29 protein-coding genes (1 of these 29 running past the window's edge) are annotated in these 57671 nt (G+C 39.4%); 15 read left to right on the plus strand and 14 right to left on the minus strand.

Annotated elements, in window-relative coordinates:
• Nucleotides 1-111 precede the first annotated feature (111 nt).
• The 11 genes from PL11201_RS25050 to PL11201_RS25100 all read left to right on the plus strand — a co-directional run bounded on the left by PL11201_RS25050 (nucleotide 112) and on the right by PL11201_RS25100 (nucleotide 17768).
• On the plus strand, nucleotides 112-930 hold the full coding sequence (locus PL11201_RS25050; protein ID WP_144017881.1) for a hypothetical protein: 819 nt from the start codon (nucleotides 112-114) through the stop codon (nucleotides 928-930).
• 23 nt (nucleotides 931-953) lie between these two features.
• Entirely contained in the window at nucleotides 954-1817 is an 864-nt protein-coding gene (locus tag PL11201_RS25055) for a CIS tube protein (protein WP_234996838.1), read from the plus strand.
• A gap of 52 nt (nucleotides 1818-1869) precedes the next feature.
• The gene (locus PL11201_RS25060) at nucleotides 1870-3753 is read left to right on the plus strand and encodes a VgrG-related protein (RefSeq protein ID WP_079681539.1); all 1884 of its coding nucleotides are present in this window, start codon (nucleotides 1870-1872) and stop codon (nucleotides 3751-3753) included.
• Between the two features lie 241 nt (nucleotides 3754-3994).
• Complete coding sequence (locus tag PL11201_RS25065; RefSeq protein ID WP_079681540.1) at nucleotides 3995-4411, plus strand: GPW/gp25 family protein; 417 nt, start codon at nucleotides 3995-3997, stop codon at nucleotides 4409-4411.
• 74 nt (nucleotides 4412-4485) lie between these two features.
• Nucleotides 4486-6666, plus strand: a complete 2181-nt coding sequence (locus tag PL11201_RS25070; protein WP_079681633.1) for a putative baseplate assembly protein — start codon at nucleotides 4486-4488, stop codon at nucleotides 6664-6666.
• A gap of 246 nt (nucleotides 6667-6912) precedes the next feature.
• Complete coding sequence (locus PL11201_RS25075) at nucleotides 6913-7938, plus strand: phage tail protein (protein WP_079681541.1); 1026 nt, start codon at nucleotides 6913-6915, stop codon at nucleotides 7936-7938.
• 135 nt (nucleotides 7939-8073) lie between these two features.
• Nucleotides 8074-9408 (plus strand): DUF4159 domain-containing protein, encoded by a 1335-nt coding sequence (locus PL11201_RS25080; RefSeq protein WP_079681542.1) that lies wholly within the window; start codon nucleotides 8074-8076, stop codon nucleotides 9406-9408.
• A gap of 60 nt (nucleotides 9409-9468) precedes the next feature.
• Complete coding sequence (locus PL11201_RS25085; protein WP_079681543.1) at nucleotides 9469-10926, plus strand: PDC sensor domain-containing protein; 1458 nt, start codon at nucleotides 9469-9471, stop codon at nucleotides 10924-10926.
• A gap of 55 nt (nucleotides 10927-10981) precedes the next feature.
• Complete coding sequence (locus tag PL11201_RS25090) at nucleotides 10982-13273, plus strand: WD40 repeat domain-containing protein (RefSeq protein ID WP_079681544.1); 2292 nt, start codon at nucleotides 10982-10984, stop codon at nucleotides 13271-13273.
• A gap of 44 nt (nucleotides 13274-13317) precedes the next feature.
• Entirely contained in the window at nucleotides 13318-15903 is a 2586-nt protein-coding gene (locus PL11201_RS25095) for a COG1470 family protein (RefSeq protein WP_079681545.1), read from the plus strand.
• 53 nt (nucleotides 15904-15956) lie between these two features.
• The gene (locus PL11201_RS25100; protein WP_079681546.1) at nucleotides 15957-17768 is read left to right on the plus strand and encodes a tetratricopeptide repeat protein; all 1812 of its coding nucleotides are present in this window, start codon (nucleotides 15957-15959) and stop codon (nucleotides 17766-17768) included.
• A 17-nt stretch (nucleotides 17769-17785) separates the two neighbouring features.
• On the opposite strand, the gene PL11201_RS25105 is transcribed toward PL11201_RS25100, so the two are convergent.
• Both PL11201_RS25105 and PL11201_RS25110 read right to left on the minus strand, forming a co-directional pair.
• Entirely contained in the window at nucleotides 17786-18484 is a 699-nt protein-coding gene (locus PL11201_RS25105; protein ID WP_079681634.1) for a haloacid dehalogenase type II, read from the minus strand.
• 52 nt (nucleotides 18485-18536) lie between these two features.
• Nucleotides 18537-19835 (minus strand): TldD/PmbA family protein, encoded by a 1299-nt coding sequence (locus tag PL11201_RS25110; RefSeq protein WP_079681547.1) that lies wholly within the window; start codon nucleotides 19833-19835, stop codon nucleotides 18537-18539.
• Nucleotides 19836-20161: 326 nt separating this feature from the next.
• Between PL11201_RS25110 and metG the strand changes: the two genes are divergently transcribed.
• The 3 genes from metG (at nucleotide 20162) to lptC (ending at nucleotide 23714) form a co-directional block, all read left to right on the plus strand.
• Complete coding sequence (gene metG / locus PL11201_RS25115; protein WP_079681548.1) at nucleotides 20162-21769, plus strand: methionine--tRNA ligase; 1608 nt, start codon at nucleotides 20162-20164, stop codon at nucleotides 21767-21769.
• Between the two features lie 114 nt (nucleotides 21770-21883).
• On the plus strand, nucleotides 21884-22501 hold the full coding sequence (locus PL11201_RS25120; protein WP_079681549.1) for a LabA-like NYN domain-containing protein: 618 nt from the start codon (nucleotides 21884-21886) through the stop codon (nucleotides 22499-22501).
• Between the two features lie 85 nt (nucleotides 22502-22586).
• Nucleotides 22587-23714: an LPS export ABC transporter periplasmic protein LptC gene (lptC, locus tag PL11201_RS25125; RefSeq protein ID WP_079681550.1), complete on the plus strand. Its 1128-nt coding sequence runs from the start codon at nucleotides 22587-22589 to the stop codon at nucleotides 23712-23714.
• An 89-nt stretch (nucleotides 23715-23803) separates the two neighbouring features.
• Here the strand turns inward: lptC and PL11201_RS25130 are convergent, their stop codons facing one another.
• A complete protein-coding gene (locus PL11201_RS25130) occupies nucleotides 23804-24688 on the minus strand; it encodes a hypothetical protein (RefSeq protein WP_079681551.1) in 885 nt (294 codons plus the stop codon).
• A gap of 136 nt (nucleotides 24689-24824) precedes the next feature.
• Nucleotides 24825-25535, minus strand: a complete 711-nt coding sequence (rpiA, locus tag PL11201_RS25135) for a ribose-5-phosphate isomerase RpiA (protein ID WP_079681552.1) — start codon at nucleotides 25533-25535, stop codon at nucleotides 24825-24827.
• Nucleotides 25536-25688: 153 nt separating this feature from the next.
• Here rpiA and PL11201_RS25140 point away from each other — a divergent pair, with 153 nt between their 5' ends.
• Nucleotides 25689-28982 carry a tetratricopeptide repeat protein gene (locus PL11201_RS25140; RefSeq protein WP_079681553.1) on the plus strand — a complete coding sequence of 1098 codons (3294 nt, stop codon included), beginning with the start codon at nucleotides 25689-25691 and terminating at the stop codon, nucleotides 28980-28982.
• Nucleotides 28983-29045: 63 nt separating this feature from the next.
• On the opposite strand, the gene PL11201_RS25145 is transcribed toward PL11201_RS25140, so the two are convergent.
• The 10 genes from PL11201_RS25145 to PL11201_RS25190 form a co-directional block, all read right to left on the minus strand.
• A complete protein-coding gene (locus PL11201_RS25145) occupies nucleotides 29046-29471 on the minus strand; it encodes a putative toxin-antitoxin system toxin component, PIN family (RefSeq protein ID WP_079681554.1) in 426 nt (141 codons plus the stop codon).
• Nucleotides 29471-29689: an AbrB/MazE/SpoVT family DNA-binding domain-containing protein gene (locus PL11201_RS25150; protein WP_079681555.1), complete on the minus strand. Its 219-nt coding sequence runs from the start codon at nucleotides 29687-29689 to the stop codon at nucleotides 29471-29473. The genes PL11201_RS25145 and PL11201_RS25150 overlap by 1 nt, the downstream gene beginning before the upstream one ends.
• A 104-nt stretch (nucleotides 29690-29793) precedes the next feature.
• Entirely contained in the window at nucleotides 29794-31212 is a 1419-nt protein-coding gene (locus PL11201_RS25155) for a diguanylate cyclase domain-containing protein (RefSeq protein WP_079681556.1), read from the minus strand.
• Nucleotides 31202-33622, minus strand: a complete 2421-nt coding sequence (locus PL11201_RS27245; RefSeq protein WP_079681557.1) for an ATP-binding protein — start codon at nucleotides 33620-33622, stop codon at nucleotides 31202-31204. Before PL11201_RS27245 ends, PL11201_RS25155 begins: the two co-directional genes overlap by 11 nt.
• A gap of 229 nt (nucleotides 33623-33851) precedes the next feature.
• The gene (locus PL11201_RS25165; protein ID WP_079681558.1) at nucleotides 33852-34781 is read right to left on the minus strand and encodes a class I SAM-dependent methyltransferase; all 930 of its coding nucleotides are present in this window, start codon (nucleotides 34779-34781) and stop codon (nucleotides 33852-33854) included.
• Nucleotides 34782-34873: 92 nt separating this feature from the next.
• Nucleotides 34874-38770: a non-ribosomal peptide synthetase gene (locus PL11201_RS25170; RefSeq protein WP_079681559.1), complete on the minus strand. Its 3897-nt coding sequence runs from the start codon at nucleotides 38768-38770 to the stop codon at nucleotides 34874-34876.
• 74 nt (nucleotides 38771-38844) lie between these two features.
• Complete coding sequence (locus tag PL11201_RS25175; protein WP_079681560.1) at nucleotides 38845-45246, minus strand: non-ribosomal peptide synthetase; 6402 nt, start codon at nucleotides 45244-45246, stop codon at nucleotides 38845-38847.
• 16 nt (nucleotides 45247-45262) lie between these two features.
• The gene (locus tag PL11201_RS25180; RefSeq protein WP_079681561.1) at nucleotides 45263-52441 is read right to left on the minus strand and encodes a non-ribosomal peptide synthetase; all 7179 of its coding nucleotides are present in this window, start codon (nucleotides 52439-52441) and stop codon (nucleotides 45263-45265) included.
• 72 nt (nucleotides 52442-52513) lie between these two features.
• Complete coding sequence (locus tag PL11201_RS25185; protein ID WP_079681562.1) at nucleotides 52514-54268, minus strand: ABC transporter ATP-binding protein/permease; 1755 nt, start codon at nucleotides 54266-54268, stop codon at nucleotides 52514-52516.
• A 100-nt stretch (nucleotides 54269-54368) separates the two neighbouring features.
• A protein-coding gene (locus PL11201_RS25190) for a type I polyketide synthase (RefSeq protein WP_079681563.1) crosses the window boundary here: on the minus strand, nucleotides 54369-57671 show its 3' portion. 4623 nt of this gene lie beyond the right edge of the window; only the last 3303 of its 7926 coding nucleotides appear in the window; its start codon lies beyond the right edge, outside the window; the stop codon is at nucleotides 54369-54371.

The following is a 57671-nucleotide window of genomic DNA, read 5'->3' on the forward strand; positions in this document are numbered from 1 at the left end:
CCTCTCCAAAAACAACCAGATTCCACAACTAATCCCAGAAATATTATTACATCAGAAATATCTAATTATCCCCCTCTCCAAAAACAACCAAAAAGTCAAACTGTTGCACAATTGTTAAGACAACCTGGTGCTATTTCCAAACTTCCTCAAGTATTAGAAAATCTTACCTCTAGCAAACCTTTAGGTATTTTTCAACCTCTGGTTCAAACATCTAAATTGATCTCAGAAACTTCCTTCCTTGAAACTAATCCCATACTGTCAAAAGATGAACATGAAAATATTTCAGATAATTTTGATCAGTTTGCTTCTCTATCAGGGACTAATATAGATCCAAAATCCGAACCTATTTTCAATAATGAATCATCAAAACAAGGTACAATGATTCGACGGCAAGAAAGCGATTTCTCAACCTCAGATGTTCCTGATTCTTGGTCAAGTATTGAAGAATTGCTCGGTGAAAGCAATTCAACGCCAAGTGAACCAACTGTTGTGCAAGCTTTCTCCACAAAAGAAGGGCGACCAGCAAAGGAGCGGAAAAACCGAAAGCAGATGTCGGATATTCGGACTGGGATGCTCCTACCCCCTGGGATTTCTAGGGGTGTTACAGGAGTTCACAGTTTAGATTTACAACAGCAGCCAACTCCTGTAAAAGCACTCATGGAAAAAACAATCCAAACTAGGTTACAACAGGAACAAAAAACTGCTAGTCGTAAAGCTGAACCTGTTCAGACTCTTACTCGCTCAAATATAGGACTGGAAGATTCTCGGGTTTCGTTGATAAGTGAAGCACAAAAGGAGGAAACAAAACAGGCTGAAACTAAAACAGATCAAGTAGAAGTTTTGGCTAGAGAAATTTATTGCCTTGTCCGACAACGTTTTGAAATAGAAAGAGAGCGACAAGGTTCATCTTATGATCGTAGATTATTTTAAATCACATAGAATAGGAGAAAAACATGGCTGAATCAAGTTCATCAAAATCACCAGTGGCAGCAGTTGTTTCAACACTGACAACGGCTTTGAAAAATGCCATGATCGAGGCGGCGGATATAAAAATTTTAGAAGTTGCCGCAGCAGAGGATCTGGCAAGAGATCAGCAGTTTATTAGGGAAGAAGCCAAGTATAAAAATCTGGCTAAAGATCTTTATAATACTCAACAAGCTGGTGATAAAAGATTAGTTAAAGCCGCTCTAATACCGAGAACGGGTGAAGCAGCTTCTCCGATTAATTTTATGTTCAACCCAACTGATTTGAGTTTAAGCAGAGGTGTTACGATTAAAACAATGGAGGGATCAAGAACACAAAGGGGCTTACCTAAAGTTAACTTTGGCTCTATTGAACCTTATAAACTTACCTTATCAGGGATTTTATTTGATACCTACGAAACGGGTGTGAGCGTTTTTAATAGAATTCAATCCCTATTGGATGCAGTGGATTTTTCTAAGTTTAAAGATCCTTTTGCGAAACCAACAACTCATGATGGATACCAAGAAAGGCTGGTTAAATTAAGTTCATCGGAAACAGCAATGAAATCCTTTGTAGGATCGATCGGGGGAAAAAATGTCTTGGGTGCTCGAGAATTTGGTTCAGAAAAGGTGGGTAGTCAGAGCTTGGAAACAAGACGACCTCCTGTTTTTTATTTTATTTGGGGTGAAAAGAATTATATGTGTTGTATGATCAAACAATTAGACTATAAATTAACCATGTTTTTACCCAATGGAACACCCGTGCGAGCCATGGTTACCATTACCTTAGAAGAAGTAGATTTAGGGGTAGCAAGCAGAGCCTTCAGCGAGCGCCAAAAATTCATTGTTACATAATTAATTTTAGTGTAGTTTACCTCGATTTAACCTTGATCAAACAGGTTGTTTTATGACTTCACAAGCAACGGATTATGTCTCTACTCCTATTATTACAGTTGATGGAGTTGATCCAGACTTAATGAATAATTTTAGGCGGGATATTCTGCAAATTTCTGTAGAAGAAAGTTTGCATTTACCCGCTATGTTTACCGTAGTTATTAATAATCCCTATGCCGCCACTGATCAAGAGACAAAAACTTGGAAATATGATCGGGATATTATCCAAATCGGTAAAGTTATTAAAATTGGTTTTATCCCCAGTACGAGTTCTGATTCTGAAAAACCCAATGATCAGCAAATCTATTTAATTGAAGGAGAAATTACAGCAATAGAAACTCATTTCTCGGGACAAACTCAAGCTCCTATTGTAATTCGTGGTTATGATATTTCCCATCGCTTACATCGGGGACTTTATATTCGCTCGTTTCAAGATTATACCGATTCTGATATTGTCGAAAAAATTGCCGAAGAAGTGGGAATTGAAACCTATACCATTGATTCTAGTGGGGAAAAACATGAATACGTTTTTCAAGAAAATCAAACGAATATGGCATTTTTACGGGAACGAGCCGCCCGCATTGGGTTTGAATTGTTTGTCCAAGATGGGAAACTTAATTTTCGTAATCCCCACATTAATGAAGTTTTACAGTTAGTTTGGCTAGAGGATTTTACCAGTTTTCGTGTTCGTTTAACCAGTGCCGAACAAGTGAAAGCTGTGGAAGTGCGGAGTTGGGACTATGAAAGAAAGGAACCCATCGTTGCCCGTATTCCCAAAGAAACCACTCAATTAACTACTTCTGACGTTCTGACCCGTACCGAATACGGAAAAGGCAGGGACTATAGCCAAAAGTTTGGGTTGAACCCTTCTGAACCTAAGCTATTAGTTGTGGATCAACCCACTGCTACCATCAAAGAAGCAGAAGTGATGGCACAGGCACTTTTTAACGAATTAGAAGGAGACTTTATCTATGCCGATGCCCGGGGACTGGGCAGCCCCCGCATCCGACCGGGGAAAGTTGTGGAACTAGATAGAATGGGTCGTTATAGTGGTAGTTACTACGTTACTGAAAGTCGCCATATATTTTATCAGGGAATTTACACAACAGAATTTAGTGTGCGGGGACTACGGGGAGATAACCTGCTGCAAACCCTGTCCCCAACTACTCGCCTCAGACCCGGACAGACCCATCTGGTGGGTATTGTGACGGATAACAAAGATCCCAAGGGTTGGGGACGAGTGCGGGTCAAATTTCCTACCCTGACCCCGGAAAAAGATAGTACCGCCCATGCCAGTTACTGGGCGAGGGTTGTGGGGGTGGGGGCTGGCCCAGATCGCGGGTTCGACTGTTTACCGGAAATTAATGATGAGGTGTTGGTTGCCTTTGAACATGGGGACATTCACCGCCCCTATGTTATTGGTGGGGTTTGGAATGGCAAAGATCAGCCCCCCGCAAATATTACAGACTCAGTAGACAAAGGAAAAGTCCGCTTACGAACGTTTAAAACTCGTACCCAGCATACTTTACAGTTTGTGGAGGAAGATAAAGATGGAACGGCGGCGGGTATTTATATTCAAACCAGTCAGGGCCATCAAATTCGCCTCAATGATAGTAATGGATCAATTGAGGTGAGGACTCAGGCGGGACAGTCTATTCGCTTAGATGATCAGGGGGGTATTACCATTGAGTCTAAGGGAAATATCCAGCTACAACCAGGGACAGGACAGGTATTAGTATCTGGCAATGTTTTAGCGACACAATTCCTAGTGGGTACAACAGTCAATAGTGTCAATATTGGAGAAACCTTAACGAATTTGCAACAGCAAATTCAGCAAAATACGAATAGCGATCTCTCCCGTTCTCAAGAAATGGCTCAACTCCGGCAGCAGGTGTAACAAAATATCAAAGAACCCAGCGATTAGAAATCGTGGCTACACAGACAAAACCCACCTTCGTGGGTTTAAGACCTGAATTTTCTCTTAGTCTACGCAGGTGGACTTAGTTTGTATATTCCGCCGTTTCAACGGCTGGGAACTTCCATCAAAAATATTTTCTGTGTAACTAGACCTTTGGCGAATACTCCCTTGAGAATCTATCAGCTAAATTAAAAACATCTATCTGGGGAGGGAGTTGGCAATGGTTAATTTAGCGAATCAACAATTAAGCCGTCCCTACCTGGGTAAAGGTTTACGGTTTCCCGTGCAAATCGACCTTCAGGGCAACCTCGACTTGAGTGCCCAGGAACAGAATATCAGGGAATCAATTTATATTATCCTCCTAACCCAATGGGGAGAACGGGTTTATCGGCCTAATTTTGGCTGTCGTTTGTCCGAGTTGAATTTTGCCCCCATTAACCAACAAACCCTGATGTTAATGCGAATTTATGTCCAAGAAGCATTAGAACTTTGGGAACCCCGAATTATTGTTGATGAAGTCCTAACCAACCCTCACTCCTATCAAGGAAGAGTTGATATTAATATTATTTACCATCTGCAAAAAACTTACGAAAGACGCAGTATTGTTTTTCCTTTTTATTTGCAAGTTGAAAACTGATTACGAATGGGGAATAGGTAATTGCCCATTGCCTATTGCCTATTGCCTATTCCCTATTCCCTTTAAAGATTTTTATGGTTTTTGACTTTTTACCTAAACTACCTAAACCTAACTTAGATGATCGGGACTATGAAGACCTGGTAAAAGAATGTATTCTTAGAATTCCCCGCTACTGCCCAGAGTGGACAAACTATAATCCCAGTGATCCAGGTATTACCTTAGTTGAACTATTTGCTTGGTTAACTGACCAAATGTTAGCTCGGTTTAATCAAGTCCCCCGACGCAACTATATTACCTTCTTAGAATTGCTCGGGATTCGTTTACAACCGCCCAAACCAGCAACCACAGAAATAACATTTTATTTAGTCGGTGATCTGCCAGATGCTTATACCATCACAACCGGAACTGAAGTAGCCACAGGACGCACAGCCACCCAATCCGCCATTGTGTTTACAACCGACCAACCCCTGATTATTGGTCAACCCACCATCCAACACTTTCTCACCGGGGACACAGCACCCCCAACCCCGCAGGTTTTGCGCGATCGCTTTACCAATTTCTGGAGTGCTCAAGAGCCTGGCAACTGGTCAGGCCCAGAGCTTTCCCTGTTTAGTGATAGTCCCCAACCAGGTAATTGCTTCTATCTGGTCTTTGATCCCGATGAGCCCCTCGATGGTAACGTTCTCAGCATTCGGATCAAAGGTCAAGAAGCCACTCCCACCGGAATTAACCCCAAAGTGCCCCCCCGTCGCTGGGAAGCCTGGAATGGAAGTGAATGGCAACCCGTCCTCGGTACAGAATCCGATGATGAAACCCAAGGCTTTAGCTTCAGTAACCTAGCTCAAAAGGGCGGTAACCCCCTACAGGGGGCTGACGTGACCCTACACCTGCCGATTAACTTTCCTCCGGCTCACTTCACCGCCTATCGAGGTCGGTGGTTGCGGTGTGTTTGTACCGAACCCGATGATCTGCGACAACCCGCCTACAGTCGCTCACCTCGCATGATTGGGATTACAGCCACAGCCATTGGCGGAACGGTGAAAGCAACCCAATGTGAAATTATTGTCGATGAAACCTTGGGGGAAAGCAACGGCGACCCCGGACAGTTTTTTCAACTTCAGGGATCACCTGTATTAGAACGGCGGGAGGACGAATATCTGATTGTTACTCCCCCGGGTGCCATTCCCCAACGCTGGCAAGAGGTGAAGGATTTTTCTAATTCGGGAGTCAATGATCAACACTATATTATCGACTCCCTAACAGGTGTCCTCCAATTTGGCCCATTAGTCAGGGAAGCCAGCCAACTCAAGGAAGCAATGGAGTTAAGGGCAAACGCACAAACCAACACCTCCAGGCAAATGCTACTTTCGAGTTCCGACTTACAAAACCAATATGGCAGTATTCCCCCAAAAGGAGCGACGTTGCAGATGTCCCGTTACCGCACGGGGGGAGGCTCAGGGGGAAACGTTCAGGTGGGGACGTTGGAAATTTTGAAAACGGCCGTTCCCTATGTTGCCAGTGTGATTAACCATCAACCTGCCAGAAATGGAGCCGAGGCGGAAACCTTAGAACAGGCGGCGATCCGTGTACCTCAAATGCTGCGTACCCGCGATCGCGCCGTTACCCCTGAAGATTTTGAAGAATTGGCGATTCGGGGCGGGGCTGGAGCCGTTGCCCGCGCTCACTGTTTACCTGTTACCGGTGGCAAAGGCGGGACAGTAAGGGTTTTAATTGTCCCCCAGGTGACCATAGATGACATTACCCGCAGCGAGGGCATTCACCCCAACCAGTTCACCCTCACCGATGATCTGGAGCAAAACGTGATCGCCTACTTGGACGAACGACGACTGTTGGGAGTTCAGGTGTTATGTGTCTCCGGTGACTATACGGGGGTGGCAATTCAGGCGGAAGTTGCCCTCAAACCAGAATACAATCACCCCGTTGCCCAGCAAACCCTCCGCCAACAAATGCTAGTCGCCCTTTACAGCTTTTTTAATCCGATTACCGGAGGCATCGATCAAAAGGGCTGGCCCCTGGGTCAACCCGTCTATCTCAGCGACGCGATCACTGTCCTTCAGAACTTTGATGCGATTCGTTATATTGGTACCCTGCAACTGTTTGAACTCCAGCGTCAAGGACAATCTTGGGTTCGTCTGCCCCCATCCCCCACTGTTGATCCCGGCCCAGGGGGATTGATCTGTTCCTGGGCTGACCTGACCCTGCGATCGCAGCACGTTATTTCAGTTATCAGTTAACAGTTAACAGTTATAGCAGTTGCCACATCTATTAGGACATTCTTGAAAGCTAAAAGCTACTTATAGTAAGTATTTACCTATTGCCCATTGCCCATTCCCTATTGCCTCTTGCTATAACAGTTATCAGTTAAGAAGTTTACAGTTAATTTATTAACTCCTCAACTGATGACTGATGACTGATAACTGATTTATGACTGATACCTCTTACACTGATAACTGATGATGCGGATACTTGATAACTGATTTATGGCTGGTGAATTTCTGACTTTAAAATTAATTCCTATGCGATCGCCAGAAGCAAATTTAAACACGCTTCCGATTCAAGCAACGGCGGAAAATATTGATGTTGAAAATCCGGGTCTTTTACTTGTCCCGGGAGAAGCCAGTGAATTGATAGTCAATTTAGAAAATTTAGGGACTTACACTTTAGAATTAACCCTAGAAATTACAGGAGATTTTCCCGAGAATTGGTATACCATCATCACAGAAGTAGAGGAAGAAAATCCCGCATTTTTACTAACACCTGGGGAAATAATCAAAGCGATTATCCGCTTCCAAACTCCGGCGGATTTCTTTGAAAATCCCTTCTTCCCGGGTGTGGGTCAAGTTCTGAAATTAGATTATCAAAGCCGTTTAGCTGTTTATGGAGCAGCCCTGGGAACAGGATCAGAATTGCTAGAAACAGCCACTTTTAACCTCTATGTTCGCCCCGTTAGTCGTTATCAACAATTTCTACCTAATTTTTATCGAGAAATTGATTTTGTCGGACGTTTTCTGCAAATTTTTGAAGCAACTTTAGAACCCGATGTCCAAATTCTTTCTAACCTGTGGGCGTATTTAGATCCCCTAACAGCCCCGATCGGAATGTTAGAGTTTCTAGCCCACTGGGTGGGCTGGAGAAATCAACCTTATTTAACCTTAGAACAGCAAAGAAACTTAATCCGAAATGCTATTGAAATTTACAGATGGCGAGGAACTCGTCGAGGTCTGCGCCTGTATCTTCACTTAGCAACCCGTTTACCTTTAGATGATCTTATACTGAATGAAGATGAAAAACATATTGGAATTTATGAGTTTTTTAATTCCGGCTTTGTCTTGGACAAAACTCGCTTAGGTTACGATGCAATTTTGGGAGGAGTGCGACCCTTTCATTTTACAGTTCGCCTGCGTCCAGAACCTGATCGCCCCATTGAAGAAGCGTTAGTGCGAACTATTATTGAACAGGAAAAACCGGCATTTTGTAGTTACGAGTTAATCATAGAAACGGGGTAACACCGGAGCAGGGGGAGCAGGGGAGGCAGGGGAGGCAGGGGAGGTAAACTCTTTCTATTACCTATTACCTGTTCCCTGTTCCCTCTCTTAAAAATTTTATAATTTTCTTGACAAAATCACAATATAATTATCATTATGTTTTCCTTATTTGATTACCCTGAACCACTGCCCCTAAAACGTCTATCCGTCGAGGATGGACTCCTCTTAAATGCCGAACGTTGGCAATCTGCCCACGCCTATCACCGAGATCGCCAAAATCTCCATTATCAATCTCTGAATCAACCAGGAATCGTCTGTGGATTAGGGGTTTCTGCTATTCCATCTCCTGATCATATTGTCGCTAAATATCGGGATAATCGCTGGATAAAAATTGACCGTGGAATTGCGATTGATTTAATCGGGAATCCGATAATTGTTCCCGAACCAATGGAATTTCATATTGCCTCTGAAGCCGGAGAAAACCCCCTATTAATTTATATTACTATCAGATACGTTGATCCAGAAACACTATATCGACCCGAATCAAAATATTTAATCGAGGAAATGTTTAGAATTGATGAAAAAATTAACAAACCCGATCAATTAGAGGTAGAACTGTGCCGGATTATCCTGTTAGCAGGAACTGTCCAAATCACCTCTCCAACTAACGTTTTTTTTCCCGCCGGAAATCATATTGATTTGCGCTATCGGCAACAAGTAATGGCACGTCCTCAAGGGGTGGTAAGCATCGGTTTAATTTCCAACGATTCACCCATTGATCAGATAATTTTATCCTCTTTATCTGGACTAATTCAATCTTTACCTGCACTTTATCCCGCCCTGGGAGGTCGGTCAGAAATTGGCAACATTAAATTACAAGCAGGAGAAAATAACGAATATTTAAACTATGATTTACTTTATCTCAGCTATCAAAAAATTGCTATATTAACAGAATCAGAAACTGAAAGTCTCAGAGAATATAGGGAAACTGGAGGAATAATTTTTATAGAATTAACAACTCTGGAAAGCGAAATTGTGCAGTTAATTAAAATTCAACAAAAACTGAAAGAAACCCTCAATGATCTTAAAGAAGATGGAGAATTTGATCCGTTGATACAACAGTTGCAAAGCGAACTAGAGACGACAACAAAGATTTTAGATAAACAGTTGGCTGATGTTATCGCTACCGTCAGAAATTTAGCCCAAAAAACAGGCGAATTTACAGCCAACGATTCAGGAGAAATTAGTCGTCAACATCCCCTACGAAATCAGCCTTTTTTGTTTAGTCAGTTTCCGATGATTAAAGGACAAGAAATTAGCCTATTTAATTGGGGTAATATTATCTTGATTTTAGGAGATTTGTCAATGGCTTGGGGATTAAATGAAGGGTTTAATTTTCCCAGAGAAACTATTAGATCTGCTCAAGAAATGGGGATTAATTTTATACATTTTGCAGTAAAAAGGCGACAATTAACTCAACTTCTCCTTTAAGTTTATGAACAATAATTGATTGAGGTTGTTATTTTTTTCTACTATAAAATCAGACTTACTATGGCTAACAAAACCTTCTCTTTTTTCTATAAAATTTTTGATAAATCCGTGGGTTCTTTATCCATTCGCCATACCCTGCCCCTGATTATTGTTACACCTTTATTGGCTTCTGTCGCAGTGATTGGCTGGTTTAACTTTCAATTAGGAAAACAAGAGATTGAAAAGTTGATGCTACAAGTTAGTGAAAAATCTACTCAGATGATTGAACTCAATCTTCGCAATTATTTAGGAAAGCCACAAGTATTATTACCTGCATACTTAGCAGCCATCCAAAGTGGGAATGTTGATATTAATAATTTACCGGAAGTCAAGCGATATTTCTGGCAACAAATACAAAACAAAACCTCTTTAAATTCCATTTATATAGGAACAGAAAAAGGAAATTATGTGAGTTATGAAAAAACAGAAAATGAATTTATGGAAAAATTTAGAGATGAATCAACGAACTCGAATCGAAATTTTTATGAAGTTGACTCCAAAGGAAATCGCACAAGATTGATCAAAAGTATGGAATATGATCCTCGCGTTCGTCTCTGGTATAAATTTGCTAAAAGCGTAGGAAAACCAACCTGGACTCCGGTTTATCAATTTGGCAGTATCAATACGGTGGGGATGGATTTTTCTATTCCGATTTACAATCAGGAATCTGGGAATTTTGCAGGAGTGATTTCCACTGATATTAGTCTGGTACAAATTAGCAAATTTTTAAGAAATTTAGAAATTAGTCAGAATGGAAAAGCTTTAATTATGGAACGGACGGGAGACGTAATTGCCATCTCAACTTTAGAGCAACCTTTTAAAGTGGTGAATAATCAAACCAAACGACTGAATGTTCGTGAAAGTCAAGATCCAACTATTCAAGGAACAGGTCAATACTTAATTGAAAAATTTAAGAGTTTAGATCAGATTGAAGACAAACAACAATTCACCTTTCGACTCAAAGGAAATTTACAACTTGTCCAAGTCACCCCTCTACAAAATCAAGAAGGAATTGATTGGTTAATGGTGGTTGTGATTCCCCATTCTGATTTTCTTAAACATATCTATACTTATACAACTTTAACAGTAATTATTGGGGTTTCAGTTGCAGGTATCGCCGTAATTTTAGCTCTGTTACTGGTGCGTTGGATTATTAAACCCATTGAACAGTTGCAGCAAGCTGCCGAAACTATTGAGTCACAAAACTTTGATCAAAGTATATTAGAGGAGGTAAGTCGTCGTCGCGATGAATTTGGGCAGTTAGGAAAAGTGATGTCAGCTATGGCAAATGTTATTTACAGTCGCGAACAAAATTGGAAACAAATGATTGACCAACTTCAAAATCAAGATCTGCAAAAGCAAAAAACCAAGAGTGGAAATAATTCCCAAAAGCAAGTCAAAAACTTAGAAGTATTATTGAGAGAATCGCAACAACTCAGGACAAAAATAGGAGAAAAGGATAAAAATTCAAGAAATTAAAGATAATTAATCATAAATCAAATACTTTTAATCAAGAAACCTCAAGGAATTAAACATGAAAACCAATCTAATTACTACTGATATTTCCACAACTGAATTGACATTCAAACCGGGTGAATCAGCCGTATCTTTTGAAATCAATGCGATTAACTATAGTGATCGTTTTGCCAGCTTTCAGGTAGAAGTATTAGCGGCGGGTACAGATGAAAATTTAGCCCAAAATTGGTATATTCTCTCCCCCGAAATTTGTACTAAAAAACCCCCAGGAGATTCTACACAATTTCTGGTTAAAATTATTGATAGTCCTCTACCTGGTTTTGTCGGTCAGATGAATCTAACAGTGAGAGTTTTTTCCATTGAACTTCAGGAAGAAACCCGTCAATTATTGCGGTTAAATATACTCGAAGGAAGCGGGGGAGTTGGCTTAAAATTAACCCTTCCTGTTCAGGAATTTCAAGCTTACCCCCTACAGCAAATTAAAATTCCGGTTCAGGTTTATAATCCCAGTTCTCAACCTGCGAATGCGGTATTAAAATTAACAGGAATTAATCCAACATGGTTAATAGAAGAACAACAGGTTATCCAGATTCCATCTCGTTTTCGGGTTGATGCCGTTTTCTGGTGCCAAATTCCCGATATTACCCAAACTAAAAGCCAAGTTCAGCCCTTCACTATTACAGCAACAATCGCCAATGGTTTATCAAGGCAAATCACCGGAAATTTATTAATTTTACCCCAAGGAATTGTAGAGTTTAGGTGTTTTCCCCAGGAACGTCGCATCCCCGGTAGAAGAAGATTCTTTTGGCGTTCTGATCCGGTTATTTTTCATATAGAAATAAAAAATTGCAGCAATGTTTCCCAGATATTTCAACTCAAAGTTCAGTGTTCAGACAAAATAAAATATGAATTAAAAACCGATTTATCTCTATTAATACAAGACAAAAAAAAATCTATAGAACCCTTAAATCATGATGTAGAGATCAATAATTTTGATCCTACTATTGATCTCGAAATTGGCGAAACCAATCAAATCTTATTAGTAACAAAAGTTAAACGACATTGGTTAGGTCGGATCAGGGAATTCTTAATTGAAGTGGCGACTACACAAACAGAAGATTTTTGCTCTATCTCCGGTAGCAGTTTGTCTGGCACTTCTCCCCCCAGTCAAACCTTGAAATTAAAAGTTTTACCATTTCTCCCCCTGGGGTTAATATTAACGGGCAGTGTTTTATTACTGGGGTTACTGTGGTGGTTTTCAGGACTGAATCCATATCATCCCTTTTTAGGACATAAAAAACCCGTTAATTCTGTTCAATTTGATGGGTTAGCCAGCACGATCATGAGTGGTTCTAATGATCAGACCATAGCCGAATGGAAAGTTACTAATTTTTTCAATGATTTACACAATCAATTTATCGGTAAAATTGGCAATGCTAAAAAAGCTGTGCGAGTGTTACGTTACCGACCTGTTGATAATAATATGATCGCCGCCGGATTGGAAAATGGGGAGATTCAATTGTGGGGATTAACGGAAGAAACCGGGTTAATTGATACTTTTTCAATTAATAAAGATGATCGGGTTTTTGCCTTAGAATTTTCTCAAGATTCTCAAACATTATTTAGTGGTCATGGTAGTGGTTTGGTTTTACAGTGGGATGCCAGTCTTCAGCGAGATCAAATGACCAAAGGTAATGATCGCTTATTAAAGAAAAAACAATTTGATTTTGCCGTTTATGACCTGAGTTTTGTCGGGAAAGGTAATCGTCACCTAGCAGTTGTCGGTCGATATAATCAGTTTTTAATTTGGAATCTTGACCAGAATAAAACCTCAAAAGTTCCTTATCCCACCGGAGGACAAGATGATTATATTTTAAGTGTTGATGTTGCAGAAATTGCTCCCTATCTTTTAGCAACAGGGGATAATCAAGGAAATATTACGATCTGGAATATGAAAAACTGTTTAGATAGTTCAGGAGAATGTGAAGTTATTGATCGTTGGCAAGGAAGTAAAATGGGTGAAGCGGTTCGTTCAGTTTCATTTAGTGACAATGGCTGCTATTTAGCCAGTGGTGGGGACGATGGTAAAGTCATGCTTTGGGCTTTAACCTCTGAAGGAAAACGACCTTTAGCAATGCCTGATGGTTCGTCTCTACAAACAAATCTGGCAATTAAACAAGAAGTTAGCCATTCCTATCGTCAGAAAAAAATTAATAGTGTTGATGTTAAAATTGTCGGTGAAAATATTTTAATTGCTAGTGGGAGTGATGATGATCAGGTCAGAATAGCCAAAGCCAAAAGAATATTTAATTTAGGTTGTGATTTTCGCGGTAATCTTGAGATAGAGTAAAGACTTAAATAATTAATTTAACTATATTTTGAGGATTTAAAATTATGGTGTATCAAACTTCACAAACTAACGGTCATACCCTGAATAATATTGAATATTCAGAAAATCCTGGAATTGCTAAACCCATCGCCTTGATTATCAACCCTTCCGAAGACAGTTCTGCCTGTGCGGGAGAAATTTTTGAACTGCGGGTTACAGTAACCAATCAAGGTAATAAAGGTGCTGTTATTAATATTTATATTGATGAAACTTCTGGCTTGTTACATCAGTGGTGTAGCTCCGCTTCGGAAAGTTTAGCTCTAGCAGACAATTGTAGTGCGGAAGTAGTTTTTTACTTCGCAATTCCTATTAATGCTACCCCCGAAAACCATAGTTATTTATTAGTTATTGATGCTCCTAAACACTATCCAGAATACACACCAATTCGTCATCAAGCCCGACTACAAATTTTACCATCAGTACAATCCGCGACCCAGATTAATGACCCGACATTTCAAATTTTACCGATTACAACTTATAACAAACCAACTATTATCGAACCGGGCAAACCTTTAGATTGTAAAATTATAGTTAATAACCGTTCTTCACGGGTTGATCGCTTTCGTTTAAGTTGTTCTGATCTGCCCAATGATTGGTTTACTGTGATTTATCCAGAGGGATTAGTCGAATTAGGATTAGTCGGAGAACGGCAGAGTTTAGCATTGAATCCAGGGGCGAAAGGTGAGATTGTATTCCGTTTGCAATTTCCTCTAAATGTTAAAGCCGGAAATTACTCCCCAACCCTACGTTTAACTTCGTTGAATAACCTCGACTTGGTACTCATTGATGTCTTGTATTTGCGGGTACTTCCCATCTATCGATTAATCCCAGAATTGCAAACGAAAATTGGGAAGGTTAGTAAAGAAACAGGATGTTTTCGGCTGTTATTGGGGAATGGGGGAAACACCCTCCGCAATGTTAGTTTTACCGCCGAAGAAGACGCAGGAAAACCCATTTGTACTTATAATTTTAGTCCTGAACAGGCTAAATTAGGGGCGCAATTAAAAACTAAAATTGACTTAGAAGTTAAACCGAATAAATGGTGGCGACGTCCTTGGTTTGGGAAGGGATTACCGATTGAATTTTATATAGAAATTGAGGATAGTGATCAACTACCTGTTCCTGAAAGGTTGCCAGGAACTTTAATTTGGGAAGCACGACCCCTCTGGCAATTTATTTTATTAATTTTTATGATTTTGGGGGCGATCGCATCCCTAATTTTTGCGATTTGGTGGGTATTTTTTAGACCGCCAACACCCCCCAAAATTTTAGAATTTACTTCGGTTTTTCCGACTTATGAACAAGCCGCAGGAGATGCGATTCACTTAAATTGGCAAATTCTTCACCCTCAACAGTTAAAAACGATTAAAATTATTGGGATTGCTGCCGATAGTGGTATTGTTTCTAGTGGAGATATATTGTATGATTTTAGCAAGGGAATTCCGCCAGAATTGAAGGGATTTTGCACCTTAGAATCGGTTTTAAATTGTCAAAATATTCGTACCGATGCCCAACAAGCGGGAACTTATATTTTTCAAATGGATATATTTGCTAAAAAAGGCTATAAGTTAGCTGATTCTAAAAAAACCAACACGATTCGTATTAGCGCTTTACCTCAGCCTAAAATCTTGGATTTTATGGCAACACAAACATCCTATCAAGAAGCAGCCCTTAACCAACCTATCCTAACATTTAATAATGAAATTGCCTTGAATTGGAAAATTAAAAATCCAGAACAATTGCAAGCATTAAAGTTAATTGCTCGTTCCACAGATGACACAGTTCTAATTCCCTTAAAAACCTACGATTTTAGTGACGGTATTCCCTCGGAGTTAAGTGGATTTTGCTTATTAGAATCGGAATTAATTTGTCAAAGAGTCCCTACAAATGCCCGAAAAGCCGGAAACTATATTTTTGAATTATCGGCGGTCTCTAAGGAAACAGGAGAGGAAACTGCCATTAGCCAGAAAAGTGATATAATTAAGATTATTCCTTATATTTACCCGACTAAAATTGTCTCTTTTTTAGTGAATGATCAGGACGCTTTACCTAAATATATTTTACCGATTAATCCTGAAAAAACTGCTAAAATCATTCGGATTAGTTGGAAGGTAGAAGGGGGTAAAAATACAACTGTTGAATTACTCCCCGCACCCGGAACAGTGGGTCTTGAAGGTTCGATCATTTATCCAGTTACTCAACAACCGGGTACAGAAACAATTACACTTGCGGTTAAAGGAGAATCAGGGGAACAATTGAATCGAACTGTCACCTTTGAAAAAATTGTTGTTCCTATTTCCGAACCGAAAACACCCCCGGTCGATAAACAGCAGGGTACTTCTATCAACGATTCCAGAACCCCTAAATTAACCCCAAATAACCCCAATCTTTCCCCAAATCGACCTAATCAAACTATCCCTAATTTGTCAACAACTCCACCTAATTTTCCTTTATTACCAACAGCACCGACCCCAACTCCAACCCCAACTCCAACTCCATCTCCAACCCCGTCTCCAACCCCTTCTCCAACTCCAACTCCCACCCCTTCTTTCTCAGCTTCACCGATTGAAATTCCACCTCAATTTGATTAAATAATTAATAGCAGAATTTTCACTCTGATTACAAACCGCCTGATGTTAAAACTATGATCAAAATAAATAAAATTAAAAAAGTGCGTTTTCCTTCTATTGCTCTAAGTCTTAATTTTTGGGGGTCGATAATTATTGCTCAATTTTCCTTACCTTTTAATATTAATATCCCTCAACAACCAACCGAAATCCCTACTCCCTCTGTTCCCATTAACGGAGATTTTAACTACTATTTTTCTTTATGTAATGTCCTGCGGAAACAACCCCAGCTTGAAGAAGCGTTATCAGCCTGTAATCAAGCAATTAATTTAAGTAAAAAAAAGAGAGCCGATTTATGGGGATTTCGCAGCCAGCTATTATTAAAATTAGGACGATATGATCAAGCTTTAGTATCGAGTTTACAAGCCCTGGAAATTCAACCTAAAAACTCTCTAGCCTTAACTTTACAGTGTCGATCCCTTTTAGCATTAGGTCAACAAGATCAGGCTATTTCCGCTTGTGATAGTGCTTTAGAAATTAATCAAAATTGGGATGAATTTTCTCCGAGTCTTACTTGGTTAAGTCGAGGTTTAGCTCAGGAACAGAAAACCCAATATCCTGAAGCCTTAGCATCCTTTGATCAATCTTTAAAACTCGATCCTCAGAATTCTATGGTTTTAGTTAGTAGCTGTCGAGTTTTGTTAGAAATGGAGAAGAATGAACAAGCTATTGGTAGTTGTGATAACGCTTTAAAAGTTAATCAAAATTGGGGAGAAAGTTCTCCGGCTCAAGCCTGGTTTTGGCGAGGGTTAGCCTTTAGTGGTTTGGCAAAATATCAGCAAGTTTTAACCAGTTGTGAAGCAGTAAAAAATGATTTAGAAAAAGATATTGTAGTCAAAAATAATTGTATTCAAACCACTCGAACCTCCCGGTTAGAATCTGCCAAAACTTCATACAAACAAGCTACAATGCTCGACCCTAAATTTGCTGTCGCTTGGACATATCAAGGGATCAATTTAGAGGAATTAAACGAATACGATCAAGCGCGAAAGGCTTTAGAAACAGCTATAAAAATTTATCCTAATAATGCCTTAGCTTTGGTGAATTTGTGTGCAACTCTGAATAAATTAGGCAATTATCAAGAAGCACTAACAGCTTGTGAAAGTGGGTTACAACAAGATAGTAATTGGCTAGAAAGTGAGCCTGCTGATACTTTCATCCAGAAAGCACAGGCTTTAGCAGGTCTGAAACGCTATGAGGAAGCGATTTTGGCGATTGATCTAGCCTTGAGTTTGAAGCCCGACTCAGCGATCGCTTGGAATACAAAAAGCGTGATTTTATGGCAAGCCCAAAAATATCAGGAAGCTCTCAACGCATCAGAACAGGCCTTAGCAGCCGATCCTAACTACTTTCAAGGGTGGTTTAATCGGGGGAGTATCCTGCGGGCGATGCAGCAAAATCAAGAGGCCCTAAGCGCCTATCAGCGTGCGATCAGTAGCGATATCACTTTTGTACCAATAGAAACCCTGGGGTCGGTTTGGACTAATTCCAGTGCAATTTTCTGGGACTTAGGGCAATATCCAGAGGCAATTGCCGCAGCGAATAGTGCGATTGAGATCGATCCTAATTCAGTATCCGCTTGGTTTAATCGAGGGTTATTTTTCACGGGTGTAAACGATTATGAAGAAGCAGCCAAGTCTTATCAACAAGCTCTGAAAATTGATCCAAAAGCGGTTAATATTTGGGTGGCTCAGGGGATGGCATTCTTCTATTTAAAACGCTATCCAGAAGCCTTAAATGCTTTTGAAGAAGCGTTAAAAATTGATCCGAACTATTTACCCGCTTTAGAAAATCGGGATCTAATTAGTCGCTATTTTCAGGATAAATAATATTTAATTGTGCTTTTCTAAGGCTCAAAAATCAAGTCAACTAAACTTTTTAAATCCGGCACTTCTAAATCCGGTTGGGCGATCGCAGCTTTGGTTGCTCCTCCTCCGGGTTTTCCCTGACGACGATTCACCCAAACCGTTGTTAATCCTAAACTATTTGCTGTAACAATATCATGAAAAATACTTTGGGCAACGTGCAGTAACTTATCAGCAGAAAGCCCCGTTTTATTTAAGGCAAACTGAAAATTATGGGCAGAAGGTTTATAGGATTGAGCTTGTTGTGCCGTAATAATATGATCAAATTTTATTTGTAGATGTTGGTTAGTCTGGGCAAATAAATCATCATCAATATTAGAAATAATCACTAATTTATACTTTTGTTTTAAGGCTTTCAGGGCTGCTACCGTATCAGGAAAGGGTTGCCAATCTTGAATTGAATTGGCTAAACTTTCTAATTCCGTAGGAGTTGGAGAAAACCCCAAACGTTCTCCGAACTTCTGCACAACTTCTCGGAGAATTTGTCGATAGGTTTTATATTCTCCACTTTGGGCTTCCGGTTCTAATATAGCAAATAATTCAAGTAACTGTTGATTACTCATCTCAATTCCATGGGCATTAACTAATTGTTGTAAAACCGGAGTAATTCCGTTTTCCCAATCAATTAAAGTGCCGTAGCAATCAAAACTCAAGGCTTCAAATTGATTAAATTCAATCATAATTTTTCTAAAACCCATTCGTAATTCGTAATTCGTAATTCGTAATTCCCTATTACCCATTACCTGTAACAGATAATCCTTCAACAATAATAGAAGGAGTATAACAGGAACCATTCCAAGAGGCATCACCCCCTAATTCTATAACTTGTTTGAGGGCGGTGTAAACATTTCCGGCGACCATTGTATTTTTCACCCGTCCGACAATTTCGCCCTTTTCAACTCGATATCCTAAATCCACATTAATTGAAAAATCCCCACTAATTCCCGCACTTTCTCCTAACATTTGATCGACAATTAAACCCCGATCTAAACTTTGGATTAACTCAGTTAAAGAACTTTTCCCAGGTTGTAATAAAAGATTAAATAAACCAGGAGTGGGATAACTGCCTAAATGGGTTCTAAATCCGTTTCCGGTTGTACCACTTCCCAGGGTGCGACCTGTGGTTAAGTCGGTATAAAATAGTTTTAAAACTCCGTTTTGAATAAAAGTAATCGGACGGGTGGGGATACCTTCATCATCAAAGGGACAACTAAATGGCCCGGCATCGGGTTCTTGATATAGGGTTAACATCGGAGATACGACGGGAGTATTTAGGCGATCGCTCCAAGGAGAAGCCCCCTCCAAGACCTGTTTGCCATTCAAAGCGGCCGAAAGGGTTCCCCAGAGCATATCGGCGGCTTTAGCGGTAAATAACACCGGAATCCGACCGACGGGGGACGGCACGTTATTTTTAGCCCAATTTAACCGCATTAAAATCCGTTGGGCGAGTAACGTAGGATCGAGAAAATCCCGTTGGGTTTGGCCATCGGAAACATATAAAAAATCATCCTTGCGTACCCATTCAGTTTCCATATAGGCACTGAGGGTGGTATCGGTGTGGCTACATTCAAGTCCCCTGGAGTTAATCAAGCGAATTGATTCGACTTCGCAATCCCATTCGGCTGCACATAGGATTTCAGGATAGGAAGCCCGAATTAATGCAATCGCCTGTTTCCCCCAACTGATCAATTGTTCAACGGGTACAGTTTCCCCAATATCGGGATAGGTGGATTGAGCCTTAGATTCAGTTAATTCAATGGTTTCTGGCTGATTTAGGGTACTTAAAGCCAGCGCCCGGGCGACTAATTTTTCCGGTTCCACTGGCCCATAGGCAACGGCCAAACCCGGACGTCCATCTCGCCAAAGTCGCAGGGTTGTCCCTTCTGATTGGCTACTTTCGAGTTGCTTGAGTCGATTGGCTTCAAAAAAAATCGGCTTGGAAAGGGATTGAGATTGAAACACTTCCGCAGCCTCAGCGCCCGATGCGGCAGCTAACTCTAATAGCTGTTCGGCGGATTGGTCGTAGGTCATGGATAGTAGTGATGGCATAGCGTCATCGTTCATCCTACCGTGATCGGTGATCGGTGATTTATTTTTAGTGACACAGACTGCTCAACCGCAGACCCCAAAATGTTTGATAGTTTAATTTAATATTGGTTATATTTTTGACCAATATTAAACTTATTTGAGAATTTTTGAGAATTTTGAAATAACATACTATAATCTTTAAGTTTCAAGATCGCGCCTTGCCAATTTCTACTGCTGTAGAATTTAGCAATCATCGATAATAAAGTAAGATTCACAGGGAATAATAACCCCTAGATCCCATTAAAACTTCTTTAAATCAATAAATCTAAATGAAATTGACACCGACCCCTTTGAATACCTTTACCCTTACAACACCCCTTTATTATGTCAATGATGTTCCTCACATTGGTAGTGCTTATACAACAATAGCGGCGGATGCGATCGCTCGATTTCAACGCCTCCAGGGAAAATCTGTTCTCCTAATTACTGGCACCGATGAACACGGTCAAAAAATTGAACGGACGGCTGAGGAGTTAGGTCGTTTGCCCCAGGATCATTGTGATCAGGTTGCCTCTAGTTTTGCCTCCTTGTGGGAGCGGTTTAATATTCAGTACGATCGCTTTAGTCGGACAACTGCACCCCGTCACGAAGCCATTGTTAAAGAGTTTTTTCAACGGGTTTGGGATAAAGGAGACATCTACCTCAGCCAGCAGCAGGGTTGGTATTGTGTCGCCTGTGAAGAATACAAGGAAGAACGAGAATTAGCACCCGGAAAATTCTGCCCCATTCATACCAATAAAGTAGTAGAATGGAGAGATGAGCAGAACTATTTTTTCCGCTTATCTAATTATCAGCAACAGTTAGAAACTTTATATCAAGAGCGTCCTGAGTTTATTCAGCCAGAAAGTCGGCGCAACGAGGTCATGAACTTTGTGAAGCAGGGACTACAGGATTTTTCAATTTCCCGCGTTAATATTGACTGGGGATTTCCCATTCCCACCGATCCAAGTCATACGATTTATGTTTGGTTTGATGCCTTGTTAGGCTATGTAACCGCTTTGCTTGACCCCGAAGATGAACCCACCTTAGACAATGCTTTATCGAAATGGTGGCCGATTAATTTGCATCTGATTGGCAAGGATATTTTAAGGTTCCACGCCATTTACTGGCCAGCAATGTTGATGTCCGCAGGTTTATCTCTACCCGGTCGTATCTTTGGACACGGTTTTTTAACCAAAGATGGGAAGAAGATGGGCAAAAGTTTGGGAAATACGCTTGATCCCGTGGCTTTAGTCAATCAATATGGTTCGGATGCTATTCGCTTTTATTTTTTGAAAGAGATAGAATTTGGACAGGATGGTGATTACAGTCAAACTCGGTTTGTTCATACGGTTAATGCTAATCTAGCCAATGGCTTAGGAAACTTACTCAACCGCACGCTGAAAATGGCGCATAAATATTTTAACGGTTGTGTTCCTAATGTCAAGAGTGAGGATATCCCCCAGGAAGATGCACTCAAATCCCTTGGTCTAACCTTGGCAAATACGGTGACTCAAGCATACAATTCCCTAGCGTTTAGCGAAGTTTGTCATGCTGTTTTCAGCCTGATTCAAGCCGGGAATAAATACATTGACGAACAAGCTCCTTGGAGTCTTTATAAACAAGGAAAACAAGAAGCGGTTGCTCAAGTTCTTTACTCGGTTTTAGAGTCAGTTCGCTTATCGTCCTATCTTTTGTCCCCAATTATTCCCAATATTAGCACTCGAATTTATCAACAATTGGGATATGCTATCGATTTTAATGACCAGACTATACTGACAACATCACTGTTTTTTAATACCCAGAGCGTTTGGGGCGTCTTGCCCGCCAATCAACCCCTGGAGGAAGGGCAACCTGTATTTAGACACTTGGAGTTAGGGGATGTAGAGGAGGTGTAATCCCAATTTTAACCCCGTTTTAATGATAGCCTAGTTTAACATAAAACATCAATTTCAATTGGTTTACTTTACCCATACTCAGATCATTTTTTTCATAAAAAAAGAGGTATAAAAATGTTCAATCATATCACCACTGGAGAACTGTTTACTCCTGAACAAGTTCTGGAAAACAGGGGCAGGGTCGCCATCTTTATTGATGGTTCTAATCTATTTTATGCAGCTTTGCAACTGGGAATTGAAATTGATTACAGCAAATTATTGTGTCGTTTAACCGCCGGATCTCGGTTGTTACGTTCCTTTTTCTATACGGGAGTTGATCGCACCAATGAGAAGCAACAGGGCTTTTTATTGTGGATGCGACGGAATGGCTATCGGGTGATTTCTAAAGATTTAGTTCAACTTCCCGATGGTTCTAAAAAAGCCAATTTGGATGTAGAAATCGCCGTTGATATGATGGCCTTAGTGGGTTCCTATGACACGGCGGTTTTAGTCAGTGGGGATGGAGATTTAGCCTATGCGGTGGACTCCGTGAGTTATCGCGGGGTGCGGGTGGAAGTAGTGAGTTTGCGAGCGATGACCAGTGATAGTTTAATTAATGTCGCCGATCGCTATATTGATTTAGAAATGATCAAAGAAGAAATCCAAAAAACCCCCCGCAGTCCCAGCTATAGCTATCGTCCCCTATCGGGAATTAGTTTAATTGATGGGCAAATAATTGAGGAGCATTCCTAGAAAAACAAACGGAGTAAAAGCCGGCTTAGGCTGGTTTTTACTCCTAAGTTTCTGAATTTCTGAATTCCTAAATTATTAAAATTAGATGCGGCTTTTACTGGTTTGGGTGATTATTTTAGTCGGAATTTCTGCTTGCGCCCCAAAAAATATTGAACAGACCTCAACGGATTCTAAATCTAAGCCTTCTGAAGAATTTGAACGCACTTTAACCTTAGATGATGTCACCTTAGAACAGGCAGATGAGCAGGGAAAATTGTTATGGAAAATTAAAGCCAAGCAGGTTAGTTATAGTAAAGACAGGAAAATGGCAACGGTGAAAAATCCCGTGGGTGAGTTATATGATGGAGGAAAATTACTCTATAAAATTAGGGCTGATCAAGGGGAATTTGAGCAGAATAGCAAACGTATTTTTTTACGCAATAATATTGTGGCTACCGATCCAAATACGGGTCTAGTTTTGAAGGGAAAAGAGTTAGAATGGATTGTGCAGCAATATATTATTGTAGTGCGAAATGGAGTCACCGGAGATCATGCTCAATTCCAAGCGGTGGCTCGGGAAGTTCAGGTATTTTATCGCCAAAAACGAGTAGAATTTTGGGATAAAGCCACTGTGAGCGCAAAAGATCCGGTTGTTAAGTTAAAAAGTGATCATATTATTTGGTTATTGGAACCGCAACTTTTAACCAGTAATATGAAAACCGAGATTGAACGCTATCAAAATCAAACTATTACAGACCGGGGGGTGGCGGAAACCGCCGAAATGAATTTAAAAACCAAAACTGGTGTTCTGAAAAAGAATGCCCAAATTGCTTTATCTCAACCGCCTTTACAAATTTCTAGTCAGGAATTACAATGGAATTACGATAAACAAAGTATTAGTTCTCCCCAGTTTATTACCATTATTGAACGAGATCAGCAAGTCACTTTAACCGCTAATCAAGGGTGGGGAGATTTGAAAAATAATATCTTTTATTTAACCGGAAATGTAGTCGGAATTGGTCAAAAACGTCAAGCCCAACTCAATGCTAATGCAGTGAATTGGTCTATTGTTGAACAGTCTTTTTCCGCCGAAGGAAACGTGGTTTATCGTCAAATTGATCCCCCGTTTAGTTTGATGGGAGAAAAAGCCGTGGGACGGTTTGAAAATGATACAATTGTTGTCAGTGGAGGAAATACGGGAACCCCGGTGGTGACGGAAATTATCCCGGAATAGTGATAGTAGGGAAAAGACAACACCGGAAGAAAAGTGTTCACCATCCTCCGGGTTTGAGCATCAGTTAAACTTAACGATTTCGTTCACAATTATTCCTGTAACCCAGCTTGTTGTAAAGCCGACTCTAAAAGAGGTTGGAGTTTAAGGATTTCAGCCCATTGATTCAGATAGTTAAAATCAAGACGTTCTCCTTGGACTTTTAAAACCCCTAAGACATCTCTCCACTGTTTTTGAGACTCTGTAGCCGAAAGTTTATACCAAGACAACTTTTGTAGAATAATATCCTCAGATGAATAGATATAAATTCCGGTTTCGGAATCATCAATCCTATAAATTTGACGACGACTCATTTTAGAACGAGAAAAACCATCATCTCCAATTACAAAAATATCGACTTTTTCCATTGATTTTAAATGAATAATATTAAATGATCTTCTCAGATTAATAGCCTCTATAACAGCAGATTCACTAATATAAAAATCTTCTGTCAATGCTTGAATAAGTTGCGGTGCTTGCGACAGTGAAATACTAATCACTAAATCTAGGTCTTGTGTTGAACGGCTTTCTCCTAAAAGAGAACTCGCCACAGAACCCCCCACCAAATAGGGAATATTTAAAGTTTCAAACAGCGCAGCTATTCGATAGGCTAATTCTAGGGGATCTAAAATCATCCATTTCTCCTCTATCTCAAATTCTATTATTTTTAACCCTAAAATTGTAATCAATTCTTGACCTAAACGCCTTCTAATTAATTCCTGACGAACCCAAGACAAACAACTATTAGGATACTGATTTTTAATGCCAATTAATATTAGTTTTCGAGTCGATTGATTGAAGTGGCGAACTCGTTGAGCTTTCTGTTGGGGTGTAAGTTCTCGCAACAGTTGAAACAGCAGCACATCTGCATCAATGCTGGTGTCTTCTGACTGGGGAGTATATCCAGGTTTGACTGTAGCAACTGGAATAGATGGCATAGAAATTGGCAGGTTGGATGGCTAAAATATATGATTTTTATTGTTGCTAGATTCTACCTACTTTTAACCCAAATAGAGGCTCTTAAAGTTCGTCCCCTGGAGAGCCAGGGAACGAGAGTAACGAGGTTATTTAAGGTTATAAAATTTCTCGAACTTTTGCTTGTCCGTCAATCACTTCACCCACAAGAATGATATCAGCAACCCCGACAAATAAACCATTATCTAAAACCCCGGGAATATTGTTGATTTCTTTTTCTAATTCGGCGGGATTTTCCAGGACATCAAATTTGACATCAATCACCAAATTTCCTTCATCTGTCACCACTGGCCCGGCTTTTTTAACTCCCATTCTTAGGGTCGGTTTTCCCCCTAATTTTTCCAGGGCTTTCATTACTGGAGTCATCGCCATGGGAATCACTTCCACGGGTAATAAAAAAGTTGATCCGAGTCGCTCAACCAGTTTAGAATTATCAACAACCACAATAAAAACTTCTGCCAAACTATCAACAATTTTCTCCCGGGTATGGGCGGCTCCACCCCCTTTAATTAAATTCTTGTGCGGATCAACTTCATCAGCACCATCAATGGCAATATCGATGTGATCCACTTCATCTAATGTGGTTAATGGAATGCCATATTGTTTGGCTAATACTGTGGCTTGAAACGAGGTCGGAATCCCTTTAATATCTTTGAGTTCTCCACTTTGGAGCCGTTCTCCAATATACTGAATCGCATAGGCTGTGGTGGAACCGGTTCCGAGTCCAACAATCGTTCCTGATTGTACTCGATCGGCGGCGGCTTTGCCCACATACTGTTTCATTAATGTTACGGGATCTTGTTGGCTCATTTTAATTTATCCTGAATAAAGGGTTGTTTTAGATTGCAGTCAAGTCTAATTTAACCACAAAGACACAACGAACACAAAGAAGTTGTCAACACTAACCGACTGATTGGTATACTGATTAACGTGGGCATTTGATTCGTGATTGGAGAGTAAATTGTGAGTTTAGATTCCGTTTCTTCCCTATTAAAACAAGGAATTCAACTTAAAGAATTAGGGAATTTAGAGGCTGCAATTCATACCTTTGGGCAGGCTTTAGCGATTAATGCCCAAGACGCAGAAGTTTATAAAAGACTGGCGGAAGTTTATATTTTAATCGGCAAGGAAGAAGACGGAATTAACTATTTACATCAAGCCCTGAATTTACAACCGGATTTGGCTTCTGCGTATTTGGTGGTGGGCAATGCTCTCTATATTCAATCTCGGTTAGATTTAGCAATTTGGGCCTATACCCAAGCTCTGGAAATACAACCTAATTTTACAGAAGCCCATGCTAATTTGGGTAGTATTTATTTTATTAAAGAACGTTTAGATGAGGCATTTTCTTGTTATCAAATAGCACTAAAAATCGATCCCAATCAAGGATTAATTCATTGGATGAAGGGAAACTTACTCACAAAGCAGGGGAAAATAGAACCCGCAATTAATTATTATCAAAAAGCTATAAATTTACAACCAGATAAAGAAATATTTTATTTAAAATTAGCTGAAAATTTGGTTAAAATAAATCAACTTAATCCCGCAATTGATTGTTATAAAAAAGCCATTCAACTTAATCCTCAACGAGCCTTTACCCATCAGGAACTAAACCGACTGCTGCAATTACAATTTCAAGAGGCGGGCGAGGTTAAAGGCGAGAATCAAGGATTTCATGAAGGAGGAGTAGAACTGGCAAGTGCTGGACTAGAAACCGAATTCAAATCTCGATCTGAATCCAATATTGAAACGGCTTTAGTTGCGTCTGGAAATCAACAGTTTTTAGTTGATAATCCCCCGGAAAAAGATAGTGAAAACCTAGAGGTTCAACAATACAAACAACAAGCTGAAATTCTCATGAGTCAAGGGTTGTATGAGCAAGCCCTTGTCGCTTGTCATCAAGCCTTGAAATTACAACCGGATTATTTACCCGCCTATTTAACCCTGGGCAATATTCTGCAATTCCAAGGTAAAATAGAAGCAGCATTACGAGCTTATTTTCAAGCCTTAGAACTGCGACCCAATTTTGCAGAAATTCATGCAAATGTGGGAACCATGTTGTTTAAACTACAACGGTGGGAACAGGCAATTTTGAGTTATCAAAAAGCCTTAGAGATTAATCCCAATTTGGCGGCGGTTTACTGGAATTTAGGCAAAGTTTTTCAAACTGTAGGTCGGGTTGATGAATCTATTTCCGCTTGGCAAAAAGCCTTAGAATTACAACCGAATTTAGTTGAAGCCGAATTTAACTTTGAATTTGGCAATAGTTTAGCCCGTCGTAGTCTTTGGGATGAAGCGGTTAAAAATTATCAACGGGCGATCGCTTTAAAACCTCAGTGGGCAGAAGTCTATACTAACCTAGCGAGTGTGCGATCGCAGCAAGGACAAGAACAAGAGGCGATTCAATATTATCAAAAAGCCATCGAACTTAAACCCGATTTACCCCAGCCCCATCTCTATCTCGGTCATATTTTCTTTCATAAAAATGATTCTGAAAAGGCAATTTATCACTATCAACAATCGATCAAACTTAAACCCGATTCTATCGATAGTTATGCTAATCTTGCTAACCTTTATGCTAAAATTGGTGAAGTAGAAGCCGCAATTCAAAACTTTGAACAAGCCTTAGCCTTGCAACCGGATTGGGCGGAACTTCATTGTCGATTAGCCCATATTCGCAAACATGATCAACCCTCAGAAGCCCTAATTAATTTAGAAAAAGCGATTGAACTTAAACCGGATTTTGTCGAAGCCTATCAACAATTGTGTGATTTACTCAGCCACTCTACCAATTTAGCAAAAGCTCGAGAAATGTCGGATTTATATTGTCAAAAATGCGGGGATCAAGTTCCGGTTTTGTCAGCAATTGCCTATATTTTTGCCTATAGTCAATCGGGGGCTTGTCAACAGGCGCTAGAAAAACTCATAGAATTAGAAAAGATCTGTTATCAAGATCCCGATAAATTAGAGATTTCAGAAGTGATTATTCTCTATGAAATTCTGTTATTTACGGTTTCTCACCTGCGGGATGATTTAGAAGCCAATGCCAAATTATATCGCTTAATTGCCCAACAATATACTAAACATCGCTTCAGTGGTGTCCCCTCGCCCCAGTATGCCACCATTCTCGAAAAAACGAGTTCAAAACCCCTGAGAATTGGCTTGATTTCTAAACACTTCCGACGGCATTCTGTGGGCTGGTGTAGTGAAACCTTAATCCGAGAATTGTCCCTAATTTCCCCCTATATTTATATTTATGTAACCGGACAGTTACCTGTGGATGAAGTCACCCGAAGATTTGAACAAATAGCGGCAAAATTTTACTGGCCAAAATCCTTTCCTAATGGGTTTGGTTCGCCGGAAGAATTAACCGCAGAAATTCTCAAAGATCGGTTAGATATTTTAGTAGATTTGGACTCCATGACCGTGCCCACTAATGTCCAGATATTCTATCGTAGACCCGCCCCGGTTTGTGTGTCTTGGTTAGGGTTTGATGCGCCATATATTTCACCGGATAACTATTTCTTCTGCGATCAATATAGCCATCCCCAAGGGATTGAAAAACATTATTTAGAAAAGTTAATCCATTTACCCCATACTTCCGTCGCTTTAGAACCTTTTAAAAGCCGTCCAGTAGATAGAAATGCTGTGAGAAATGGTTTAAATATTCAGCCGGATCAAATGGTTTATTTATGTGTAGCACCTGGACGAAAAACCAACCTGAAAATGATTGAAGCTCAGGTTAAAATTCTCCTAGGAGTTCCCAATAGTGTATTAATCAGGAAAGGTCAAGGGGATAATAAATTAATTCAAGAACTCTATCACCAAGTTTGTGTTGAACAGAATGTTGATCAAGGTCGAGTGATTTTTATTGGGTTAACCAAAACCGAAGAAGAACATCGAGCGATTTATTATGTAGCGGATGCCCTATTAGACTCCTATCCCTATAATGGAGGAACCCATAATTTAGAGGCTCTATCGGCTAATTTACCAATTATTACTCGGGCTGGGGAACAGTATTTATCCCGCATGGGTTACTCGTTTTTAAAAGCCGTTAATCTCGATATTGGTACGGCTTGGACTTGGGAAGAATATACACAATTAGGGATTAAATTAGGTTTAGATATCAATTTACGCCATCAAATTAAATCCCATTTGATTCAATCTCAAAACCCAAATTCCTTAGCTCCATTATGGAATCCTAAAAAATTAGCGCGAGAAATGTATGATGTTTTTGAGAAACTTTATCGGGGATAGGGAATAGTTTTTAGAAACTTATGAAATAGCAAAACAATGATGTTTTAACAAGCAAAATTAAAGTCATTGATAATTGATGATCGCTAAAAAATTATCAACTGTTAAAATCGGACAAGAAAAATTATCTGTAAGGCAGATTAAATCATTATCACCTGTCACCAAATAATCAGCTTCACCAACAACAGCTAACAGCAAAAAAGGGATATCAAACGGATCTCGACATTCAGGAACTACAGGCAAAGTATCGGGCATCAACACAGTGTCACAAAACGGCAAATAGTCTGACAATAAATCTTCCTGCTCCGAGTTTGTGAGTTTAAACTTTGGGTAAGTCAGTACCCTAACTAACTCCGCAATCGTAACTTGAGACGCTAAAGGAATAAAGCGATTATCCTGCCACGCAAGGCGCAATCTGGATAATTTTCCCCCAAATACTAAGGCTGACAAAACTAAATTTGTATCAATTACCACTCGTGGACACTCAATCATCACTGACGCGCCCACTCGACAGCATCATTAATATCCTGTTGATTCAGATTCAAAGTCGCCAATTTAGCCCGTACAGCATCAGCCCCCTGAATTTTTACCGGAGTCAAAATAATTTGTCCACCTTCTACCTTAACTTCAAAATATTCAGCCTCCCCGATGGCTTGAGTTATACTTTTAGGTAGAGTAAGCTGATTTTCAGTAGTCAACTTAGCAAGCATAGTAATATTCTTAATTATTTACTATTTATTATCTGTTATTCATGCTCAATTGTCAATTATCCACAAAACCAAACTGCAAGATAAATTAATCAAATAAATCCCAATTACCCATTCCCTATTCCCTGTTTCTGATGACAACTACTACTAATACAATAGCGATCGCGTCCCTGTTGTTTAGCATTATATAACGCTTGATCAGCCAGTTCAATTAAGTAATTGGGCTGAACTTCCAAACTGGGGATAACCGAAGCAATACCCAAACTGACGGTCACAATTTCCCTAACATTGGAGTATTCATGGGGAATTTTTAAACGGTAAATCGCCTGCTGAATTCGTTCTGCAACTTGAATTCCTGTGGCTAAATCCTTCCCCGATAGGAGGACGATAAATTCCTCTCCCCCATAACGGGCCACCAGGTCAATGGGGCGGCGCAAATCCTGGTGGCGAGTACATTGATATACTGCTTGAGAAATCTGGACAAGGCAATCATCCCCCGCCAGATGACCGTAGTGGTCGTTATAGGGCTTAAACCCGTCGAGATCAAACATAATCAAGGTCAGGGGTCGTTGTTGTTGGGCTAAGACCTCCCATTCCCTTTGCAGACAAGCATCAAAACAGCGACGATTAGCGATCTGAGTTAAACTATCGAGATTAGCAAGTTCTTTTAATTTCTGATTGGCTTCTTGAAGGGCGAGTTCAGTTTTTTTGCGGGCGGTAATATCACGAATAGTAATCGCAAAACCATCCCCTAACTTGACCGCCACAAAATGATACCAGTAGGAGTCCCCAACGGGATAGTAAATATCCTGTTCTAAGGATTCCCCAGTTTCAACGACTTTAACAAAACGATAAAACAGTTCCGGTTGAATGCGATTTAGGAGTCTTCTGAGGATAACTTTCCCCATCATATCCTCCCGGGTGCGGTCAAAAACCCTCGCTAAGATCGGGTTAACCACTAAACACCTAAAATCCTTGATTTCCCCGGTTTCCGGTTCCCGTAAAGCCTGTAAAGCCGCAATGCCATCGAGGGAACCATTCAATATACTCGATAACAGTGCCCGGGATTGGTATAACACTTCCTCGGCATCTCTACGTTTAATAATTTCCTGTTCCAGAAGTCTTTGTTGTCGTTGAATGGTTAACTGACTTTCCAGACGGGCGACAACTTCTTCCACTTGAAACGGTTTAGTAATATAGTCAATCCCACCGGACTGAAACGCCTTAACTTTATCAAAAACATCATTTAAAGCACTAATAAAAATAATTGGAATCTGGGATAAATTTTCATCGGCTTTTAGGGCTTGACAGACCTGATAACCGTCCATTTCTGGCATTTTAATGTCCAAAAAAATAACATCAGGTTGCTTAACTTTAACGGTTTTGAGTGCCATTCTACCACTGGTGACACTGCGAACTGTATAGCCAAGTTTAATTAATAAATCACTGAGTAATTGTAAATTCTCTGGCAGATCATCAACCAGAAGAATATTCCCTTTGTTCTCTGCGACTAAATCAGGATTCATGACTAACGAGGGGTTCAATTAATTTAATAATCTGTTCAAATTCAAACTTACGCACAAGTTGTGTAAGGGATTGTATCAAATGAGTTTCTATATGAGGAATTTGTGTGATTAGTTGCATAACTAGACCCGTGTTCGCTTCAAGAGTAGCTTGATAGAGCTCAACTATCCACTCCTTAGGCATACAGGTCAATTGTTGAGATGTCAAGGCACTATCCAGGTTAATATCTGACACAGAGGGTTTTGTTTCTGAATAAATATATCTTACACCTAAATGTTTGGTAAGTGTCTCAAAAATATTATGCTCCGTAAAGGGTTTTCTAATAAAATCATCACATCCAGCCGATAGCACAATAGCTTTTTCCTCCTCTAAAACACTGGCAGTTAGGGCAATTACGGCGGTTGCATTGCCTTTTGTTGTGGATTTAATATATTTTATCGCTTCATAGCCATCCATGACCGGCATTCGCATATCCATCCAAATTAAATGGGGTTCCCACTGGTTCCAAATTGCGATCGCTTCTAGTCCATTTCTGGCTTCTTTTACCTCAAATCCTAGGGGTTGTAAAAGTTTAATTAATAATTTTCGATTCACTTCTTTGTCATCAACCGTTAGCAATTTGTAGGTCGGTTGACCTTTGACTAAACCCAATACAATCCGCTTGGCTTCCGTTGGCTTATCCTGGGAATTTTGACCCCGTTGGACTCGAATTTGGAATCTAAAGGTTGTCCCTTGATGCAATTGGCTTTCAACTTGAATTTCTCCCCCCATTAATTGGACAAATTTCTGACTAATGGCTAATCCTAAACCCGTCCCTTCTTGGGATTCTTTTCCCGCTTGAGCTTGAGTAAATACCTGAAAGAGTTTTGGCAATTCTTGGGGAGAAATTCCCACCCCAGTGTCCCGAACGTGAAACTCCAATAGGGCGCTATCGGTGTCTGGGGTTTCTCGTCGAAGCACCATTAAAGTCACCCCACCCTCGGGGGTAAATTTAATCCCATTACTGAGTAAATTAATTAAAACTTGACGGAGCTTAACCTGATCGCTATAAATATATTGAGGAACCGATGGATCTCGCTCAAAAATTAAATTTAATCCCGCATTCGCCGATCTCAGATGCAACATATCTTCTAAATCATCTAACAACTGATATAAATCAAAATGGGTAAGATTTAATGTGGTTTTTCCCGCTTCTATTTTGGAGAAATCCAGAATATTATTAATCATGGTTAGGAGATACTCCCCACTGCGATAGATAATCCCAGCATTTTCCAAATGTTCTAGGGGAAGATTCGGCGTCCTAAGCATGATTTGAGAGAACCCTAAAATCGCATTCAAAGGCGATCGCAATTCATGACTCATATTCGCAATAAAGATACTTTTAGCTTGATTGGCAACTTCCGCTTTTTCCTTGGCTTTTTCCAGTTGTAATGTTCGTTCTTTGACTGTATCTTCTAAATTAGCCAGAGTTAACTCTAATTTGTTGGTGGCTTTTTGCTTTTCATCAATTATGGCGGATAAAATCAGAGAAGTGACCGCAAAAACCCCAATAAATAATTGAACTAAAAATAAAGATTGATTCGGTGATGCTTTAACAAACGGGCCAAATCCTAGGGCAGTGGCAATAATACTCACAGAGGAAACGATGGCTACCATCACAATCGAAAACTTTTTACCCAAAGTAAATACAGTTAAAATAAGTAACAGCAAGAAAATATATTCAACAGAAATATTTTTGATAAAAGTTATCCATAAAACCACAATTGTACCGATGCTCACCAAGCCGATTATTGATAATTTAATTTTCGGGGGCAGTTTATTGGCTCCCGGGACAGGACGAATAGTAGGAATTAAAAATAGGGGAGTAAAAATTACATGACCCAAGGCACTGGAGGCCCACATTGTAAAGAAAGAATTCCAGTAAGTTTCGGCTGAATAGAACCCGATATAAACAGCAGTATTAACGATCAGAAGGGGAGGCAATATGGGAACTAAAAGGCAGGATAAAATAAAAAAAGTAATTACTCCATTAATACTATTAAATAAATTTTTAATGTTAGTATATTTTTTGAGTAGTAATGTAATAAATAAAGGTTGTAAATAATTGGCTAAAATACAAGCAACATTAATCAAAATCAAACTCGTAAATGATTTTATGGAACTATGGTTATCAATTAATCCTACTATTGAACCAAAAGCAATTGCTGGAAATACTTTTGAACCGAATAAAATGACAGCAGCTAAAACCATACCCGCCGGCAACCAAATCGCAGAAGAACCATGTACAGATGTAACATTGATGCTAAATTTTACTCCCAGAAGGTAAGCAATTCCCAAACAAATATTAATCACAATCAGCCTGAATGATTCTGATTTTTGATAACGAAAAACTTGCTGATTAAATAGTTTCATATTTTTTTTGAGATTTAATAAATATAGCAATCCTAAATAGGTTGTAACATGGGTTCCTGGCTGTGCCCGGGTTTCAATCTCATTTATATAGATGGAATCCCCGTGCGTTCACGCCGGGGCGGCTGTCAACTCCACAACTCAAATAGGATTGCTATAGTAATCTCAGGGGAATTTGTCTGTTTTTTTTCTTGTACTGAGATAGTGATTGGTCATAGCTGATTTAATCTAATTAATGGGGTTTTTCTCCAGAAAATAAAAGATAATCGTCAAATGCCATAAACCACCCCCTATTTCTTGACCAAACCTCAATTCCTGGGTTATCTTTTTGCAGATCAATAACTAAATCATGTTTGCTGATTCCCTGACTAACTTGGGCAAAATAATGAACCATTGCTGGCCAAACATATTCGCTAATGGGGATAGCTTGGATATTAACAAATCCATGTTTTTTCAGTTTTTCTACATAAGTATGCCGATCATATTGATTGACGAAAGGAATGCACATTTTTTTACTATTAAGCTTCAGCCAAAAGTTAATTTCTCGTCCCTCTCTAGGCAAACAATCTGCTAAAGCCAGCTTTCCACCCGGGCGCAACACTCGAAATGCCTCCGCAAAAAAATCCTCCCGGGTATCAAAATGAAAAGCACATTCTAAGGCCGTAACTTTATCAAAAGAGTTCTCGGGAAAAGGGATTTTTGTGGCCGAGCCCACCTGAAGATTTATCCGATCAGCTAATCCCATTTTAGCGACTCTTGCTTGAGCAATTTCTACTTGTAGCTCCGTTGTATTTAGTCCAATAATTGAATCGACCTGATTTTCCCGCACCCAGAGTAAATCTTGTTCAGCAAAACCAAACCCGACATCTAAAACTTGATCTCCAGCTTGAAGTTCGGCTATTTCTCCTAATTTACGAGCTAAAGCGGTGCAAGCACCATTATAAGTGGTTTCTGCTTGCCAATAGCCGAAATTTAGCCATTGGGGAATATTGGGATCATGAAGATTAGGATCTCGTTTGGCTATATTAGTATAAAGTTCAGATACCATAAATTTGTCTTGCAAAAACGAGATTTCCCTAATCGGATGCTGAATAAATTCTTTAATGATCATCCAGCGATTACGCCATTCATCTTTCAAGGGAATTTTGCCAATATTTTCCAAATCAATATTCTCCTTTACTTTAGTTCTTCAATTTTAACAGCAATAGAATCCGTAATCAACAGAATATATTAGACTCAGAGATGTTTTGAAAGTTAATTTTTTAGTCCCTTCAAACTCATGTTAAGAATACGATTAATAATAGTGGCATTTTGTTGCAGATAGGGAGGATCGATCATCTCACGATGAACACCGGAGGCATAATAATTAATTCGTTGCCCTTTTGTCGCTTGTATCCAATCATCTTCAACATCATAGTTGCCCTCAGCACGGATCAGATGAATAGTCCCATTAATTTGCACATTTTTTAGGTCGGAATTCCAGAGAAAATTAAAGTATTCCCAAACTTGGTTATAAGTGCGATCGCGTAATTTTTGGTTTTCTAAAAAGTAACGTCTTAATTCCTGACGTTTGGGATTTAATAAGAAACCATCAACTCCAGCTTTTATTTCTGACATATCAGCTTTTTTTGCCTCACTACCGCCTCGGTAGGTATCTAGTAAAATAATGTCAGAAACCACCCGGCCACGGCTTTCTAACTTTTCAGCAATTAACATTGCTAAAAAACCTCCGGCGGAATGTCCCATTAATTTTAGGTCTTGATCAGGAGATAAATGATCGATTAATTCCGCATATTGTTCTAACATTAATTCATCGGCGATATATCTAAAAGTATAGATAGTATAATCTGTTAAATAATCAGCTAAATTTGTATAAGCTGTGGCAAAACCCAGGGCAGGAGGAAATAAAAATACAGCCCTTTTTTGCTGTTTATTAAACACAACATAAGGACGTTCTTTTGGTTGAATATTCATTTCTTTGGCATAGATAATATATTCACTTAATTCCGCCACCGTCGGTTTTTCATAAATGATTGATAAGGGAATTTCTATCTCTGTCTCTTGATAAATAAGTGCCATGAGATTCATCGCTTGTAAGGAATGACCACCCAAATCAAAGAAGTTATCATTTACTCCTATCTTGGATATCTGTAGAAGTTGTTGCCAAATATTGACTAATAGGGCTTCAGTTTGATTACCCGGGGCTAAATACGGGGATTCAACTATTGATGTCTGATCGGGTTTTGGTAATTTTTTAATATCTATTTTACCATTGGGATTTAAGGGAAATTCCGATAGAATTACAAAGGCGGAAGGGAGCATATAAACTGGCAATTTAGCCTGTAAAAAAATCCGCAGTTCCCCAGGAGTTACTGATAGGTTTTTTCCGACTATATAAGCGACTAAACGTTTGTTTTCAGCCGGATCTGTTTGCAGAATAATAACTGTTTGTTTGACTTGGGGATGGGTGGCTAAAAGGGATTCAATTTCTCCTAATTCAATCCGTAAACCTCGCAGTTTGACTTGGTTATCAATCCGACCCAGAAATTCAATATTCCCATCGGGTAGATAACGAGCTAAATCTCCACTTTTATACAATTTACCTTTACCAAAAGGGTTAGAAATAAAATTTTTGGCAGTTAACTCAGGTTGGTTAAGATAACCTCTAGCTAAAGGCACACCCCCAATATGTAGTTCTCCAGCAACGCCAATGGGAACGGGTTGTAAATATTGATCAAGGATGTAAATTTGGGTATTGGCAATGGGGCGACCAATGGGAATTATTTGATAATTAGACCCAGGTTTACACTGAAAGTAAGTGGCATCAACTGCTGTTTCTGTTGGCCCGTAAAGATTATGTAATTCACAGTTTAATCTTTCAAAAAATAGTTGATTTAGTTCATAAGATAGGGCTTCTCCACCACAAAATATTCGCTTTAAGCAACGACAACTTTCTAAGTTTGGTTGTTGTAAAAAAACTCGCAACATTGAAGGGACAAAACAGATTTGGGTGACTTGTTGCCGGGCAATCAAATTAATTAAGTAAGCTATATCTTTATGACCTTCAGGTTTAGCCAATACCAGGGTAGTACCAGATATTAAAGACCAGAATATTTCCCAGACTGAAGGATCAAAACTAAAAGGAGTTAATTGTAGGATACGATCTTCTAGTGTGAGTGGGTAACCATCAATCATTCGCCATAAATTATTACAAATACTCCGATGAAGATTCATCACGCCCTTGGGTTTTCCGGTCGAACCAGAAGTATAAATAACATAGGCTAAATTTTCCGAGGTTACTGCATTGATCGGATTTTCTTGGCTATAGTTTGCTATGCTCTGCCAGTCCCTATCTAAACATAGCAACTCGGCTTGATTGGGTGGTAAAAATTGTACTAAAGACTGCTGGGTTAACAAGATAGAACAGCCGGAATCAGATATCATATAGGCTAAACGTTCTGCTGGATAATTAGGATCTAAAGGTACATAAGCTCCCCCAGCTTTTAAAATTCCCAATATGCCGATGATCATTTCCAGAGAACGTTCAATAAAAATCCCCACCAATACTTCTGGTTTTACTCCTTTTTCTTGTAAATAATAGGCTAATTGGTTTCCCCGTTTATTTAACTGTTGGTAGGTCAATTTTTGGTCTTCAAAGATTACTGCTATTGCGTCAGGGTTAATTTTTACTTGTTCTTCAAATAGTTGATGCAAACATTTATCTTGAGGATATTCAGCCTGAGTATTATTCCAGTCTATTAGTAATTGATCACGTTCTTCAGGAGTTAGTAAATTAATTTGTGATAATTGAATATTAGGATTTTCAATTACTGTTTGAATAATTTGTAAAAAGTGACCGCTCATTCTAGCGATTGTTTCAGGTCGAAATAAATCGGGTTCGTATTCTATGGCTAATCTGAGATTATTGCCATCTTCAAAGAAACTCCAAGTCAAATCAAATTGGGCAGTGCGTGGTTTTAAGGGATATTCTTGATGTTGAATTCCAGGAATTTCCATCACTGTTTTGCTTTCTTTACTCAACAGTGAAAACATGACATCAAATAACGGATTTCGTAATAAATCCCGTTCTAAATTGAGAGCGGATACTAATTTGTCAAAAGGATAATCACCATATTCATAAGCATCGAGACAGGTATTAGTTACTTCTGTCAATACTTGTTTAAAAGTTCCAGATTCTGGGATTAAAGTTCTTAAAGCCAAAGTATTAACATAAAATCCTATTTGGTTTTCTAAATCTGGATGATTTCGTCCAGAAATAGGGATACCAATAACTAAATCCGGCTGTCCTGTGTAACGGTAGAGTAATATTTTAAATAAGGTTAGCAAGGTAATAAATAGAGTTGTCTGATTTTTGGCTGCAAAACTGCGTAATTGTTCACTCAAACTCTGACTAAAATGATAGGTATATGAAGTTGCTTGAGAAGATTTTAATTGAGGTCTAGGGAAGTCAGTGGGTAAGTTCAGGATGGGGGGATGTTCGGCAAAAAGATCGCACCAATAATTATGTTGTTCTCTAACTTCTTCACTTTCTAACCACTGGTTTTGCCATGCAGTGTAATCTTTATACTGCAATTCTAGCGGAGGTAATACAGCATTTTTTTGTTGAATATAAGCAAAGTATAAAGTCACGAACTCTTTAAATATAATATCAAGTGATCTCGCATCACCAATAATATGATGTATTGTTAAACCAAACAGAAATTCCTCCGATTTAATCTGCACTAATAAAACTCGCATTAGAGGTAATTTATCTAAATCAAACCGTGAATTAGCTGATTCCTGAATCAAGGTATCAGCTAGGATTTCAGCATCTTTTTGTCCTCTTAAATCCCTAAAAATGACTAATTGTTCCTTAGCAATATTTTCATGAACAATTTGCTGAATATTTCCAGCTATACTGGCAAAAGTAGTCCGCAAAATTTCGTGGCGATTAACAATTTCTTGAAAAGATTCTGTGAATATCGAAACATTTAACTTGCCCTGTATTCTGATAGCTAGTCTAATATTATAGGCACTGGAATATTCATTGATATGGTGTAAAATCCAAAGCCGTCTTTGGCCGTGAGATACGTCATAATATTGTTGCTTTGCTAGGGGGTTAATCGGGTCAGATTGTTGTAAGTTGCTCATTTTGTTTGTTGTGATTGAATTGTTAAAATTTGCTTTTTATTAAAAAAATTAGTTGATAGTGTCTGATAAATTGCTCATTTTGTTTGTCGTGATTGAATTAAAATCGCTTGTTCTTTTAATATATTATGAGTGAAAATTTCGCGTAATCGTAGTGAAACTCCAAACTGATTACGGATTTGGGACACTAATCGCATGGCTTTTAAACTATTTCCTCCGAGTTCAAAAAATGACTGATTATTGTCACTCACTTCTACCTCCAATAATTCACCCCAAACCGAGGCTAATAAAGCCTCTTGTTGATTAAACCCAGTGGGTTTACTAATTGATTGGGTAATATTTTCTTCGGGTTTTGGTAAGGCTAGGCGATGAATTTTGCCATTAGGTAACAACGGAAAAGATTCTAATTGGATTAAAAAAGTTGGCTGCATATAAGTCGGTAACACTTGTTTTAGTTTTTGGCTGATTTGTTCACAATTTACCGTATTATTGCCTTGATAATATGCAATTACTGTTACTAATTCTTCTTTTTTATCCGCGATTACTAGTGCTTTTCTGACACCATCAATGGCAGCAACTGCATCTTCAATTTCTCCTAACTCAATCCTTACCCCATTCAATTTTATTTGGTTATCACTCCGTCGTCCTATTACCTCTAAAGTCAGGTCGGGTAGCAATCTTCCCAAGTCTCCGGTACGATAAACTAAATCATTCCCTTGATTCAAAGGATTGGGAACAAAAGCTGATTTTGTTAAGATTTCATCTTGATAATAACCTTTAGTTAAATAGGGCGATTTGACAAAAATTTCTCCAACTTCTCCTATAGCACAGGGACGATTTCCGTCAATAACTGCGAATGCAGCATCGGGCAATGTTTTGCCCCCAGGTACTCGCGCATAGGAAATATTATTGGGTTTGGGTATTCGATAAAAATGTTTAACAAAAGTTGTTTCACTGGCTCCATAAATATTGACAAATTCTGTCTGATTACCAAAAACTTCATGCCATTCACACAATTCTTTGACAAATAATGGTTCTCCTCCTAACACTAATACCTGTAAATTTTTGAGCAATTGATCAGCATTAGGTAAATGACGACCAATATTTAAAAATAGACGCATTACCGATGGTACAGTGTGCAGTAAGTTAATCTGCCATTCTCCCAACCGTAGTAGCAAACGCTCTAAATCTTCGCGGTCTATACTATCAGGAATATAAAGAGTTCCTCCTGAACATAAAGTTACGAGAGTTTCCCTCAGATAAGGATCAAAGTTAATTTGAGCAATCTGCAAACAACGCCAGTGATGATTAATTCCAAATTCAATTTTTTCCCAATTTATGAAGTGACGTAAGCTGCCATGACTTCCTAAGATGGCTTTAGGTTCACCCGTTGAACCTGAAGTAAATATAATATAGTTAGAATCATCAGCATCCGGCATTAATAAATCTTTCTTATTATTGTTTTCTACGATAGGAAATTCTTGATAATTTGTGCCATTCCATTGATAATATTGCTGGATTTCTTGATGATTAATGACCAACAAATTAGGCGGTTTTGCCAATACTAATAATCGAGGTTTAATCACCTCTAAATTTTCTGCGGCTATCAGGATTATGGCGGGGACGGTTTTAACAATCATGCGTTGCCAGCGTTCCTCTGGTTCATCTAAACGCAGGGGTAAATAAATTCCTCCAGCTTTAAATACCGCCAGCATTGCTATTACCTGACGGTAATCTCCTTCGAGGATGATACCGCAAATACTATCCTTTTGTATACCTAAATCTTTTAAAATATAAGCCCAAGAGTCAGTCAGTTTATCTAATTCCTGATAGCTAAATTTTCCCCCAGGATAAACAATTGATATTTGCTCAGGTGTGGCTTTTACTTGTTCAGTAAAATCATGGATAACGGTACGAGTTTCTAGGCTAGGGATGGGATTAATAAAACTTTCGATAAAATCGGTTTCTGCTGCTGATAAAAGAGAAATTTCACTGACAGGTTGCTGGGGATTTACTAACATCTCAGTTAGCAATTTATCGAAATGAACCAGACATTTTTTCATTCTATCAGTTTGGAATAGGTCTGTATTATAAATCAAATCTAACCTGATATTTTCATTGTCTTCAATAAAAACAAAAGATAGATCAAATTTGCTGGTGGGTGTGAGGGAATCCAGAGATTTTATTTGTAATTTTTCTAGGTCTACAGATTGACCAAAATTTTGCAGTAAGACCAATACATCAAATAATGGTGTCCGGTTAATTTCCCGGGAAATTGCTAATTCTTCTACTAAAATATCAAAGGGATAATCACTATGTTCAAATGCTTGGGTGACGGTTTGACGGACTTGGGCAAGACAATGTTTATAGCCTTGTTTTGGTTCAATTTGGTCACGAATAACCAAGGTATTAAGAAATAAACCGATTAAAGATTGCAGTTGAGGATGATTGCGAGTGGCAATTTCTGTACCAATGGTAATGTCATTTTGACCACTGTAGCGATAAAGTAATATTTTTACGGCTGCTACCAGTGCCATAAACAAAGTGCTTTCTGTTTGTTGACAAATATTTCTTAATTTGGAGATAATTTCTGGTCTAAATATCCAGCTTAAATGTGAACCATTGAAAGTCTTAATTGCCGGTCGTTGGAAATCCGTTGGTAAATGAACCCGGGGAATTTGTCCATTGTCCAGTTTTTGTCGCCAGTAATCTAGGTTTTTTCTATAATCTTGATTGCGTAAAATATTGGCCTGCCATGCTGCATATTCTTTGTATTGTATCGGCAATTTATCTAAGTTTGGTTGTAAACCTTTAACAAAGTAATTGTAATATTTTAAGCATTCTTTAGCCAATAAATTCATTGACCAACCATCACAAATAATATGATGAATTTCTAGCAATAAAATATATTTATGGTCTGACAATTTATAAATATTAGACCGCAATAATGGGTCGTTTTCTAAATCGAAAGGCTTTCTCTGTTGTTGAATATTTTCTAAGATGTGAATTTCAGCATTAGGTTCGTTAGTCCAATCTTGAATTTCAACTTTAAAAGGAGAATTTGCTATAATTTTTTGCCTAGGTTCACCATTGACCAATACAAAGGATGTCCGTAGAGATTCATGGCGAGAAATCAAAAACTGCATGGCTTTTTCAAAGGCATTTATATCAAAATCCCCTTCTATTTTGAGGGTAGAAATAATATGATAAGCGACATTATTTATATCCATTTGTTGCAGGACAAAAAAGCGTCTCTGTGCATGGGATGTTATATAGGTTTCCTGTTCAGATAAAGCCGGAATTGTGGTGATAGTAATAGGAGAAAAAGCGGTTAATAACTCTGCCTGTTCTGCAATTGTTGGATGGGAAAATACTTGCTGGATTTTCAGAGGAAGTTCTAGTTTTTCCTGAGTTTTACTAACTAGAGAAATGGCTTTCAGGCTATGACCTCCCAAATCAAAAAAGTTGTCATTGACTCCAATTTTTGATATCTGTAGAACTTCTTGCCAAATATCTGCCAAGATGGTTTCGGTTTGATTGCGGGGGGCTAAATACGGTGATTCAACTATTGATGTTTCATCGGGTTTCGGTAATTTTTTAATCTCTATCTTGCCATTAATATTTAATGGAAAATCCGACATAATGATAAAGGCTGAAGGGATCATGTAACCTGGTAATTTCTGTTGTAAGAAACGGCGAAGATCACCGGGGCTTAATGACTGATGTTTCCCCACTATATAAGCAACTAACCTTTGGTTTTCCTTCGTATCTTCCCGCAGGGTAATAACGGTTTGTTCGACTTGGGGATGGGTCTCTAAAAGCGATTCAATTTCTCCTAATTCAATCCGTAAACCTCGCAGTTTGACTTGATTATCAATCCGACCCAGATATTCAATATTCCCATCGGGTAGATACCGAGCTAAATCCCCAGTTTTATACAATTTACCCTTACCAAAAGGGTTAGAAATAAATTTTTGGGCGGTTAATTCGGGTTGGTTAAGATAACCTCTAGCTAAAGAAATACCCCCAATATGTAGTTCTCCAGCAATGCCAACGGGAACGGGTTTTAGATCGGAATTGAGAATATAAATTTGGGTATTAGCAATGGGGCGACCAATAGGAATTATTTGATAATTAGACCCAAGTGTACACTGAAAATAAGTGGCATAAACTGCCGTTTCCGTTGGCCCGTAAAGATTATATAATTCACAGTTTAGTCGCTCAAAGAAGCGTTGCTTTAGTTCATGGGATAGGGCTTCTCCACCACAAAATACTCGCTTTAAACAACTACAATTTTCTAAGTTTGGTTGTTGCAGAAAAACTCGCAACATTGAGGGAACAAAAATTGCGTGGGTAACTTTTTCCTGGGCAATTAAATTAATTAAATAAGCTATGTCTTTCTGACCTTCAGGTTTAGCTATTACCAGAGTAGCACCAGAGGTTAAAGAGCAGAATATTTCCCATACTGAAATATCAAAACTTAAAAGACCCATTTGCAGAATGCGATCGCCTGCTATCCTGGGGTAAACAGCTATTGTCTGCAATAAATTATTGCTAATACCCTGATGGGTATTCATCACTCCCTTGGGTTTTCCGGTGGAACCAGAAGTATAAATAATATAAGCTAAATTTGCTGATGTTACCCGGTTAATCGGATTTTCTATACTATAGTTTTCTAGGTGCTGCCCATCCCTCTCTAAACATAGTAACTCAGCTTGATTTTCGGGTAAAGATTCGACTAAAGATTGTTGAGTTATTAATATTGAAACCGCCGAATCCTCGAGCATATAAGCCAAACGTTCTGCTGGATAATTAGGATCTAAAGGCAGATAAGCTCCCCCAGCTTTTAAAATCCCTAATATGCCGATGATCATTTCCAGAGAACGTTCGATAAAAATCCCGACTAATACGTCTGGTTTTACCCCTTTTTTTTGCAAACAGTCAGCTAACTGATTGGCTCGATTATTTAATTCTTGATAGGTTAATTTTTGGTCTGCAAAGATAACTGCTATTGCCTCGGGATTCCGATCAACTTGTTCTTCAAATAACCGATTTAAACATAGATCTTCATGATAGTTGATCTGGGTATTATTCCACTCTATTAATAACTGATTTTGTTCTTCTGCCGTTAATAATGGTAGTTGACTTACCTGCTGTTGAGGATTAGCAATCATGGCTTCTAACAAGGTCTGTAAATGACCTGCCATCCTGATCACTGTGTCTCTCGTAAAACGACTTATATCATAACTAAATTTGATCAGTAACTCTGGTTTGGGAATTGCCACCACAGTCAAAGGATAGTTGGTTTCTTCAAAATTCTCTACCTCGCTGACGGATAAGAATTGATTTTTCTCCTGTGACAGATTATTTATTGGATAGTTCTCAAATACAATCAAACTTTCAAATAAGGAAATTCCTGGCGGCACATCACTCATTCTCTGCACATCCGCCAGGGGGCTATAGGCATAATCTTGGAGTTGGGCTTGGTTTTGCTGTAATTGCTTTAACCAAGGTAAAATCCATACCGATTCGGGGATTGATACCCGTAGCGGTAATGTATTAATAAATAATCCCACCATGTTTTTGACGCCTGACAAACTAGCCGGACGACCGGAAACCGTGACTCCAAACAAGACGTCTGATTCCCCACCGTAGCGACTTAGGAGGATAGCCCAAGCTGCTTGTAGCAAAGTTGATAAAGTCAGATTATGCTGTTGTCCCAGGGCTTGTAGTCCTTGAGTGGTGGCACGCGATAGATAGAGTTCCTGTTCTTGGTTGGTCAGGGGGAGGTTGGAGCCCGTTGGTAACTGGGGATGGTCTACTATCAGTGGGGTAGGAGCGGTAAAACCCTCAAGGGTTCGTCGCCAAAAGCTGTCGGCATCGGATAGGTTTTGCTGCTGTAGCCAAACAATGTATTCTTGATAGGGACGAGGGGAAGGAAGATCTAGGCTTTGACCTTGACTATAGGCTTGATAAAAGGTTAAGACTTCTTGATAAATAATCGGCTGGCTCCAACCATCTAGTAAAAGGTGATGACGATTCCAGAGAAATTTATAGGTTTGGTCTGATAATTGAATTAAATAACAGCGCATCAAAGGGGCTTGGTTGAGTTGAAATCCCAGATGGCGTTCTGTTTGCAATAATGAATCTAAATGCTGTTGTTGTTCCGTGGGGTCAAGTTGGCGCCAATCCTGATATTTCCAAGGCAACTCGCAATGTTTTCGGACAATTTGTAGCGGCTGTTGACGCTTTTCCACCAGAAAAAGTGTCCGTAATACGGAGTGACGCTCTACCACTTTTTCCCAGGATTGTTTAAAGGCAATAACGTTAATTTCCCCGTTGATAGTTATTAGGGTCTGGGTGCAGTAAATCCCGGAGTTTGGAGTATAAAGGCTATGAAAGAGCATCCCCATTTGCATAGGAGAAAGGGGATAAATTGACTCTACGTTTTTTATTTGCTGGGATTTTCCTGTTACCATTACCCTTTAATTCTCCTTAGTCAATTTCTGCTAAAATATCGTCTAGTTCCTGTTGATTCAAGTTTGCTATAGGAAAATCAGAGGGAGTGTAGCCCCCAACTTCAGGAGACAAACAATGGTCAATCAATTGGATCACATCTTCGAGATACTTTTGAGCTAGGAATTCCACTGTGGAATGCCCATGGATATGACGACTATAATTCCAGTTAACTTGTAACTGTCCGTCTATGACTCTGGCTGTAATCTCTAATAAATGACTACGATGTCCCTCAAGACTGTGATTAGATCCTTTAGACTCGGACGCCAATTTCCAATCAGCTTCTGGTAATTGTCCCCGATCAAATTGACCCAAGTAGTTAAAACTGATTTCCCTTAAAGGTAGTGCCGCCATTTGAGAACGAATTGTTTCATCTTGACTCAAATAACGTAAAATTCCATAACCCATACCTCGCTGGGGAATAACTCGCAACTGCTCTTTAATTGACTTGAGTTTTTCCCCCACTGATGCTTGATTTTGGAGTTTTAGGACGACTGGAAACAGACTGGTGAACCAGCCTACTGTTCTTGAAACATCCACATCTGCAAACAAATCTTCCCGCCCATGTCCTTCTAGGTCAAGGAATATTGTAGAACTGCCCGTCCATTGTGTCAAAGTCTCTGCCAAAGCACTCAGGAGGATATCATTAATTTGGGTATTGTACGCGGAGGGAACTTTTTGCAAAAGGGCGGAGGTTTTTTCTTGATCAAGAGTTACGGATATGTCGGAAGCACTGGCTACGGTGTTGTGTAGTTTTTCGCTGGAATTATCTACAGGTAAGGAAGTGAATTGTGACCAAGGCTGGTTTAACCAATAGTCTAATTGCGATCGCACTGCCTCCCCTTGTCCATAATCTTGTAACAGAATTGCCCAATCTTGAAAAGCTAGGGTTTTAGGGGGTAATTGGATGGTTTTTTGTTGTTCTAGTTGTTGATATGCGGTGAACAAATCTTCTAATAAAATTCGCCAGGAAACGCCATCGACAGCTAGGTGATGGATTATAATTAATAACCGACTATCTCGATTATTTCCTAATTGAAATAGCACCACTCTAATTAACGGCCCGGTTGCAAGATGCAAACTAGCTTGTTGAGTGTTGGCGATTTCTTCTAGGATTTCTGACTGTTGGGACTCAGGGGTTTGGGATAGGTTAATAACTTGGAAAGGAACTAAATCAGAAATACCCTCCCCTCGACAGAGCTCAGGACAGGCATTGATTTGCTGCAATTTGCCTTTTTCAAAGCTAAATTGCAACCGTAAAGCATCATGATGTTGGAGTAATTTGCTAATTGCTAGGGATAATAAATCTGGTTTCAGGTGAGAGGGAACTTGCAGCAGCACCGATTGATTAAAGTGGTGCATTTGGGCCCGATTTTGCTCAAAAAACCAATATTGAATCGGAGTTAGGGGGACAATTCCCGTGACCATATCCTGTTTAGCTAATATCAATGGGGAACTATCAGCGACGGCGGCAAGTTCGCTCAAGGTAGGGTATTGAAATATCTGTCTGGGGGTGATTTTAATTCCGGCTTGACGGGCGTGGGCGACAACTTGAATACTGAGAATAGAGTCACCACCAATTTCAAAGAAACCATGATCACGACTCACTTGTTTAACCCCTAAAACATTTTGCCAAATAGTAGCTAAAATCTGCTCCTTGGGAGTTTGGGGCGGGAGAAAGTCTAATTCTGGGATGATTTCTATTTCCGGTACAGGTAACAGTTTGCGGTCTATTTTACCATTGGGGGTTAAGGGTAAGGTTTCCAAACAAACAAAGACCGAAGGAATCATATAATCTGGCAATTTCTGTTCTAAGAAACGGCGCAAATCCCCAGTTTTTAGGGACTGGTTTTCGGTAACAATATAAGCCACCAGTTTTTTGTTACCCGGGATATCTTCCCTTACCAGAATAACGGTTTGTTGGATTTGAGGGTAAGTTTCTAGTACGGCTTCAATTTCTCCTAATTCAATTCGGAAGCCACGCAATTTCACTTGATGATCAATCCGACCGAGAAATTCAATATTCCCATCGGGTTTAAAACGAGCTAAATCCCCGGTTTTATATAACCTGCCATCCCCAAAAGGATTAGGAATAAATTTCTCAGCCGTTAATTCCGGTTGGTTCAGATAGTGTCGGGCTAACCCCGCACCGCCGATATAGAGTTCGCCGATAGTCCCGATGGGGACGGGTTGCAGATGGGTGGCTAGGGCGGATGCCGTTGGATTTCGTAATAGGTAGATTTGGGTATTGGCAATCGGGCGACCGATGGTGGGCGGTTCGGTGGCTTCTTTTTGTACCAGACTAAAGGTAGAGTAGGTGGTATCTTCCGACGGCCCATAAAGGTTATAAACCCGCTTGATGTTTTCTTGCTGATAAAGTTTCTGCGCCAGTTGATTTGATAGGGGTTCCCCGGCGAGGTTAATGGTCTGTACACTGTCGGGTATAGCCTGCATGGATAATAGTTGAGCGATCGCCGTTGGTACGGTGTTAATTAGTGTGACTTCTTGCGCCGCTTTTAAGTTAGGTAAATCTAAGGCATTCTCGGCGATAATAACTTTCCCTCCCGAAGCTAACGGTAGGAAGATCTCAAAGACTGATAAATCAAAACAAATAGAGGTGGAAGCTAAAACCCCCGCCAGTTCTGCATGGCTAAAAGTCTCCTGACCCCAATATAGTAGGGTTGTGGCGCTGTGATGCTCGATCACCACCCCTTTAGGTTTGCCCGTTGAACCTGATGTATAAATAACATAGGCGGAGTTACTAGATGTTACTTTACTAATCGGGTTTTCCCGACTTTCCTGGGAAATATCGGCGATCGCTGTTTCTAATATGATGCTATTGGCTTGATTTGCGGGTAGCCTGGACAGCAATTTTTCCTGAGTCAGCAATACAGACACCTGGGCATCAGCTAAAATCATTTCTAGCCGCTGAGTTGGATAGGCTGGGTCTAGGGGAATGTATGCTCCACCGGCTTTGAGAATGGCTAACAGTCCTATCACCATCTCCAGAGAACGTTCTAAACAAATCCCCACCAAAACCTCATTTTTCACCCCTTTGGTTTGTAAATCGTGAGCTAATTGATTGGCTTCCTCATTTAACTGACGATAGGTTAACCGTTGATTTTCAAAGATTAGAGCGATCGCATCGGGACTTCGTTCTACTTGCTGTTCAAATAGTTGATGAATACATTTCTCCAGGGGATAGCGCCGTGCCGTTGTGTGATTCCATTCCACTAACAATTGATGTTGTTCTTCATCTGAGAGTAAACTTATATTTTCATATTCTTCTGACCCCTGGTTAGCTATTGCCGTCAGAGCTTTTTGATAGTATCCCCCAATCATTTCTATCTGTTTTTCTCCTAACAGATTACCGTCGTATTTTAGAGTTAGTTCTATTTGAGAAGAAAGGGGATCGAGACTAAAATTAGCCAGGAGAGTGAAGTTAGTTTGATTAAAAAATTTACCCCCTAATATTTCTAAATCCTTAACTCCGATAATCCCTTGGTAAACGTGAAAATGAATAAAATTAAAAGCAGTATCAAATAAGGGCTGACCCCCAAAGGTTTTTTGTAGTTCAGCTAGGGGATATCTTCGCCAAGACAGACATTCCCGTTCCAGATCAAAAGTTTGTCGCACTAAGTCCAGCCAAGTGCCTCCTCGGAGTTGTAAACCCAGGGGCAAAGTATTAAGAAATAATCCTAATACCCTTTCTCCATCCGTATCTTCTAGTCTACCATTAGAGACTAAACCAGTGATAATATCTGTCTGATTAGTAATTAAATTTAATACCCGAAAATGAGCAGCTAATAAAACACTTTTCAGGGGAACTCCCATTTTTTTACTTAGCTGTTTTAAGTTCTGAGAAACTTGGTGAGCTAGGGGAACTAAGTAATCGCCATTGTTAGTTGAGTTATGGGATTTTGACCATTGGGGTAGTTTAGTAATGGTGAGATCTCTTAATTTATGTTGCCAATACTCTTGGCATTCTTGAGATTTCAGAATAGTTTTTTCTAGGGCAACAAAATCCCGAAAGGCAAGGGTAGGGGCGGCACTCAGGGGCAATACATTTTTATCGAGTAAATATAAATATTGTTGTAACAATTCCGTTAGCAATGATGCCACACTCCAACCATCTAAAATAGAATGGTGAAAACTTAAGGTTAAGTTAAAAGTTTCCGACGTGCGACGATGCAAATGAAAGCGCAATAAAGGCGGAATATTCCAATTAAAAGGTCGGTTTTTTTCCTGTTCTATCCAATCATCAAGGGCAACTTCTTGTTCAGTGGTTGATAAATGGGTCAAATCATCTAAACCTAAAGGAATATCGACTTGACGATGAACTAATTGTAGAGGTTCTGGATAATCAGTCAGAGCAAAACTTGTCCTAAGTACCCCATGACGATGAACTATCTCTTTAATCGCTTTGTGTAGGGTTTGAGGATGGAAGGGGCAGCGAATATGATAACTAAAAACATCGTGATAGACAGGAATATTACCTTGGTATTCGCTGTGAAATATCATCCCTAATTGTAGGGCGGTGAGGGGATAGGCGTCTTCTATATCCGGGGGAAAATTGAGCGGTTGGTTTTCCGAAATTAAACTAAATTTTTCTGTTTTTTGGGTGGGTAAAGGATTTAATTCTTGACTCACTAAACTAGCCAATTCTTGAATAGTTTGGTGTTGTAATAGTTGGGAAAGGGACAAATTAAAGCCCATTTTTCTAGCTTTAGCAATTACCTGAATACCCCGAATCGAATCTCCTCCCAGTTCAAAGAAATTGTCGTGAATCCCAACCTGTTCTATACCCAAAACTTCAGCCCAAATCAGAGCTAATATTTCTTCAATCGGAGTACAAGGTGCGACAAAATTATCCGCCAATGACCGACGCATTTGTTCTGGGGAAGGTAAGGCGCGACGGTCAACTTTGCTATTAGAATTAAGGGGTAAGGCTTCCAAGATCACGAAAGCATTAGGGATCATGTATTCTGGTAATTTAGCCTTGAGAAATTGCCGAATTTCGTCAATACTGAGTGTGATTGACCGTTGCGGTACGACATAACCCACCAGATACTTATCTCCGGGAGTATCTTCCCGAACCACTACCACACTTTCCCAAATAGCCGGATGTTGGGCTAATAATGCCTCAATTTCCCCTAATTCAATCCGAAAACCTCGAATTTTGACTTGATTATCAATCCGCCCTAAATACTCTAACTCTCCATTCGGTAAATAACGGGCTAAATCCCCCGTTTTATATAATTTTGATGGCGAGAAGGGGCTAGAAATAAACCGTTCTTCGGTCAATTCCCGACGGTTGAGATAACCCAGGGTGACTCCCGCACCCCCCACATACATTTCCCCAGTCACGCCTTCAGGTACGGGTTGCAAATATTGGTCTAGTAAATAGACCTGGTTGTCGGGAATCGGACTACCAATTACACTGGCTGTACTATTCAGGTCAGCCATACTTAAGGGACGATAGGTAACGTGAACGGTGGTTTCGGTAATCCCGTACATATTCACTAACTGGGGATGTTGGTCGCCATATCGTTCAAACCAAGGCTGTAAACCTCTTATTTCTAGGGCTTCTCCCCCAAAAATTACCAAACGTAACTTTAAATCATCTTCTATTCCCCGTTCCCCTTTCCCCGTCCCCTGTTCCACTTGAATTAACGAACGGAAGGCGGTGGGGGTTTGATTCAGAATTGTGACTTTTTCTTGACATAATAACTCCCAGAATAATTCAGGAGAGCGACTGATTAAATAAGGTACAATCACCAGTCGGCCACCATACAGCAATGCACCCCAAATTTCCCAGACCGAGAAGTCGAAGGCGTAGGAGTGGAATAATGTCCACACATCTTGAGCATTAAAATGATACCAAGGGTCTGTGGCGGCAAATAGACGAACAACATGGGAGTGATTAACTAAAACCCCTTTCGGCTTACCTGTGGAGCCCGATGTATAAATAATATAGGTTAAATTATCAGGTTTAGCCCCATTTTCTGGGTTTGATGTTTTCTCTTGAGCAATTTTTTCCCATTCCGTATCTAAACAGATAATACTCGCTTGATGTTCAGGAATAGACTCGACTAATTTTTCTTGAGTTAAGATTAATTTTACCTGAGAGTCTTCTAATATAAAGCTCAGGCGTTCTTGGGGATATTCTGGGTCAAGGGGAACATAGGCCCCACCCGCTTTAAGAATACCCAGTATTCCGATGATCATTTCTAAAGATCGTTTGATACATAAACCCACTAAAGTATCTGGTTTAACTCCTGATTTTTGGAGATTATGGGCTAATTGGTTGCCACGATTATTCAATTCCTGATAAGTTAGGGATTCATTTTCATAGACTACTGCGATTGCATGGGGAGTGCGTTTTACTTGTTCTTCAAATAACTGATGAATACATTGATCAGCAGGATATTCAGTTTCGATATTATTCCATTTTATCAATAATTGCTCCCGTTCACCAGGGGTGAGGATATCTATTTCTCTCAACTCCACATCGGGATTAATCGTTACAATTTCCAGAATTTGGAGAAAATGTCCTAGCATCCTTTGAACAAAATCTTCCCGAAAAGTATCTGGGGAAAAAGTGACAGAAACAGAACTATCCGTCGCCTCAATTTCAAAAACTAATTGAAACTTATTCAATAAAGAACTGTGGCTAGAAAATCCTTCTTGCATCACCGCAATATCAAAAATTGCGGCGGGATTTCCGCCCCTTGCCAAAAACGTTTTTATTAGACTATTTATATCATAGTTTTGATGGCGGTATCCTTCTTGAAGATGACTGCGGGTGATTTTCAGTAAATCCTTAAATGAGCTAATATTTTGTTGATTGAATCGGCAAAAAATTAGGCTATCAGATTTTTCTATATTCAAAGCCCCCGTTGCCAAAACAAATTCTTCTTGAGCCGTATATTTTAAGATTAAAACTTGCATAGCTGCCAGATATAAAGCCAGCTTATTAACAAAATTCTTAGCCGTTAAATTATATATCTGATCGCGTAAATGGATAGATATAGAATTAATTATTTTGTCTTTATGTTCGGTTTTATTTTGACTGACACTATTAAATAAAGATGTGACTGGCTGGATTTCTCGAATTTGCCGAATTTGGTAATCTGTCGCCACAAGATGGGTTTCCATAAGTTCTCTAAACTTCTCCATAAATAGTGTTTTTGGTTTAAGAGGATCAAATTCAAAAAAGCTAGATAAACGTTAACGTCTAAGATTTTGATAATCAGAGATAGAAGCAAGTCGCCAATGGTCATTTTCTGAAAGTTCCAAGACCCATTGATGATAGTTAAACAAACTTTCCCGATGTCCTACACTGATAAACGTTGTTTGGGTTTGTTGCAACTGTTGATACAAAAGTTCTTCATTTTTCAAGTCTAAAGCACTGGTGGCTTCATCTAAAATAACATAGTTGGGATGGCAAACCAACAATCGGGCAAAAGCCAGGCGTTGTTGTTCTCCTAAAGATAATATATTTTCCCAAGGAACTTCTGCATCAAAACTATCAACTTTTGTCACCACATTTTGCAGATTAACTTGTTGTAAAATCCCTTCCAGTTCGGAATCACTCATTTGACGATTACTTTTAGGATAAAGTAACTGTTCTCGTAGGGTTCCTAAAATTATATAAGGACGTTGTGGCAAGAACATAAATTGTTCTAAGGAAGGCCGAATTAATCGACCAGTTCCAGCATTCCACAAACCAGCAATTGCCCTTAACAAAGAACTTTTACCCCGACCACTGGGGCCAACAATTAATAAACCTTCTCCTGGTGCAATAGATAATGATAAATGTTCGACAATTACCTTTTCATAATCGGGTGTTTGTAAGGTAATATCCTCAAAAGCAATATGATTTTCTTCGATAGTTTTTATGGTACTGACATCATCAGGTTGTTGGGTAACAACTTCTAAAGCTTGCGAAAATTCAGATAAACGGTCAACATAACTAGAAAACCGTCCAGAAGACCCAAATTCATTGATTAATTCACTAAAACCATTAGCAAACATACTGCAAGCGATAATAGCTTGGTTAACTTGTCCGAAATCAATTTCCCCGCGAATATAGGCGGGAGCGAAGACGATAAACGGAAATATTTGGATAATAGACCGATAGCTTCTGCTAAAAAGATCTTGATTTTTTTCCCAATCAATCTTGCTTATAGAACTTTTCAATAAATTATTAAATCGGCGATAAATAATGTTTAATTCTTGATTTTCGCCTTGAAAAAAAGCAATAGATTCAGCATGATTCCGAACATGGGTTAAGCCGTAAGCATAGTTGGCTTTAGATTCAAGTTCCTCTTGAGTAATCCTATCTAATTCTTGACTTAAGTTTATGGCAATTAAATTACCGATGATTGTATAGGCCAGCAGAATAGCTGCGGCTAGTTTAGAAATCGATAAAAGAATGATTAAAAAAGTCGTCATTTCTAGGACTTTTTCTAACAAGGTAGTGGCAAAATTGAGAGCATTTCTGGCAATGGGTTCGATTTCTTGAGCGAGACGTTGATCCGGGTTATCAACATCCGATCTAAAATTGATTTTATAATAGGCGCGATTACTCAAATATTTTTCTAAAATCTGCTGATTTAGCCATTCATACCAATTAAGAGCAATTCTTTTTTTGACAAATTTAGAAAATGCTGTAAATAGGGTAATTAACAACAGCCCCAAACCGTAAATTGATACAATCGTAAAAAATTTAGCAGCATCTTTATCCTGAATAATGACATCGACTAAATAGCGATTAACGAAGCTATTAGCTGCATTGGCAGCCACCAGTCCAATAATTAATAAGACCAGAAGAATCAGCATTCCCCAGGAGCAGATTACGTCTGAAAAACTTCGTCCTTTGGGGTCTGTTGGATACCAATAAGATCCAGCAATAACTTTTAAAGCATCCCAAAATTTATTAAAATTAGCTATGGGTTGTTGGCTAGAAACTTTAGTTTGCATATTTTACAGATAGAGTAGTTGGCTCTGTAGGAGCGGAGTAGTTTTAATTGAATATCTTGAAAGTGGTTGGCAATTTCAAGCATATTATAATTTGGCTGATTTAATCACTTAAAAAATCCTCCAATTCGGAAAGTTCTCGCAAAATTAAATCTGCATCGACATCCTGCTGAACTTCTGTAGAATCAACGGTGGTCTGCACTATTGTCTGAACTTGCCAACCTAAAACCTGCTGAATCAGATAATCAACTAATCGTCTAATATTGGGAAAATCAAAGACTAAAGAAGCAGGTAAAGTCACTTCTAATCCTTTTTCTAAACGATTTTTTAATTCGATAGACAACAAAGAATCAATCCCCATTTCTGAAAATCCCTGTTCTGGGTCAGGCATTTGTTTAATTCCTAAAATTATCCCCACTTGTTGGCCAATATATTGAAATAAATGTTCTCGACGTTCTCCGGGTGCAATATTTTCTAAAAGACGGCGTGTAGAACTTGAATCTTGAACAGATTTAATTATATTTTGAGATTGTCCCAATCTTTTCAGCAGGGGTTTATCGCCTTGAAATTGATAGATATTTTTGAAGCGAACCCAATCTACATCAGCAACTAAAACTTGTGTTTCATGAGACTCAATAATAGCATCCATCACGGAAAACGCCCTATCTAGCTCAATTTCTTTCATGCCAATCTGTTTGAGCCAATCTTCATATTCTGGGGAAACAATCCCATTTCCTGCTAATAATGCCCAATTTAAAGTAGTAGCAGGTAATCCTTGAAGATGACGCATAATAGCTAAAGAATCCATTGAATTACTAACTGCATCATATAAACCTTGTGCTTTCGCTCCCCAAATTGCACCCGCCGAAGAAAACAGGACAAAATAGTCTAATTGAGTGGCTAAAGATAACCGATGTAAATTCCAAGAACCTCGAACTTTTGCTTGAAAAACTATTTCGAGATCAGCCAATGTACATTCGCTTAATTGCGCTTGGCGTCCTGAAACTCCAGCAAGATGGAAAACCCCGCGTAGGGGATAGGCTGTTTTTTCGATTTTGGCCCATATTGCTTGCATCTGCGGAAAATCCCCGACATCCGCCTGACAAACTGCGACAGATGCTCCTTTTTGCTCTAAAATCCTGAGATTTTCCCTGATTTCGGCAAATTCTGTAGCCATCTCCGAACGCGGGGGAAAGGGGCGGCGGGTGGTCAAAATCAGATGTTTTGCCCCTAAATCAACCAAATGACCAGCCAGGGCCAAACCGAGATGACCAATACCTCCGGTAATCAAATAGGTCGCTTCCGCTTGAATAGTTAATGGTTTTGTCGGTGGAGATGCCGATGGGACTAGACGCCCTAGATGGGCTTGGCCATTGCGGAACAGCAGATGATCTTCGCCGATGGCATGGGTCAATCCTAGGAGTAAATCAGCAATATTTTGAGTAATATCGGCGCTGGGGTCAAGATCGATCATTCCTCCCCATAATTCTGGGTTTTCTAAGGAAATAACCCGCCCCAAGGCCCAAAGTGGAGACTGGGTGACAAAAGTGGGCTGTTTGAGTTCAAAGGGTTGACCTCCTTGGGTAACAAGAAATAATTTAGGAGAATTAGGGATTTTTTGAATAGCTTGGAGAAGATTTAACAAATAGTGACAGCGATTTAATAAAATAGATTCAGGTTGATCTTTATTATCATCATTCAAAAGATAAATAATATTATGGGGCGATGGATTTTCCCCAAACCATGCCTTTAGTTGTTCTGGTTGATGGGCATTTAAAGCATACTCGAATTGTGATAATTGAGTGTTGTTTTGTCCTTGATAAATTATCGTACAGGAGCCATAATTTTTGCTCAGTTGTTCTTGAATGGAACGGGGGAGATGATCTTTTTCGGGGTGACTATCGGTAAAAATTAACCAATTTTCTGAAATATTACTGGCTTTTCTAGGATTTTGGGCAATGATAATACTTTGCTGGAATAAAGCACTGCCAATTTTTTGATCAGGAGATACAAATTCCGCTTGAGCAAAACCAGATTGAAGCAGAATAGATTGCCAAGTAGACGCGCTAATAATGGGATGATGGGAGCGTAAATGATCATCGCTAAAACGCCACCAACCTTGGGTAATACCAAAGATTAAATCAATCCATTTGGACTGATGGGTCAGTTCTAGTAATAGCAATTGACCGCCGGGACGCAGCAAACTTTGAATATGAGGTAGGGTTTCTTTTTGTAAATCTCGCGTAGAATGCAGGACATTAGCCGCAATAATTAAATCATAGGAACCGAGGGAAAATCCTTGGGATTTCGGGTCTTTTTCTATATCGAGAACTTGGTAGTTGATGTTGGGAAATTGAGTAAAATTCTCTTTAGCAGTCTCCAGAAAGAAGGGTGAAACATCAGTAAAGGTATAGGTAATTTGATCGGACTTACAAGCGTTGAGAACTTGCTGGGTAGTTGCTCCGGTTCCGGCGCCAATTTCGAGAATCCGCAGGGGTTCGGAGGAAGAATAGTTGGATAATAAAAGTTCAACAGCTTTAGAGATACTTAGGTTGAGAACTTTTGCCCAGGATGTATTTTTATAAAATTCGGCGGCTCCGATTTTTTCATTTTGAGAAAATAAGATAGATAAAGGCGCAATTTTTCCCGTTAGGATGGCGGCTAAATTAGAAGCAACTCGCTGAAATAGGGTAAGTTCTATTAGAGCATTTGGATATTGATTAATTAAATTTTCTACTGTTAAATCAGGATGAGATTGTTGCGGTTCTTTGATGATTTGCCAGCCAGAATCCTGCTTTTCTAAAATGCCTGTTTCTGCTAAGATTTTGAGACAATGATTCCAGAGTAATTTATATTCTGCTTTAATCCCAGCTTGACGGAAACTTTCGTTGATGGAAAGCATTGTATTGAGTTGAAAGAGTTCTAAATCTTTTAAGGCTTTAACAATAAAATCCGCACTGAGTTTTTCCATTTCAGCAAAGGCTGAAGAAACTCCTGTTAATGATGCGAATTGTATTTGTTTTTCCACATAAACATCTAAATCCGCTTGAATTGTTGCGAGATTTTGTAATTTTTGGGTTACCAAATTATCAGGGAACCATTTTACTTGATAGAGTAGGTTTTCCCAATCAAAATTATTTTTATCTTGATGATGAAGTTGAATTAATTGTTGAACAATAGCCGATACCGTTTGTTTTTCTGCTTCCGAATAATTCCCGGTTTCTAACAAGGTTTGCATCAAGCTATTAGTATTTTTATTAGACAACATCTTGACCAAATTAGATTCTGGAGCCACCGTTGTTAATTCAGTTTTTAAGGGAAGCCAATGGCGGTGTTGTTGAAAGGGATAAGTAGGTAAAGAACATCGGCTACAATGATAATCTTTATTAAAGCCAAACCAGTCAAT

Source organism: Planktothrix sp. PCC 11201 (assembly GCF_900009135.1).
Classification (GTDB): Bacteria; Cyanobacteriota; Cyanobacteriia; order Cyanobacteriales; family Microcoleaceae; genus Planktothrix.

Excerpts from the sequence above, each read along its gene's own strand:
- PL11201_RS25130 (WP_079681551.1), bottom strand. The coding sequence starts at position 24,688 with ATGCCATCTATTCCAGTTGCTACAGTCAAACCTGGATATACTCCCCAG.
- PL11201_RS25185 (WP_079681562.1), bottom strand. The coding sequence starts at position 54,268 with ATGCAAACTAAAGTTTCTAGCCAACAACCCATAGCTAATTTTAATAAA.
- PL11201_RS25105 (WP_079681634.1), bottom strand. The coding sequence starts at position 18,484 with ATGATTGAATTTAATCAATTTGAAGCCTTGAGTTTTGATTGCTACGGC.
- PL11201_RS25070 (WP_079681633.1), top strand. The coding sequence starts at position 4,486 with ATGGTTTTTGACTTTTTACCTAAACTACCTAAACCTAACTTAGATGAT.
- PL11201_RS25085 (WP_079681543.1), top strand. The coding sequence starts at position 9,469 with ATGGCTAACAAAACCTTCTCTTTTTTCTATAAAATTTTTGATAAATCC.
- PL11201_RS25055 (WP_234996838.1), top strand. The coding sequence starts at position 954 with ATGGCTGAATCAAGTTCATCAAAATCACCAGTGGCAGCAGTTGTTTCA.
- PL11201_RS25075 (WP_079681541.1), top strand. The coding sequence starts at position 6,913 with ATGGCTGGTGAATTTCTGACTTTAAAATTAATTCCTATGCGATCGCCA.
- PL11201_RS25145 (WP_079681554.1), bottom strand. The coding sequence starts at position 29,471 with ATGATTGAGTGTCCACGAGTGGTAATTGATACAAATTTAGTTTTGTCA.
- PL11201_RS25180 (WP_079681561.1), bottom strand. The coding sequence starts at position 52,441 with ATGGAAACCCATCTTGTGGCGACAGATTACCAAATTCGGCAAATTCGA.
- rpiA (WP_079681552.1), bottom strand. The coding sequence starts at position 25,535 with ATGAGCCAACAAGATCCCGTAACATTAATGAAACAGTATGTGGGCAAA.
- PL11201_RS25080 (WP_079681542.1), top strand. The coding sequence starts at position 8,074 with ATGTTTTCCTTATTTGATTACCCTGAACCACTGCCCCTAAAACGTCTA.
- PL11201_RS25120 (WP_079681549.1), top strand. The coding sequence starts at position 21,884 with ATGTTCAATCATATCACCACTGGAGAACTGTTTACTCCTGAACAAGTT.
- PL11201_RS25155 (WP_079681556.1), bottom strand. The coding sequence starts at position 31,212 with ATGAATCCTGATTTAGTCGCAGAGAACAAAGGGAATATTCTTCTGGTT.
- PL11201_RS25090 (WP_079681544.1), top strand. The coding sequence starts at position 10,982 with ATGAAAACCAATCTAATTACTACTGATATTTCCACAACTGAATTGACA.
- lptC (WP_079681550.1), top strand. The coding sequence starts at position 22,587 with ATGCGGCTTTTACTGGTTTGGGTGATTATTTTAGTCGGAATTTCTGCT.
- PL11201_RS27245 (WP_079681557.1), bottom strand. The coding sequence starts at position 33,622 with ATGAAACTATTTAATCAGCAAGTTTTTCGTTATCAAAAATCAGAATCA.
- PL11201_RS25060 (WP_079681539.1), top strand. The coding sequence starts at position 1,870 with ATGACTTCACAAGCAACGGATTATGTCTCTACTCCTATTATTACAGTT.
- PL11201_RS25170 (WP_079681559.1), bottom strand. The coding sequence starts at position 38,770 with ATGAGCAACTTACAACAATCTGACCCGATTAACCCCCTAGCAAAGCAA.
- PL11201_RS25110 (WP_079681547.1), bottom strand. The coding sequence starts at position 19,835 with ATGACCTACGACCAATCCGCCGAACAGCTATTAGAGTTAGCTGCCGCA.
- PL11201_RS25150 (WP_079681555.1), bottom strand. The coding sequence starts at position 29,689 with ATGCTTGCTAAGTTGACTACTGAAAATCAGCTTACTCTACCTAAAAGT.
- PL11201_RS25095 (WP_079681545.1), top strand. The coding sequence starts at position 13,318 with ATGGTGTATCAAACTTCACAAACTAACGGTCATACCCTGAATAATATT.
- PL11201_RS25175 (WP_079681560.1), bottom strand. The coding sequence starts at position 45,246 with ATGGTAACAGGAAAATCCCAGCAAATAAAAAACGTAGAGTCAATTTAT.
- PL11201_RS25065 (WP_079681540.1), top strand. The coding sequence starts at position 3,995 with ATGGTTAATTTAGCGAATCAACAATTAAGCCGTCCCTACCTGGGTAAA.
- metG (WP_079681548.1), top strand. The coding sequence starts at position 20,162 with ATGAAATTGACACCGACCCCTTTGAATACCTTTACCCTTACAACACCC.
- PL11201_RS25100 (WP_079681546.1), top strand. The coding sequence starts at position 15,957 with ATGATCAAAATAAATAAAATTAAAAAAGTGCGTTTTCCTTCTATTGCT.